The following is a 55325-nucleotide window of genomic DNA, read 5'->3' as shown; positions in this document are numbered from 1 at the left end:
GATGCCAGAACAGGATCGTCTCGTCGTCGCTTTCGCGTCCAGCTTTGAGGCCGGCGGCGATCTGGCCGAGTTCGGCATGCAGCGTCTTTTCGCTCAGCCTTCCGGTTTCGACATGGGCGCGCAGCGAGCCGAACTTGCCGCCCTTGCACTGGCCCCAATCGTCGACGACCATTTTCTGCATGATGTCGGTCAGCGACAGCTCCACCGCGCTCATCGTGCCGTAGGGCACGACCAGTGCACCAGGCTTGATCCATTCGGTCTTGAGCAGCGGCTGCGGCTCCGGCAGCCGTGAGGCTTCGACGACGATGTCGGCGCCCTTGATGCAGCTTTCCCAGTCGGCAACCGCGGTAACTTTCTTGCCGAGATCGGCCGAGAGTTTGGCAGCGAAGCCGTCGCGGCTTTCCGGGCGGCGCGAATGGACGCGGATCTCGTCGAAGTCGAAGAGATGGTCGAGCAGGCGCACATTCCAGTAGGCGGTGCCGCGCGCGCCGATATGGGCCAGCACCTTGGAGTTCTTGCGCGCCAGATGTTTGGCGCCGATGGCGGTGACAGCGCCGGTGCGCATGTCGGTGATGACGGTGGCATCGAGAATGGCGCGCGGCGTGCCGGTGCGCGGATCGAACAGATTGAGGATGCCGAATTCCGAGGGCAGGCCGTGCAGATAATTGTCGACATAATCGCCGACGATCTTCACGCCGGCCGTATCGAGCGGCGCGACGTAGCCGCGCAGCACATTGAAGTGGCCGTGGAAGGAGGGATCGGGCTCGAGATGGACGCGGGGCTCTATCACCGTCTGGCCGTTGCCTTGCGCGACAAGCCCGGCTTCGACGGCGGCGATGATTTCGCCATCGCTCATCTCAAGGGCTTCGATATCGAGAGCATTGAGGTAGTCGATATAGATAGGCTTCATGCAATGTCCTTGGCCACCCCGCCCATCCATAACAGGCCGCGGCGCGACACGGAAGTTTGTTGGATAAGCTCTGGACTGGGCCAGCCATATGCTGTTCAACGCGGTTCGCCATGACTGCCGTTCCCGACACCGAGGCCTCCGCCGTAACCGCCAGCAATGCGCGGCGCGTGGCGCTGATCGTCGCCATCGCGTTTTTCATGCAGCTGCTGGATTCGACGATCATCTCGACCTCGCTGCCGCAGATGGGACAAATCCTTCGGCGTGCCGGCGGTGGCGATGAGCATCGGCATCACCGCCTATATGCTGACCATGGCAGTGTTCGTGCCGCTGTCGGGCTGGCTTGCCGACCGCTTCGGCGCGCGCAACATCTTCCTGCTGGCGATCGTACTGTTCACGCTGGCCTCGCTGGCCTGCGGCTTCTCGCAGAGCCTTACCCAGTTCGTCGCGGCCCGTGTCGTGCAAGGCCTTGGCAGCGCGCTGATGACGCCGGTCGGGCGCATTCTGGTGCTGCGCAATGCGTCGAAATCGGAGCTGCTCAACGCCACGGCGCTGATCACCTGGCCGGCGTTGTTTGCGCCCGTGGTCGGGCCGGTGCTTGGCGGCTTCATCACAACCTATCTCTCCTGGCACTGGAATTTCTTCATCAACATCCCGCTTGGGCTCGTCGGGCTGGCGCTGGTCGCGCGCTTCATTCCGGGCGACCGCGCGGCCGATCCCAAGCCGCTGGATTGGCCGGGGTTTTTCCTCACGTCGCTGGGGCTCGCGCTGCTGCTCTACGGCCTTGAGCGCATCGCACATCCGGAAGACGGCGCCTTGCCCGCCGTGCTGCTGGTTGCCGCCGGCATCGTCATCGGCTGGCTGGCGGTGCGGCATCTCCGGCGCGCGCCGCATCCGCTGCTCGATCTCAGCGCGTTCAGGGTGCAGACCTTCGCCATCTCGACGCTTGCCGCCGGCACCATTTTTCGCGTGGCGATCAACGCCACGCCGTTCCTTTTGCCGCTGCTGTTTCAGGTCGGTTTCGGACTTTCGCCGGTCGATGCCGGCTTGATGATCCTGGCCTACTTCCTCGGCAATCTCGGCATGAAGACGGTGACGACGCCGACGCTGCGACGCTTTGGTTTTCGCACGGTCATGGTCGTCAACGGCCTGATCGCCTCGGCCTCGATCATGGCCTGCGCGGCGATCTCGCCCGAAACGCCGCAGGCGCTGGTAGTGATGCTGATGCTGATCGCCGGCCTGACGCGCTCGATGCAGTTCACGGCGCTGAATACTCTGGCCTTCGCCGACATCGATGCCGCGCAGCGCAACTCGGCGGCGACTTTGTCCTCCATGCTGCAGCAGATATCGATGCTGTTCGGCGTGGCGGTGGCGGCTGCCATCCTCAACCTGTCGCAGATCGTCAGGGGCCGGCCGGCGCTCGACCTCGTCGATTTTCGCATCGCCTTCCTGGTCATCGGCGCCATCGGGCTGGTGGCGGCGTTGCGGTTCCTCGTGCTGCCGCCCGGTGCAGGCGCCGAAGTTTCAGGCCACATGACCAGGACCTGAATTCGCGATTTTCGCCGCTCAGGCGGCAATTAATTCCGCTTTGTGCTTTCGCCTCAGAACGGCACCTTCGCGCATACACGCAATGGCGCAACCAAATGCCAAAAGCGCAGCCTTTTCCTAGGATTGCGCCAGTTCTAGCAATCGGTGCGTCCACTGGAAGATTATCACTGCCAACGGGCGTTCCGAGCGCGGATTCATTTGACGAAGCGGCGCCGAGCCGATTAGCTTTCTTCGGAAGGGGTGGCAGAGCTGCCATCGGGGCGAATGCAGACATGAACACGATTGGCTGGCCAAATGTCAGGAGCCTGAATCAGGAAGGCATTGTCTTTGCCATCGCCATGGTGCTGTTCGTCGCCGCTGCCATTGGGCTGCCTGGTTTCATCGCTCCCAACAATCTCGTTGCCATCGTCCGCTCGGTGTCGGTGCTGGGCATTTTGGCGCTCGGCATGGCGGTCGTCATAATCGGCAGGGGCATCGACCTGTCGGCGGTGGCGATCATGGCGATGTCGGTCGCCTGGTATCTGCAATTGCTCAACGCCGGAACGCCTGATGGGCTCGCCTTCGCCTATGTGCTGGCAGGCGTGCTCGCCATCGGCCTGCTCAACGGTTTTCTCGTCGCCTATGCCGACGTGCCGGCGATCTTCGTGACGCTGGCGACCGGCTCCTTCGTCTTCGGCTATGTCCGCTCGCAACTGATCACACAGGATGCGGTGCCGGTGCCTCAGGGCCATTGGGTGGAGTTGCTCGGCGGCCTGCGTTTCCTCGACATTCCGATCGAAGTGTTCGTCTTCGCCGGGCTCGCCTTCCTGTTCTTCCTGTTCCTGCGCTACACCAAATGGGGCCGCTACATCTATTTCGCCGGCGACAATCCGGTCGCCGCGCGCAACATCGGCATTCCGGTGCGGCCAATGCTGGTACTGCGTTATGTGGTTTCGGCCTTCGTCGCGCTGATCGCCGGCCTGCTGACGGCGTCGAGCCTGCACTCGATCAACACCCGCGTCGTCAACTCGACGCTGCTCTATGACATCGTGCTGGTGGCGGTGATCGGCGGCATCGGCCTTTCCGGCGGGCGGGGCGGGGTGCGCAATGTGCTGGTGGGCGCTGCACTTATCGGCATCCTGTCGAACGCGATGACCATCATCGACATTCCGCTGCTCTATCAAAACCTGATCAAGGCGGCGATCCTGCTCGGAGCCATCATCGTCGACGGCATCATCAATCCGCGTGACGAACAGACCGCGCAGCAGGGCGACATCTAAGGGGTACCCGACCGGGTCATGCCGACCGGCCGGCAATAAGTGAAAAACAGAGGATGTGACATGAAACTGATCAGAACACTGATGGCGGCCGCCACGGCGCTTGCCGCTACCGCCTTCGTCGCGCCGACCTTCGCCGCCGACGATCCGGGCCCGGCCGCATACGCGCAGGCGCTCAAGGGCAAGCGCGTCATGCTGGTGCCGCTGGCGATGGGCTTCGACCTTGCGCAGGGCTGGTCGCACTATCTGAAGACGGAAGTCGAGGCCTGGGGCGGCACCTTCGAAACACGCGATCCGAACTGGGTCGTCGATGCCGGTGCACAGGCGATCACCGACGCGATCTCGTCCGACACAAGGCCGGACGTGTTGATCATCCATGCGCCGGACCTCAACTCCTATTCCAAGCTGATGAAGAAGGCACAGGCCGCCGGAACCTACGTCATACTGGTCGACAACCCCGCCAACTTCCCGGCCGACGCCTTTGTCGGCAGCGACTGGGACCGGCTTGGCCAGCTCGAAGCCGAAGCGGCGATCAAGGGCTGCGGCGAGAACTCGTCGAAGAAGATCGGCCTTGTGCAGGGTGATCAGGCCAACTCGTCCAGTCTCTACCAGTATGCCGGCATCATGAAGGTGCTGGAGAAGCACCCCGACTTCAAAGTCGTGGCCAAGCCCGACTCCAACTGGGATCCGACGACGTCGCGCAACGTGACGACGACAATGCTGCAGCAGAACCCCGACATCTGCTCGATCATCGACTTCTGGGATGGTGACGCCACCGGCGCATCCGCCGCCATCCGCGACGCCAAGCTCGACGGCAAGGTCTTTTTGGTCACCACCGGCGGCGGCGAGAAGGCGGCCGATTGCGACAAATTGCAGGACGGAACTTACGGCGCCGTGGTGATGACCGATCTGGCTCGCCAGTCCGGCGACATGAACGCTATCATCAAGTTCCTGCTGCAGAGCGGCCAGCCGGCCGGCACGTCGCACACCTACATCTACACACTGGAGAAGGCTACGACCAAGGCCGACCTCAAGCCCGACAGCTGCTGGGACCTGAAGGCGCTGCAGGCCGAAGCGGCGGCGAAGTAAGCCGCGCTTTTTCGACTGAAATAAACGAGGTGGCTGGACAATCCGGTCACCTCGTTCCCTCATGGAATAGCAGCCGCCGATGTCCTTTCGCGAACGCCTCCAGTCCTGGCGCTACAATCTCGTGCCCGACCATCTGGTCGGCGAAATCCTGACAAAACGCTGGACCGACAACGCCATTCCGTTCCTGGCGCTGGTGGCGACGCTCAGCGTGTTCGGCTCGATCATTCCCGGCTTCTTCAAGCTGACCTCGCTACAGGAATCGACCCGCCAGCTCGGCGAGTTCTCGATGGTGGTCACCGGCATGACGGTGGTGATGCTGGGCGGCGGCATCGACCTGTCCGTCGGTTCGATCTTCGCGCTGTCCTGCTTCTCCGCCGTCTATGTCTTCTTCATTCTCGAACAGTCTATCTGGCTGGCGCTGGCGGCATCGCTCGCCACCGGCCTGATCTTCGGCGCCGTCAACGGCTACCTCGTCGGCTACCTCAGGCTGCGCGCCTTCCTCACCACCCTGGTGACGTTCATCTTCGGCCGGGCGCTGTTCGATATTCTCGTCACCACCTATGCCGCCGACGTGCAGCTTTCCCAGGCGACATCGGATGTGCTCGACTTCATCGGCGACAGCACCTTCTGGGGGCTTTCGGTCTCGGTGTGGCTGGCGATCATTCTTGCCATCGTCACCCATATCGCGCTGACGCGCTCACGGCCGGGCTGGCATGTGCTGGCGGTCGGCGGCTCCAGGCGCTCGGCGCATAATGCCGGCATTCGCGTGCGCCGCACCGTGTTCATGACCTATGTCTTTTCCGGCTTCTGCGCCTCGATCGGCGGCTTCCTGATCGCTTGCCGCCTGAGTGGGGCAGGGCCGGGCACCGGCCTCAACCTGGAGATCATGGCGCTGACGGCGGCGGTGGTCGGCGGCGTCAGCCTGGGTGGTGGCCGCGGCTCGGTCATCAAGGGGCTGATGGGCGCCATCATCGTCTTGACCATGACCAACGGGCTGATCCGGCTGGGCTATGGCACCGGCACCAACCAGATGGTGCTGGGCATCATGCTGGCGGTGGCGGTGACGATCGACATCCGCTGGCTGAAGAACCGCCATAAGGTGCTGAACGAGATCTATGTCGCGCCGGTCTATCTCAAGATGGGCGAGACACAGTCTGCGGTGCCGGGCTCAGGCACGCCCTACGCGCTCGACAACCGGCTGTCGGCGGCCGACCATATCGGGCTCGGCGAGTTGGAAGGGCCGGAAGACGTCATCCTCGACCGCGACGATCATCTCTATTGCGGCACGCGCCATGGCGAGATCGTCCGCTTCTTCGCGCCGGACTATGTGAAATCGGAGGTGTTTGCCCACATCGGCGGCTTTCCGCTGGGCCTGGCCTTCGACAAATCGGGCAATCTGATCAGCTGCGTCGGCGCCATGGGGCTCTATTCCGTCTCGCCGGATCGGGAAGTGAAGCGCCTGTCGGCCGAGACGTCGCGCTCCTGGACCTCGATCGTCGACGATGCGCGGCTGCGCGACCCCAATGATTGCGACATCGCGCCGGACGGGCGCATCTATTTCACTGACTCCACCAAGCGCTATGACGCCCACGATTGGGCACTGGACTCGATCGAGAACCGCGCCACCGGCCGGCTGCTGGTCTATGACCCGAAGGACGGTTCGACGAAGACACTGCTCGACGGCTACCGCTACACCAACGGTGTGTGCATGGCGCATGACGGCAAGTCGCTGTTCTTCGCTGAGAGCTGGGCCTGCCGCGTGCATCGCTACTGGCTGGAAGGGCCGAAGGCGGGCACCGCCGAATGCGTCATCCGCGACATGCCGGGCTATCCCGACAACATCAACCGGGCGTCGGACGGCAATTACTGGATGGCATGGCTCGGCATGCGCACGCCGAGCTTCGACCTGTCGCTGCGCCATCCCGATATGCGCAAGCGCATGACGCGCCGGCTGCCGCAGGACGAGTGGCTGTTCCCCAACATCAACACCGGCGGCGTGGTGAAATTCAACGACAAGGGCGGCATTGTCGAGGCGATGGGCGACCTTACCGGCGGCGCGCATCCGATGGTCACCTCGATGCGCGAGCACAAGGGTTTCCTGTTCGTCGGCGGCATCCTTAACAACCGCATCGGCCGCTACAAGATTGCGGGCGCCGACCCGAACTGGACCAGTTCCGCTTCTTATTGGGGAGCGAAGCCATGATCCTCGATCCTGTGCTCGACCTGTTTCGTGGCAAGGCGGTGACCATCCCACCGCTCGACGGTGCCTTCCGTCCCAACACGCGGCTGGACGAGGCGCCAGTGTTCGCCGATTTGACGGAGCCCGACAATCTTCTGGTTGCCGATGGCCGGCTGCTCGTTTCCAGCGGCAATGCGGTATATTCGCTTGCCGCAGGGGTGGAGCCGAAGGTTGTCGGGACCTTTCCTTCCCCCATCACGGCGCTGGCTCTATCACTGTCGGGCGAACTGACGGTGGGGTTGGAAAGCGGCAAGCTGCTGGTTGCCGGCAAGGAGGTTTCGCTGCCGGCCGGCGTCAGCTGCATCACCGCGCTTGCCTATGCAGACGACGGCACGTTGTGGCTGGCCAATGGCTCGGCTGAGCACACGCCGTCGCAATGGGCCGCCGACCTGATGAAGAAGGGCGCGTCCGGTTCGCTTTGGAGGCAGGACGCGGCCGCCGCCGAGTTCCGCAAAGTGGCCGGCGATATCGCCTTTCCCTATGGGCTGCATCCCATTGGGCGGGATGTGCTGGTCAGCGAAAGCTGGCGCCATCAGCTCGTTCGCTTCGATGGTGCGACCGGTAGCCGCTCGACCGTGCTGACGCATCTGCCCGGCTATCCCGCGCGCCTCGCGCCGGCCGGCGATGGCGGCGCGTGGCTGGCTCTGTTCGCGCCACGCAACCGGCTGATCGAATTCGTTCTCCAAGAAACCCACTATCGGCGCGACATGCTAGACCAGGTGGCGCCGGCCTACTGGATCGCGCCGGCTTTGGCCTCCAATCGCAGCTTCCTCGAACCGCTGCAATGCGGCGGCATCCGCACCATGGGCATCCACAAGCCCTGGTCGCCGAGCCGCTCCTATGGGCTGGTGGTCAGGCTCGATCAGAACATGCAGCCGCAATTCAGCCTGCACAGCCGCGCCGACGGCACGCGCCATGGCATCTGCAGCGTGGCGGAAACGGACGGCCGCCTGTTCATCGCCTCCAGGGGCGGCGATTGCGTGCTGGCCATCGACGCAGGAGGTCTCTGATGGAACCGATCGTGCGCCTGGAAAATGTCACCAAGAACTATCGCGGCGTGCCCGCGGTCAGACAAGTCAGCTTCGAACTGCGCAAGGGCGAAATCCACGCGCTGCTCGGCGAGAACGGCGCCGGCAAATCCACGCTGACCAAGATCATCGCCGGCGTCGTCGACGCCACCTCAGGCAAGATGTTCCACAAAGGCCGCGAGATCGCTTATGCGTCTCCGCATGCGGCGCTCGAGGCCGGCATCGCCATGGTGTTCCAGGAGACCAGCCTGGTGCCGTCGATGACGGTGGCGCAAAACCTCTATCTCGGCACCGAAAAATTCCTCAACCGGCTGCGCGGCACCTACATTTCGGCGCAGCAGTTTTTGCAGTCGCTGAACTTTCCGGTCGACCCCAACGCCATGGTGGCGACGCTGGGCGCGGCCAAGCGTCAGATGGTCGAGATCGCGCGCGCCGTTCACCACAATGCCGAGATCATCATCTTCGACGAGCCGACGGCGACGCTGACGCCGGAGGAGAAGCGGCACTTCTTCGCGCTGATCCGGCGGCTGAAGGCGAACGGCGTCTCGATCGTCTTCATCAGCCATGCATTGGAAGAGGCGCTGATGATCGCCGACCGCATCACAATCCTGCGCGATGGCGAGCTGGTCATAACCGACGACACATCGGCCTTCGATCGCGACAAGATCGTCGCCGCCATGGTCGGGCGTACGCTGTCGGGACAGATCTATCGCCAGCGCGACGAGGCCAGGCTGCGCAAGGCCGGCAAGAAGGTGCTGTCGGTGCAGGACATTTCGATGAGCAATGTCGTGCGCAACACCTCCTTCTCGATCTTCGAGGGACAGATCACCGGCGTGTTCGGGCTGATCGGCTCCGGCCGCACCGAGACCTTCAAGATCGTCTCCGGCATCTACAAGCGCGATTTTTTGCGCGGTGGCGCGATTGAACTCGACGACAGGCCGGTGCGCTATCTCGTGCCCAGTGAGGCGGTCGCCGACGGCATCGTCTATGTTACCGAGGACCGCAAGAGCGAGGGCATTTTCGAGACGATGGGCATCGCCGAGAACCTGTTCGGCGGGCTGCTGGCGGCGGGCCGCGAAAAGGCCTGGGTGATTAACCAGCAGGAGATGCGCACGCTTTCCGCTGAATGGACGAAGACGCTGAACATCAAGGCGATCAACGACAATGCCCGCGTGGTCGAGCTTTCCGGCGGCAACCAGCAAAAGGTGGTGATCGGCAAGGGGCTGGTGCAGCAGCCGCGTATCGTGATCTTCGACGAGCCGACGCGCGGCGTCGATGTCGGCGCCATCGCCGAGATCCACCAGATCATCAACCGGCTGGCCGACGAGGGATTGGCCGTCGTCGTTATCTCGTCCTACCTGCCGGAAATCATGAACCTGTCGGACCGGATTCTGGTGTGCCGGCAGGGCCGTATGGTCGAGGAGTTTTCGCCCGCCGAGGCGACGGAGGAGAAGATCATGTATGCGGCGGTTCATTAGGTTTCTGGTCGGTGTTTGAGGGTGCGCATAGGTCGCCAATTGGCGAAGGCCTCAGCGCCTTCGTCATCCTCGGGTCTCCGCGACGGCGCTTCGCGCCTGCTTCGCCCGTGAATGACGAAGCTGAGATGCTTCGGCCAATCGCCATGGTTCTGTCAGCATCAAAAACTGAATCGGAATAGCCGGTTAGCCGCCCTTGCTCGAGACCTGATTCAACCACCTGATCCACCGATTCAACGAAAGGAAACGCCATGGCCGCCACAAAACTCCTCAGCGATGCTGAGGTCGAAAAAATCCCGGTTGCGAAGGCTGTGTTCGATGACATCCGCGCGACGCGCAAATCGGATTTCGTCAACAATTTCTGGCGTGGGCTCGCCAACGATCCGGCCTTGCTGAAACGGACATGGGAACAGGTGAAGGTGGTGATGGCCACGGAGAGCGCCATCGACCCGCTGACCAAGGAAATGATCTATATCGCGGTGTCGACCGCCAATGGCTGCTCCTACTGCGTCCACTCGCATACGGCAGCTGCCCGCGCCAAAGGCATGACCGATGCGCAGCATGGCGAGATGGTGTCGATCATCGGGCTGGCCGGGCAGACCAACCATCTGGTGACGGCGATGCAGATTCCGGTCGATCCCGAGTTTGAAGTGAGGTGAGGGGCGGATTTCCCTTCTCCCTGTGGGAGAGGGGAAGCAGTGCGCTATGCCGGTCTGTAAACCTTCTCGGCCGTGTTCCAGAAGATATCCGCCTCGGCGGCTGCGCCATGCTTGCCTACCGCGGCGCGGTGCGCCTTGATCAGTTCGGCATGGGTCGTCCAGAGTTTTTCGATCGGGAAGTTGGAGCCGAACATCAGGTGGTCAGCGCCCAGAATGTCGATGGCATTGTCGACGATGTAGGCAATCAACGCCGGATCGTTGCGGTGGGCGAAGGTGCCGAGGCCCGACAGCTTGGCGTAGAAGTTCGGCGCTGTTGATAGCGTACTCAGGCCGGCTTTCCAGGCCTCGGTGGTTTCCGGCTCCAAGCCGGTCAGCATGCCGGCATGGGTGAGGATGAAGTTGATCTGCGGGTTCTCGCCGACCAGCGTCAGCCCGTCCTTCATCTGGGCAGGGAAAAGCTGCAGGTCGAAGGACAGGCCATAGTCTTTAAGCCGCGCGACATTGGCCCGCACCTTGGGGTCGATGACCTGATCGGCCGAGGCAGCGAAGCGGAAGGCCGGCGTCTCGTGCCAATGCATCTGCATGCGCACGCCGCGCAGCAGCGGGTACTTTTTCAATCGATCGATCTGGGGCCGGACATCGTCGACGGTCATATCGGTATAGCCGACGATAGCGTGCGGCCAGCCGGTCTCGTCGGCAGTCTTCTGCAGGAAGGCGACTTCTTTTTCGAAATCCTCCTTGGCCCAGTTGGTCTGGACATAGACGGCCTTCTCGACACCTGCGCCTTGCTGATCGGCGAGAAATTCCTCGATCGGATAGTCGCGGCGGATCGGTTCGTAGGGGCCGAAAATGCGCGGCACCATCGGCCCGACCAGCCATGGCTGGTCCTGCTGGCGCCAGATGTGGAAATGCGCGTCGATGGCTTTCTGCATCACGATACCCTTTTCCAGATTGCCGACGCCGCCGGGGCGGGGCGGGCGAGCGACAGGATGAAATCGGTGAGGCTCCCGAGCGACGAGCCGTCGATGAGATCGTCGAGATCAGGCAGGATGGCGCGGAGTGCTGCCGTGGCGGGAAGGAAACGCGGGTCACCGGCCAGCGGTGTGGCCAGCGACAGGCGAAAGGCGCGGGCGCTCAGCCGGCGCATTGCGGTCTCGAGATCGGCATGGTCGCCGCGCTCCAGCGCGTCCGACAGGATGATCACAGCGGCACCGCGGGCGAAAGCTGAGAAACGCGGCACCGAGAGGAAGGCGAGCAGGGTCGGTCCCATGCGCGTGCCGCCGTCCCAGTCGTCGACGAGTGCCGCCGCTCGGGCGAGAGCCTGGTCGCGATCGCGGATACGCAGTGCGGATGTGATGCGGGTGAGCCGCGTGCCGAAGGTGAAGATTTCGGCACGGTCAGCACCTTGTACGGCGGCGTGCGCCAGTTTGAGATAATCCGATGTATGCAGCTTCATCGAGCCGGAAACATCGATCAGGATCAGCAGCTTGCGCGAAACGGTTTGGCGGCGGCGGAGCTGCGGCGAGGGGATATCGCCATCGGCGCTGACGATTTCCCTGAGCGAGCGGCGCAGATCGAGCTTGCCGCGCGAATGGGTGCGCACGGTGCGGAATGAGCGGCGCGCGGGGAGGGCTGAAGCGAGCTTGCGGCGGAAGGGCCCAAGGCCATCGTTGTCGCGGAGGAAGTCGCGGCTGCTGAGCTGTTCGATTGCCGCCGACAGCTCGCCGCCTTTCTCCTGGCGCGTGGTCTGTTTCTCCTCCTGGCGCGTGCCGTGATCGTCCTTGATGCGGGTTTCCTCGTCTTCCTCGCCTTCGATCGAGGGTTGGCCATCGCCATGGAAGTGATTGCGAAAATGCGCCTCGAATTCGCCGCGGCGATCGGGCGGGGGGGCAAGCGTTGCGAGCGCCGCCTCACGGATGTCGGCCATGGAGCGCGGGCCGAGCAGGGCTATGGCCTGCATGAAGCTGGAGACCTGCTCGGGGGCGACGGCAAAGGCGTGGCGGCGCAGCAGCCGGGCGAAGTGGAGGAAGGGCGCGGAGGCGAGAGGAAGGGTTCCCTGACGCATCATTCCTTCGCGCCCCCCTCTGTCCTGCCGGCCATCTCCCCCTCAAGGGGGGAGATTGGCGGCTTCGGCGACTTGCTCAGGTCTGCAACTCTGGAGATTGGCGAAAGCCACAATGACAGCTGATCTCCCCCCTTGAGGGGGAGATGTCCGGCAGGACAGAGGGGGGCGCTGTCCCGCCGGCGTTGCGCATTGCCGAAGTCCCGGCTCACCCCAGCGCCTCCTCGACAATCTGGCCAAGCTCCGGCGCGATCGCGGACAAATCCTCCTCGTCCTTGATCAGCACGCCGATGGCGCGGCGGAAGGCTTGCGGCCATGGGCTGCCGCCTTTCTCCAGTATGGTGGCGGCGTTGGCCCATTCGACGGCCTCGGAGATGCCGGGCGGCTTGGCCAGCGGGCGGACGCGGATCTCCTGCACGGCATTCGCCACGGCGCGCGCGGTGGTCTCGGCGACATCGCCGGCGCGCAGCATGATGATGGCGGCTTCTCGCTCGGCGTCGGGATAGCCGATCCAGTGATAGACGCAGCGCCGACGCAGCGCCTCCGCCAGTTCGCGGGTGCGGTTCGAGGTCAGGATGACGATCGGCTGCGCTTCGGCGCGGATGGTGCCGCGTTCGGGAATGCTGATCTGGAAGTCGGAGAGGAATTCCAGAAGTAGCGCTTCGAATTCGTGGTCGGAGCGGTCGATCTCGTCGACCAGCAGCACGCGCTGCTCCGGCGCCCGCAGCACCTGCAGCAATGGCCGCGCGATCAGAAAGCGGTCGTCATAGATGTCGATCTCATGCTCGCCGGCATGGCGGATGGCGAGCAGCTGGCGCTGGTAGTTCCATTCGTAGAGCGCGTGTGCTGCGTCGATGCCTTCATAGCATTGCAGCCGCACCAGATCGCGGCCAAGCAGTTGCGCGATCGCCTTCGCAGCTTCGGTCTTGCCAACGCCGGGCGCGCCTTCCAGCAGCAGCGGCTTGCCGAGCCGTATGGCCAGGAAGATGGCGGTGGCCAGGCTGTCGTCGGCGAGGTAGCGCGATCCAGCGAGGTGGCGTGCCACCGCCTCCGGCGAGGTCGCGACAGTCTCGGCATTCGGCTCCTGCATGTCGTCCTCAGTTCGCCGCTTGCGCCTTCAGCGCGCGCAATATGCGCTCCGGTGTGATCGGCAGCGTGTCGATGCGCACGCCGACGGCGTCGAAGACGGCATTGGCAACCGCGGGGATCTGCGGGTTCGCGCACATTTCGCCCGGTCCTTTGGCACCGTAAGGACCATCCGCCGACGGCCGCTCCAGCACGATGATCTCGGTTTGGGCGAGATCGCCCGGTCCCGGCATCAGATACTGGTTGAAGTCGGTGCCGCCATGGTCGCGGTTGGGATAATAGGGCTCGGTCGTTTCGTAGAGCGCGTGGCTGATGCCCATCCAGGAACCGCCGACCAGTTGCTGCTCGACCATTTTCGGGTTCAGCGCGCGGCCGATCTCAAAGACGTTCTTCACGGTCAGCACCGTAACCTCGCCCGTCTCGTCATCGACCTCGACTTCGGCCACCGTGCAGGCATGGGCGTAGCAGGTCGACGGCTTCATCGCGCCGGTCTCTTTCTCCGGATAGGAGCGCGGGATCAGGAACATGCCGCGCCCGGATATCGAGCGCCCGCGCTTGAAATGCGCCGACAAGGCGACATCGAAGATCGAGATCGACTTTTGCGGCGCGCCCTTGACCAGAATATTGCCCTGGCCGTCAGTCTCAAGGTCGGAAGCGTTGACCTCCAGCTCTTCCGCCGCCACTTCCAACATCACCTGGCGCGCTTCCTTGGCCGCCTGGATGACGGCATTGCCGGCGCGGTGGGTGCCGCGCGAGGCGAAGGTACCCATGCAGTGCGGGCCGGTGTCGGTGTCGGCGGTGTCGATGGTGACCCGGTCGGTCGGCACGCCGATGGTCTCGGCGCAGATCTGCGCCATGATCTGCTTCAGGCCCTGGCCGAGATCGACCGACGAAAGTGTGACGATAAAATTGCCGGTCGGCGTCGAATGCACCAGCGCCTGCGTCGGGTCGCCGCCAAGGTTCATGCCCGTCGGGTAGTTGATCGCGGCGACGCCGCGTCCGCGCCTTATCGCCATCTCAAGCTCCCTTCGTGTAGGAGGACATCGCCATATACTTCTCCGCCACCGGCCAGTTGGCGGCGCGCGACGCCTCCTGCATGCACTCGATCAGCGCCGCTCCTTCGGTCGGCTGGCGATGCGCCTTCATGTCGCCATCGCGATAGGCGTTGATGAAGCGGAATTCGAGCGGGTCCATGCCGATCAGCCGCGCCAGCTTGTCCATCTGCACCTCAAGCGCGAAGTCGCCGATGGTGACGCCGAAGCCGCGCATGGCGGAGGAGGGGGTGCGGTTGGTGTAGACGCAATAAGTGTCGATCCAGACATTGGGAATGGTGTAGGGCCCGGGATAGTGCGCCGCTCCCTTCTGCGCGCCATAAGGCGAGTGGCGCGAATAGGCGCCGGCATCGGTATAGCCGGTCACCTTGCGAGCCACGATGCGGCCATCGTTCATCACGCCATCCTTGATGATTATCTTTTCGGCGGCGCGCGGCGAGGAGATCTGCATCTCCTCCTCGCGGCTATAGACGAAACAGACTGGGCGTCCGGTTTGTTTAGCGCCAAGAATGGCGATCGGCTCGACGATGACGTCGACCTTGCCGCCGAAGCCGCCGCCGACAGTGCCGCCGACGAAATGCAGTTTTGAGCCGGGCATCTGCAGGATGATCGAGGCGTTGTCGAGGGTGAAGAACATCGCCTGGGTGTTGGTGTAGCAGGTGAAGCGGTCATTGCCTTCGGGCACCACGACGCAACCGGTGGTCTCGGTCGGCGCATGCTCGATGGGCGAGGATTGATAACTCTGTTCGAGGATGTGGTCGGCGCCGGCGAAGCTCGCCTCGACATCGCCGAAGCGCACCTTGCGGCATTCGCCGCTGTCATAGAGATAATAGTTCTGGCCGTGATATTCGTTGACCAAAGGCGCGCCAGGCTTCAGCGCTTCTTCCATGTCGAAGACGGCCGGCAGCACCTCGTAGTCGACCTTGACCTTGGCTGCCGCTTCCTGAGCCGCGCGCTCGGTCTCGGCCAGCACCGCCACCACCGCCTCGCCCTTCCAGCGTACCTTGCCGTCGGCCAGCACCGTCTCGTCTTCCGGTCCGACCTGGATCAGGATCAGGATGGTGTAGACATTGTGCGGCACATCCTTGGCGGTGAGGATTTTCACCACGCCGGGATGCTTCTCCGCTTCGGAAGTGTCGATCGAACGGATGCGGGCATGGTGGTGCGGACTGCGCACCATTTTCAGGTGAAGCATATTCGGGAAGTTGCGGTCGGCGAAATAGGCGGTCTTGCCCGTCACATGGCCCGGCGAATCCAGCCGCGGCCGCCCATGGCCGATCTCGTGCAGGCCGTCCTTGCGCTGATCGGCGAAATAGTTTTTGCGCAGTTCCATTCTTTTGGTCCTTAGGCCGCGTTCTGCGAATTGGCTCGGGCCGCGGTCAGCACCGCCTGGATGATCGGCTCGTAGCCGGTGCAGCGGCAGATGTTGCCGGACAGCGCCTCGATCACATCCTCGCGGCTCGGATTGGGCGTGTGGTCGAGCAGCACCTTGGCGGCCATGATCATGCCCGGCGTGCAGAAGCCGCATTGCGTGGCGAAGGCGTCGAGGAAGGCACGCTGCAGCGGATGCAGGACGCCGGCCTCAGCGAGGCCCGATGTGGTGCGGATGTCGGCGCCGCTGCAGGTCTCGGCCACGGTCAGGCAAGAGAGCCGGAGTTCGCCGTCGATGATCACCGAGCAGGCGCCGCAGGTGCCCTGGTGGCAGCCGCCCTTGGGCGAGGTGTCGCCGATCTTGTCGCGCAGCGCGTGCAGCAGCGTCGTGCCGCTGTCGACAAATTCGGCCTTCTCCGAGCCGTTGAGCGTGAACTGAACCGGAACCTTTGCCATGTTTTCCTCCCAGCGCGCCTGCCCGATTGATCGGACAGACGCGCGCCCCCCAAGCGGTGGTTAAGTAAGCAGCAGCCGGCCGAGATGGACCGGGAGAACCTCGGCGCGATACCAGGCGCTGGCGATCGGATCGGTGATTGGCGAAGTGCCTTCACCGGCTGCAGCCAGCGCCGCTGCGACGCCGTCCTGGTCAAGCCTGCTGCCGATCAGTGCCTTTTCCGCAGCGCGGGCGCGCATCGGCCGGTCTGCCATGCAGCCGAGCGCGATCCGCGCCGAGGAGACAGTGCCGTCGCCGGCCTGTTCGAGAACAGCGGCGATGCTGAGCACCGAGACGCCCTTCGGCTTGACCCGCGACACTTTCAGGAAGCGGAAATTCTCGGCCTTCGGCAACGCGAAGGCGACTGATGTGACGATGGCGCGGCTGCCGTCCCGCCAGGCCAGAAAATCCTCGATAGGCAATTCCCCATCATCGGTGGCGACCGTCGCATCCAACGCCAGCAGGGCGACAGCGAAATCACCGTAGGGCGCCGGTGCGAACAGATTGCCGCCGACAGTCGCCATATTGCGGATCGCCGGGCCGCCGACGGCGCGCGCAGCCCTGGACAGCGCCGCAAGCTCGGGATGGCGGGCGATGGCCGCCATTTTCACCGAAGCTCCGATGCGGACCTTGCCGCCGGCAACGGTGATCCCGGAGAGGGCCGGATCAGTCGAGCGGACGAGGCCGGTGACGGAGACATCGCCTTCATTGGCGGCGCGCACGACCAGCGTGCCGCCGCCGAGATAGCGGGTGCCGGGCGCCTTCAGCGCCGCGTTGGCATCCCTGACGGCCGAAAAGGTCTGGAGGGCAAGCGCCATGGCAGTCTCCCTGGTTCAGCTCTGGCCAGAAAAATGGCTCTTCAACGCATTGAAGCCACCCTGGAAGACATTGGCGGCCATGCCGGCGGCGATCTTGTCGGCCTCTTCGGGCGCCGCGTCGAAGCTCGCGGTCCATTCGGCATAGGTGCGATCGCCATCGGTCACGCGGCGCAATTGCAGCGTCGCCTTGTGATTGGTCAGCGGCTGCGGCGTCTCCAGGATGGAGTAGCTGACGCGGAAATTCGCATCGGAGAAGTCGAGCAGTTTTTCGCGGATACGCGCGCCGCTGGCGAGCTCGAAATTACGCACGCAGCCGATGGTTTCGGCGCTCTTGCCGTCTTCGATATGGCTCTTGACCATGCGCGGATGCCAGCCCGGCAGGCCGTTGAAGTCGCGGATGCGCGCCCAGACCTTTTCGACCGGCGCGTCGATGACACTGGAGACGGTGACTTCGGCCATATGATCATTCCCCTACGAATTCGATACGCAGCAGGGTAGGGCGGCGGCCGGTGCTGCGCTTATCAATGGGTCTTGCGGCCCTATCAAGGAGTCTGAAAAACGAACGGCCCGTTCAGGCCATGGCACGCGCCGCTTCGCGGTAAAGCGTCGGCGGCACGCCGACATGGTCGCGGAAGAAGCGCGAGAAATTGCCCTGGGTGGTGAAGCCGAGATTGCAGGCGACCGAGATCAGCGGTTCCTGCGACCACTGCAGCTGCCGCACGGCTTCCTCCATGCGCAGCGTGTTCCAGTAGACATTGGGCGTCAGATTGGTCTGTTCCTTGAATAAAGCAAAGAAGTGCGGCCGCGACAGGCCGACGCTGCGGGCGACGTCGTCGAACGAGATGCGTTCGCAGACATTGGCCTTCATCAGCTGGATTGCCTTGCGGACGCGGAAATCCTGCATTGTGTTGACCCGGATCCGCGCCTCCTGCGGCGCCGAGGCGTCGGCGGCGTCGAGCAGGCTATCGATGAAGCGCTCGATCTCGTAATTGGCGACGTCGTCGATGCTTTCATTATCGCTCAAATGGTCGAGCAGGTTGGCGGCGGCCTGGTGCAGCCAGGGTTCGAGCGTGATCGCAGCCTGTGCAAACAACGGCGCCGACGAAGGCAGGTCGCGGCGCCGGCGCGCCCAATCCGGATCGATGTAGAAAGCGAGGAACAGGCCGGGCCTGCCGTTCTGCGACAGAATGTGGCTGTGCGGCTGGTAGGAATTGATGCCGGCGGCGGTGCCGGGACCCAGCGGCACCGTCTCGCGGCCGACGGTCATCTCGCCGGCCGTGCCCTCCAGCCAGATGATGATGTGGGCCTCGACATGCGCATGGGTGACGAAGTCGCTGGCGACATTCAGGACAGAAACATGTCCGAACCGGCCCCAATAGAGCCTGATCGCGTCCGTCATGGGTTATACCTCCCGCAGACGACTGGCCTCCCTTCGCCTGCGACGGGATTGTGCGGCTGAGTTCGGGCTCGCGTCAAGGCGCGGGGCGAAAGCCGCTGTGTGCTGCCGGCCGTAGTGGTGGATTTTCAGACTGAGCGATAGGGTTTCCCGTCAAACCGAAGCCGTCATGCCGCCGTCGACATAAAGCGTATGGCCGTTGACGAAGGATGAGGCGTCGGAGGCGAGGAACACGGCGGCGCCGATCAGTTCGTCGACATACCCCCAGCGGCCAGCCGGCGTGCGCTTTTCCAGCCAGGCGGAGAATTCCTGGTTGTCGACCAGCGCCTGGTTCATCTCGGTGCGGAAATAGCCGGGGGCGATGGCATTGACCTGCAAGCCGTATTTCGCCCAGTCGGTGCACATGCCACGTGTCAAATTGCGGATTGCGCCCTTGGTGGCCGTATAGGGCGCGATGTTGGGCCGGGCGAGTTCGCTCTGCACCGAGCCGATGTTGATGATCTTGCCCTTGCCGCGCGCGATCATATTGCAGGCGACCGCCTTGCCGGCATGGAAGGCGCCGGAGACATTGGTCTTGAACAGCCGCTCCCACTGCTCCTCGGGAAAGTCCTCGAGCGGGGCGCGAAACTGCACGCCGGCATTGTTGATTAGGATATCGATGGCGCCGATCTCGGCTTCGATGCGGGCGACATCGGCATCGACCGCGCGAGAATCCGTCACGTCGAAGGTCGAGGGGTGCGCTTTGAAGCCGGCATCGCGCAAGCCGGCGACGGCACCGGCAACCTTGCCGGCATCGCGGCCGTTGAGTACGACACTTGCGCCATGCTCGGCAAGGCCGCGCGCCAGCGCCAGGCCGATGCCTTGGCCGGAGCCCGTAATCAGCGCCAGCCGGCCGTTGAGGTCGAACAGGGATTTCGATGTCAAAGCAACGGTTTCCAGCCGAAAGATTCAGTCCAAAAACATTCAGTCATTGCGCCTGAAGTTGCGGATCCGGTCGAACAGCACCGCGAGCAGGATGGCGCCGCCGATGAACACGCCTTGCCAGAAAGCATTGATGCCGAGCAGACCAAGGCTGTTGCGGATCACTTCGATGAGCGCGGCACCGACAATGGCGCCGAAAGCGGTGCCGACGCCGCCGGCGAGATTGGCGCCGCCGATCACGGTGGCGGCGATGACCTGCAGTTCCATGCCGGTTCCGAGATTGGTGGTGACGGCGCCAAGCCATCCGGTCTGGATGATGCCGGCAATGCCCGCCGCCAGCGCCGAGATCATATAGACGGCGACCTTGATCTGCTTTACCGGAACGCCGGTCAGCGTCGCCGCGTGCTCATTGCCGCCAATGGCGAAGATGTGGCGGCCAAACTTGGTCCAGCGCAGCGTGAAGCCGGTGATCAGCGCCAAAAGGATCATGTAGAGCACCGGATTGGCGATGCCGAACACCCAGGCACCGCCGCCCAGCGCCAGAAGCTTGTCGTGATCGGGGCCGAACTGGAAGACGACGGTGTTGTTGGAGGCGACCATGGCGAGGCTGCGGGCAATCGACAGCATACCGAGCGTCACCACGAAGGGTGGAAAGCCGAGATAGGCGATCATGATGCCGTTGAAGGCGCCTATGGCGAGCGCGGTGGCGATCGAGGCGAGGATGCCGACTTCTATGGAGTAGCCGGCATGCATGGTGACGGCCAGCACCATCGACGACAGGCAGAGCACCGAACCGACCGACAGGTCGATGCCGCCGGTGATGATGACGAAGGTCATGCCGAGCGCGATGATGGCGACGAAGGTGATGTTGCGGGTGATGTTGTAAAGGTTCTTCGACGTGGCGAAGGCGTCGGTGGCAAAAGACAGGAACAGGCAGGCCAGGATGACCGCGATCACCACCCAGAAGGTCTGGCTGGCAAACAGTCTTGCCGGCAAGGATTGTTGTTTTTGTTCGATCGGCTGGTCAATTGTCAGTGCCATCGTCGACCTTCATGTGCTGTGCGTGGTGAAATTCGCTGAGATCAAACCTGTTCGATGGCGCCGGTGATCAGCCCGGTGACTTCCTCGGGCGAACTTGACGCAATCGTCTTGTCGGCGACCTTGCGGCCGCGCCGCATGACGATGACGCGGTCGGCGACGGTGAACACGTCAGGCATGCGGTGGCTGATCAGCACCACTGCGATGCCTTGGTCGCGCAAATGGCGGATCAGGTTCAGCACTTCGGCGACCTGGCGCACCGAGATCGCGGCCGTCGGTTCGTCCATCAACACGATCTTGGCCTGCGACAGCATGGTGCGGGCAATCGCTACTGCCTGGCGCTGGCCGCCCGACATCTGCTTGACGAGGTCGCGCGGACGGGTCTCGGACTTCAACTCGGCGAAGAGCTGGCCGGCGCGCTTGTACATGGCGGCATAGTCGAGGATGCGTAAAGGGCCGAGGCCGCGGCGCAATTCACGGCCGAGATAGACATTGGCGGCGGCGGTCAGATTGTTGCACAGCGCCAGGTCCTGGTGGACGATCTCGATGCCGTGCTGGCGAGCTTCCGCCGGCTTGTGCAGGATCAACTCCTTGCCGTCCATGCGCATGACGCCATGGCTGGGGCGGAAATTGCCGGCGATCATCTTGACCAGTGTCGACTTGCCGGCGCCGTTGTCGCCCATCAGGCCGACCACCTGTCCGGGCTCGATCGACAGCGATACGTCGTTGACCGCCTGGATGGCGCCGAAATGCCTCGAGATATTGGTGAGTTCGAGAACCGCCACCAGTCTTTGCCTCCCCGTGTTTTGCGACCCGCTGCTGTTCCCGGCGTGAATGCCGGCGCTGCTTTGGCCCCGCTCTCCCCATCTCCTCCCGGAAACAGCGTCAGCGTTCTTTTACGCAAAAGCCGGCGCTCGTCAATCAATTGTCGGACGAATTGAAGCGTTGGTCATCCAAAAATCCGTTTTGTAGGACAAATAGCATTGACGTTGGCCGCAAGCCGATATTAGCTAAGCGTCGGAGGAGATTATGCCGATGCCGCTGGCGGTTAGCCGGGCGGAATCGGCGGAGGTTATCGGTCGAGGTTGCGGCGCCACCCATGTGTTGAGCCGGGCCAATGCCGCATCTGGAAATGCTTATCGATCTGTCTTGGCGACACGAGTGCTCGTGAAACGAACCTCGGTCATTAAGCATCCGGTCGATCTGTGTGGCGGGCACGCCGTGTCCGTCTGTTTCAAGGGAGGACTGACATGAGGAAAACACTTTTGCTCGCCGCCGTCGCCGCCATGGCGCTGGGCGCCGGGCCGGCTTTGGCCAAGAAACAGCTCGTCATCGTGGTGAAGGGTCTCGACAATCCATTCTTCGAAGCCATCCACCAGGGTTGCGAGAAATGGAACAAGGAAAATGCCAGCTCGGAATATGAATGCTTCTACACCGGCCCGGCGTCGACCTCGGACGAGGCCGGCGAGGCGCAGATCGTTCAGGACATGCTGAGCAAGGCCGACACGGTGGCAATGGCGATTTCGCCATCCAACGCGCCGCTGATCGCTCAGACGATCAAGACCGCCAATCCGACGATCCCGATCATGACGCTCGACGCCGATCTCAGCAAGGAAGATGCCGCGCTGCGCAAGACCTATCTCGGGACCGACAACTATTTGATGGGTCACAAGATCGGCGAGTACATCAAGAAGGGCAAGCCGAACGGCGGCACGATCTGTACCATCGAAGGCAATCCCGCGGCCGACAACATCCTGCGCCGGGCGCAGGGCATGCGTGACGCGCTGTCGGGCAAGGAAGGCCTGGCGGCACTTGCCGGCGAAGGCGGCTGGACCGAAGTTGCCGGTTGCCCGGTGTTCACCAATGACGACGGCGCCAAGGGCGTGCAGGCGATGACCGACATCCTCGCCGCCAATCCCAAGCTCGACGCCTTCGGCATCATGGGCGGCTGGCCGCTGTTTGGCGCACCGCAGCCCTATCGCGACCTGTTCGGGCCGCTCAAGGACCGCATCGCCAGCAACGACTTCGTCATTGGCGCCGCCGATACGATCGGCGATGAAGTGGCGATCGCCCGTGACGGCCTTGTGACCGCTCTGGTCGGTCAGCGGCCGTTCGAAATGGGCTACAAGGCACCATCGGTGATGATCGACCTGGTCGAAGGCAAGGCGGTCGCCGATCCGGTGTTCACCGGCCTCGACGAATGCACCAAGGACACGGTCGACACCTGCATCCAGAAGTAGGTTCTCGATTTCGGGGCGCCCTTTGACGGGCGCCCCGTCTCTTCCCGGACGGACGCAACGGTTGGGGCAGCAGGCTCCGGCTTTGACACGCCTGTAGTTTGGATTTTCGGCAACGAGATCGGCGCGCCGTGCAGGTTCGGACCATTCCGGACGCAGACGGCCGACGCATTGGAACGTGAATGCCGGACGAGAAATCAAAGAAGCGAGCCGAGCGGGCCAAGGCACAAACCAGCCTCGGTCCGGCTGTCATGCGCAGGGCCGGTGCCGCGCATTTTCCGGGAGCGAGCGTCCATGTCTCGCTGGCCGGCGAGATTGGCCTCAGGATCGTGCGCGGCGACTATCCGCCCGGCACCATTCTGCCCAACGAGGCCAAATGGGCCGAGACCTTCGATGTCAGTCGTTCGGCGGTGCGCGAAGCCATCAAGATGCTGATGGCCAAAAGCCTGCTGGCTTCACGGCCCAAGATCGGCAGCTGGGTCGAGCCCAGGGAACGCTGGAACCTGCTCGACCGCGATGTGCTGGCCTGGTACGCGACCGGGCCGGACCGGGAGGCCTTCCTGCGCACGGTGCAGGAGTTCCGTCACATCATCGAGCCGGAAGCGTCGGCCTTTGCCGCCACGCGGCGCAGCGACGAGCAGATGGACGAGATCAGCCAGGCCTGTCGTGAGATGGGCGAGGCTCTGAACCTGCAGGAGCGTATCCGCGCCGATACGCGTTTTCACCTCGCCATACTGCGCGCCTCGGGCAACGATCTGCTGGTGCCGCTTGGCGTTCTGATCGAGTCGGCGCTCGATCATCTCTTTGTCTTCGTCACACGCGAGACCAGCGATCAGCGGCGGGCGCAGGCGCTGCATGAGGCGATCGAGAAGAACATCCGCCTCCAGCGTCCTGCGGCCGCGCGCAATGCGGTGCACAAACTGCTCGCCAACACCGACGATGTTATCGGCCGGTCGAGGCGCTGACACAGGCTTTTCGCCACCTCAAATCGTCTGCTTCTTGCCATCCTTGCTGGGCATCAGGTCGACGCCGTTGACCTTGCCGACATATGTCGCCAGCATCGGCACGAATTGTTCGGCCGGGCCAGTGGCATGGGCACCGGCGAAGGAGTTCTTGGTGGCGTTGCCGAGCGGGTTGGCGATGCCGGCCGCACCCGCCATCGATTCCAGATAGGTCAGGTCCTTGAAGGCGTTGGCGATGGTGAATTTATGTGCGTCGCGGTCGCCCTCCAGCGTCCAGCGCATGAAGGTCTGGTAGAAGCCGCAATCCATGCGGCCGTTGCGGATGACGCTGTCGAAACGCGGTGGCGAGATGCCGACCTTTTCGGCCAGCGCCAGCGCCTCGGAATAGATCGCGGCATAGCCCAGCGAGATGAAGTTGTTGAGCAGCTTCATGCGGTGGCCGTCACCGGTGTCGCCAATATGGACGATGCGGCCGGCCCAGGTCTCGATGACCGGCTTCACACGGGCAAACAGCGCGTCGGGCGCGCCGACCATGGCGTCGAGCGTGCCTTCCCAGGCTTCCTTCGGGGTGCGGCTAAGCGGTGCATCGACGAAGTCGACGCCGATCTCCTTCAGTTCCGCGGCCAGCGCCACGGTCGAGACCGGATCGGCGGTCGAGCAATCGACGACAACCGAGCCTCTTTTCAGGCCCTCCTTGAGGCCGCCGGGGCCACGGATGATGGCTTCGACCTCGCGCGAGCCGGTGACGCAGATGAAGACGATATCGGATGCCGCTGCCACCTCACGCGAGGTGGCCACTTCCTTCGCACCGCGGCCAGCCAAGTCTTCCGCCGGCTTGCGGTTCTTGCGGCCGAGGAAGGTCAGGCTATAGCCCTTGTCGACGATGTTCTTGGCAATACCGTGCCCCATCAGGCCAAGGCCGATAAAGCCGATCTTTTCGCTCGCGGCGGTCGTGGTCATGTCTTGAAGTCCTGTTGCGATGATTGATATTGGGCGGCGCCGTCTTGCGGGCGAGGGTGGTTGCAGAATGCCATATTGTCTGACAATACACAGAAATCCTAGGCATTGGAGACGAAAATGACGAAGCGGATCATGTTCACCGGCGGCAGCGGCAAGGCCGGTCGCCATGTCGTGCAATATCTGGTCGAACAGGGCTGCCAGGTGCTCAACATCGACACCAAGCCGCTCGACAATCCCAAGGTACGCACGCTGATCACCGACATCACCGACAGCGGCCAGGTGTTCAACGCGCTGTCGAGCTATATGGGCCTGCATGAATTCGATCCGTCGCTGCGCCCGCAGCCGGTCGATGCCGTGGTGCATTTCGCCGCCATACCGCGCATCATGATCACGACCGACAATGAGGTGTTCCGCATCAATGCGATGGGCACCTACAACGTCATCGAGGCGGCGGTGAAGCTCGGCATCCCGAAGGTGGTGATCGCGTCCAGCGAGACCACCTATGGCGTGGTGTTCGCCAACGAGCCGCGCGATCCCAAATATTTCCCACTCGACGAAGAATACGACGTCGATCCGATGGACAGCTATGCTCTGTCCAAGGTCGTCAACGAGCACACGGCGCGCGCCTTTGCGCAGCGCAACGGCACCGATATCTATGCCTTGCGCATCGGCAACGTCATCGAGCCGCACGAATATTCGCTGTTTCCGAAGTGGTTTGCCGATCCGGGCTTTCGCAAGCGCATCGCCTGGAGCTATGTCGACGCGCGCGATCTCGGCCAGATCGCGCTGCGCGCCGTTGAAACGGACGGGCTCGGCTTCCAGGTGTTCAACGCCGCCAATGACGACACCTCGTCCGACCTGCCGACAGCGGAACTGTTGAAGCGGTTTTATCCCGACGTGCCGGTCAAGACGAAGCTCGGCGAATATGAAACGCTGCTTTCCAACCGCAAGGCCAGGGACATGCTCGGCTTCCGTCCCGAGCACAGCTGGCGCAAATACGTCAAATAGGTCTGGCAAATTGGGCTTTGGGGCAGGTTGTAACCTGATCTGTGCACAGCCACAGGCTTTGCCGCCTGCGCCCGGCCCTCTGCTTGACAGCTTTCGAAATCCGGACTTTGTGGACGCATGAGGGACGGAAAGCCGAATAAGGGAACGAAGCCTGAAAAGGCGGCATCCGCCGAGCGCCCGGCGACCCTTCGCCGGGCTGACGCGACCCGGATGCCCGGCACCAGCGTGCATGCCTCGCTGGCCAGCGAAATCGGGCTTCGGATCGTGCGCGGCGACTATCCGCCGGGCACCATCCTGCCCAATGAAGCCAAATGGTCCGAAACCTTCAACGTCAGCCGCTCGGCGGTGCGTGAGGCGATCAAGATGCTGATGGCCAAAAGCCTTCTGGCATCACGCCCTAAAATCGGCAGCTGGGTGGAGCCCAGGGAGCGCTGGAACCTGCTCGATCGCGATGTGCTCGCCTGGTACGCGACCGCGCCCGACCGTGAAGTGTTCCTGAAGACGGTGCAGGAATTCCGCCACATCATAGAGCCGGAAGCGACTGCCTTCGCCGCCATGCGACGCACCGAGGAGCAGATGGCCGAGATCAGCCAGGCCTGCCGCGAGATGGGCGAGGCGCCGAGCCTGCAGGAGCGCACGCGCGCCGACACACGTTTCCATCTGGCCATCCTGCGTGCCTCCGGCAACGATCTTCTGGTGCCGCTCGGCGTGCTGATCGAATCCGCCTTCGATCATCTGTTCACCTATACGACGCGCGAACTCGACGATCTGCAGCATGCACAGCAACTGCACGAGGCGATCGAGAAGGCCATCCGCCTGCAGCGGCCGGAGGCGGCCCGCAACGCGGTGCGCAAGCTGCTCGCCAATACAGACGGCGTCATCAACACCCGGTAGGATATGCTGATATTCAGGTGAGGCCGGCCTGCAAACGCCGGCTTTCTGCGCTTCCGGTGCTCACTTACTTAAGTACGCTCCGCTCCGGTTCTCGAAATCCAACGTTTTCGGCGCGGCCTGACCTGAATCTCAACACATCCTGCGAGCGCTCAGCCGGCCTGCGAAGTGGCCAGGTGCTGCCTGGTCAGCGCGACCAGCAGCGCCTGGTCGCGGGCGGCGTGCTCGGGGCGGTTGACCACCTCGTCGCCATTGACGATCGCACCCCAGAAGCCGCGCAGTTCCTCGACGAAGGCTTCGCCGTAGCCGGCACGCAGATCCCTTGTCGACAGTGTGTGGCCGTCCGAGGTCTTCACAGTCAGCCGGGTCGGATGATGGTTGAGCCAGGGCGAGGGGAATTCGAGCTCAAGGCTGGCATCGTCGAAGAAGAGCGTGATGCGTTCCTTGTAGTCGGCGAGCTTCGGCACGGTGAGATGCGTCATCGTCCACAGCGCCTGGCCGTCGAGCAGTTTTACCGCGCCCTGGCCGCCATCGCCATTGGCGAAGATCTGCGCGCCGACAACCTCGCCCTCCGGCACGCTGAGCGCGTCGAGCAGGCCGTGCACGGCATTCACATCGTGAATCAAGGCGGAGCTGTAAGCGCCGGTAAACCCACGGAAAGCCAGATCGGTCATGGGCTGGCCGATGGCGCGCTCGACCTGTTGTTTCTGCCTGGCTTGCGCGGCGGCAATCAGTTCCTCGGGAATGTCGTTGCCGCGCTTGTAGCGCTGGTGGGCGATGAACGGCCAGGCATCGGGATCGTTGACCTCGACCGAGACGGACCGCAACGTCTTTGCCGTGCCGGGCAGCGAGGCCAGCGCCAGCCGGTAGCTCGGATCGAAGCGCTTCATATAGCCGACCTGCATGACCTTGCCGGCCTTGTCGCGCGCGGCGATGATCTCGGCGATTTCCGCCGGGGAATAGCAGAGCGGCTTTTCGCAGAAGACATGCAGGCCGCGCCCGAGTGCGGCCAGTACCTGCTCGTGATGCAGCGGGTCGGGCGAGCCGATGACGACGGCGTCGAGCTTCTGGCCGAACAGTTGCTCCGGCGTTTCGAAATTGGCGATGCCGTGAATTTCGCTGACATATTCCCGCGAAATCCTTGACGGGTCGGCAACGCCGACCAGTTCGAACAGGTCGCCGAGCCGCAACAGGTTTGGAATATGCTCGACCTGCGAAATCATGCCGGCGCCGATGACGCCGACGCGTATCCTGCTCATGCTGTTAATACTCTCTGCAAAAGTGTTCCAGGCTCAGGGTGCGGCGGCCGGCCGGTTGCCGATCTGCGCCAACAGCCCGGCAATCTCAGCTTCCACCGCCTTCAAATCCTCGCCGCCCGACATGATGGAAATCACCTCGTCGCGCGAGATCTCGGACTTGGCGTATGTACCGCGATTGCGGCCGCGGTTGAGCAGCGTGAAAGTGTCACCGACAGGGTAGGCGTGGTGGATGTTGTGGCTGATGAAGATCACGGCCAGGCCGCGCATGCGCGCCTCGATGATGAATTTCAGCACCATCGCCGCCTGATGCACGCCGAGCGCCGAGGTCGGTTCGTCCAAAATCAGCACCTTGGCGCCGAAATGCACGGCGCGTGCGATCGCCACCGACTGGCGCTCGCCGCCCGACAGCGTGCCGACGGCCTGCGTCGGGTCGCGCACGTCGATGCCGATATCGGCCATCGCCTGGCGGGCAATTGTGTTGGCGCGCTCCTTGTCGAAGCGCGAGAAGGGCAGGCGGCTTCTGGTCGGCTCGCGGCCGAGGAAGAAGTTGCGCGTGATCGACATCAGCGAGATCATGCCGAGGTCCTGGAAGACCGTCGCGACGCCGAGGTCCTGCGCGTCGCGCGGGCTGCGGAACGTGACGGGCTTGCCGTCGACGAAAATCTCGCCCTTGGTCGGCCGGTGCACGCCCGACAGAACCTTGATCAGCGTCGACTTGCCGGCGCCGTTGTCGCCCAGCAAGCAGTGCACCTCGCCGGGATAGACCTTGATGTCGATATCCTGCAGCGCGCGCACCGAGCCGAAATTGACCGATACACCACGCAATTCCATGGCTGGCTGGATGGCCGGGGATGGGTTTGGATAGGTCATTTGCCACCTCCGCGTCCGAGCGCCTTGAGGCGGATGTAGTTGTTGACGAGCACGGCCATCAAGATGACGATGCCGAGGAAGACCTTGAACCAGTCGGTGTCGATGCCGGTGTAGAAGATGCCCATCTGCACCAGGCCGAAGATCAGCGCGCCGAACAGCACGCCATAGACGGTGCCATAGCCGCCGGTGAGCAGCACGCCGCCTATGACCGCGGCGATAATTGCCTCGAATTCCTTGAGCAGGCCGCGCGTGGTGTCGGCGGAGCCGGCCTCCATCACCTGGATGGTGGCAAGCAAGGTCGCGGCACAGGCGGTGTAGATGAACAGCGCGATCTTAACCCGGTCGACCGGCACGCCGACATTGCGGGCGGCATTGAGGTCGCCGCCGGTGGCGAAGATCCAGTTGCCGTATTTGGTCTGGGTCAAGACATAGCCGGCAAGCGCTGTCAGTCCGAGCCACCAGACGATCGACATCGGAATGCCGACGACGAAGGGAATGCCGTCGGTGCGGGTGGCGATCCAACCTTGCGTGCCCATCCATTGGAAGAAGCCAGTCAGGAGATGGCCGTTGAACAGGCCCGCGGTTGCCGGGTCCGGCGCGCCGTCGAGGATGTAGGGGATCTGCGTGCGGCCGGTGACGGCGCGGGTGATGCCGATCGACAGGCCGCGCAGGATGTAGAGCGACGCCAGCGTCACGATGAAGGAGGGCAGGCGGGTCTTCACAACGATCAGGCCGTTGACGTAGCCGGTGAGGATGGCGACAGCGAAGGCGCAGGCGATGCCGCCCCACAGCGGCAAGCCCCAATATTTCACCGTCAGTCCGATGACGACGCCGGCGAAGCCGACCATCGAGCCGACGGAGAGATCGAACTCGCCGGCGATGATGAGAAGGGCTGCGGCCGTGGCGATGATGCCGAGTTCGGCTGCCAGCGTCAGGAAGGTCATCGACCCCTGTAGCGAATAGAGGTTCGACGCACCCGGCAGCAGGGCGAAGATGATGACGGTGGCGATGAGGCCGCCGGCGGCACCGGCTTCGGGCCGGCGCAGCCATTGCGTCAGCCGGCCGGTGCTGGCCAGCCGCTCGTCAGTGCCGGCAGCCCGTTTCGACGTCATGCCGAAACGGTCCTTGCCCAGTACCCCGGGGGCCGGCGCTTCTGGAGGTATCGCCTTGTCTTCCACAACAGCCATTAGGCTCCCCAATCGCTCACTTCGCAATCTCGACCAGAGACGGGGAGCGCATGGCGGCTCCCCGATCCGTTTTGGTCTTGCCTTAGCGGATGCCGTCCTTGGCGAGCGCCAGGATCGCCTTGGCCTTATCGGGCGAGTCGATGAACAGCGGACCGGTGTAGGCGTTGTTCTGCGGCCAGAAGCCATGTGTGGCATGCTCGACCAGATAGATCACCGGCAGGTATCCCATCAGATATTGCTGGGCGTCCATGCCGAAGCCCATTTCGCCGGCGACGACGGAATCCAGGACTTCGGGGCTGATGTCGAAGGTGTAGAGCTTGATCTTGCCGAACAATTCCTTCTGCCGGAAGAACGGGATCAGCGGATTGGCGGCAGTGGCGCCGAGCGCGAAGACGGCCTGGGTGTCGGGATGCGCCGACAGATAGGCCTCGGTGCGGCGCTGGATGTCGGCCGGATCGGGCGACACGGTAAGCACTTCGGTGCCGCCGCCTGACGGCTTCAGCCCATCATTCAACCCCTGGCAGCGCTGGTCGAGGCTGACATTGCCGACCTCGTGGTTGATGCAGACGACTTTGAGCGTGCCTTCCTTGGCCAGCCGCTCGCCGGCCTTCTTGCCGGAATCATATTCGGAGACTGTGCCGACGTAGAGAGAGGTGCCGAGTTCGGCGCCTTCCTTCTCGCCGGAATCCAGGACGACCATCGGAATATTGGCGGCAAGGCCGGCCTTGACCGATTTACCAAGCGCATTGGCGTCGGCAATGGAGACGGCGATGCCGTCTGGATTGGTGGCGATGGCCGCGTCGAGCAGGCGGGCCTGCTCGACCACGTCGAACACTTGCGGCGCATAATATTCGACCTTGGCGCCGGTCAGCGCCGCCGCATCGTCGACGCCGCGCTTGACCACCGACCAGTAGGGATCGGAGGCCGAGCCATGCACCACGAAGGTGATGCGGACATCCTTGGGATCCTTCAGGCCGGCCGCTTGCACGACGCCCGCCAGCATACTCATCGAGACAAGCGCGCCGAGCGCCAGTTTCAGAACAGTCTTCATGTCATTCTCCCATTGTCGTTGCAGTTCCAATTCCCTCTTTGCGCCTCGGCCGACGGATCGGCTTACGGCGCTGACCGGGTGGCCGCTTTGCGGGCCTTTGCCGGTGTCGATGCCCCGAGCCGTGCACGAAGCTCCTCGCGCAGCGGCTTCATGCCGATGATGTCGATGTCCTGCGCGCCGAGCCAGTCGCGGAAAGCCTGGTCGCGGAAGAGTTCGTATTCCTCGGTGCGGATATAGGCGGAGCGCGGCTCGATGAGTTCCAACTCGCCCGGCGCGTTGAAGTGCAGGCAAAAGAAGGTCAGGCCTTCGCGCACCCCTTCGACCAATGCCCTGTAGGCGGGCCCTATCGGCTTGGAGCGTGGACGGCCCCAGGTCGTCTGAATGGCGGCGTCGAAGATGACAAAGCCCTTGGCCCGGGCTTCAGTGACGCCGCGCTGGAACGCCGCTTCGGTGACGCCAACCAGATTGTCGTTGGGCGAATAGGCCGACAGCGTTTTGGTCAACAGCACCGGCAAGCGATATTCCAGGCCGAGCTTGATGTAGACGTCGCAAAAACTCGGGCGACAGCGCTGCCCCCATATGGGCGTCAAGATGAGTGACGTCGATGCCGGCGCGGTAGGCGGTGTCGATCTGGGCGCGAAGCTCGGTTTCCACCGCTTGCGGTGCTGCCTTGCGGCGGGTGGTCGCGACATCGGGCCAGAAATAGCCGAACTCGTCCGTCAGGCCGGCCGCGCGCGACGGCGACGTCAGCGGCCGCCATTTGTAGTGCTGCTTTTCGCTGTTCAGCGTCAGGTGGACGCCGAGATCGAGCCGGGGATCGGCGGCTGCCGCTTCGGCCATCTCAGGGAACCATGGGCACGGCACCATCACGGCGCCGGAGCTGCAGGCGCCCAGTGCGGTCAGTTCGAGGAAGGCGCTGTTGGCGCCATGGCACATGCCGACATCGTCTTCATGCAGGACGAGCTGTCGCGTCATGGACGGCCACCGTCTTGCCGGCCACCATCTTGCCGGCCACCATCTTGCCGGCACCCCGGTTTCGAGGGTCTTCCAAAGTGTGTCCCGTGCTGCATGGAACCGACCGTTTGCCCAACTGGACGCGATGGAACGCCCAATGCGGGCTTTCCGACAGGGCCACTTCAGCGAATTCGGATGGGTACGATTTTTCCGCGGGCCTGCATTCTGGAATGTCGATTTCATTCGATATGCCCACAGTCGGCGCTAAACGCCGCTCCGACGTGAGCAGGATGGCTTGGTCCGATCGCAGCGGAGTGGTTCTTTCAAACAGCGGCCGCAGGCGTACTGCTTTCATACCATCAGCGATGTGGAGACTTGCCATGTACACTGCCGGCGAAGAAGAGATCGAAGCCATTGCCAGGGTGATCCGCTCGGGTGCGCTGTTTCGCTATGGCGAGAACAGCGAGTGCAACCGCTTCGAGGCCCGCTATGCCAGGCATCTCGGCGTCGAGCATTTTGCGCTGGCCGCCAGCGGCACCTATGGGCTCGCCGCCGGCCTGATCGGCCTCGGCATCGGCCCGGGCGATGAGGTGCTGGTGCCGGCGCACACCTATATGGCGACCGCCACAGCAGTGCTGTCGGTCGGCGCCATTCCGGTCATTGTCGATATCGACGAGAGCCTGACCATCGACCCGGCCGCTCTGCGCGACGCCGTCGGCCCGGGCACCAAGGCGGTCATCCCGGTACATATGTGGGGTGCGGCCTGCAACATGAACGCCATCATGGACATCGCTAAAAAACGCGGTCTGCTCGTGCTGGAAGATGTCTGCCAGGGCATTGGCGGCGGCTATGAGGGCAAGAAGCTCGGCTCCATCGGCCATGCCGGCGCCTACTCCTTCAACTACTTCAAGAACATCACGTCGGGCGAGGGCGGCGGCATCGCCACCAGCGATCCGAAAGTGGCCGAGCGCGCGCGCTGCGCCATCGACCCCTGCCACTTCTACTGGCAGGGCCGCAGCGACAGCATCAAGCCGTTCGCCGGCATCGGCGCGCGCGCCTCGGAATTGATGGGTGCAATGCTCAATGTCCAGCTCGACCGTCTCGACGGCATCATCGAGGCGATGCGGGCGGAGAAGAAGAAGGTGCTGGCCGGCACGCGCCATCTCGGCAATCTCGGTCTGACGCCGTCGCCGATGAACAGCCCCGACGACGATTGCGCGGCGCAGGTGATGTATCTGCTGCCCAGCGAACAGGCGGCGCAGACTTTTTCGAAGACCATTCCGAGCGTCATTGCCGGCAAGACCGGCCGCCACAATTTCACTCAGTGGGACCAGGTGCTGATGCATGAGGGCGCGCATCATCCGGCGCTCAATCCGTACACGCTGCCGGAAAACAAGGGCCTGCGGCTGACCTATGCCGACGATCTCGGCAAGGGTTCTCTCGACATCCTCAACCGCACGGTGATGATCGCGACGAATCCGGCGCATGGCGACGCCGACATCGACGACATGGTCCATAACATCGATGCGGCGGCCCGTGTGGCGCTGGAGAATGCCTCGCTGGACGATGTCGAGGTGCGCAAGGCAGCGCCCGTCGATCTGCAGAAATTCGATAGTGTGAATTGAAGCGCTCAGCGCTGGATCGGCCTATTGCCGGTCCAGCCGCATGAAGGCAGCGCGCAACGCCAGCACCGCGCGCAGGATCTGGCGTTCGTCCATCGCGGCATAGCCGAGCAGCAGGCCGTGTTCCGGCTCGCTCGAATGGTAGTTGATCGAGATGCCCTGCACGTCGAGGCCCTCCTTGACGGCGGCGGCGACGACGTCGCTGTCCTTGTAGGGTCGGATAAAACTGGCCAGCAGCTGCATGCCGGAATCGTTCTCGGTCACAGTCAGCCATTCGGCCAGATGCTCCTGGCACAGCTTGACGAAATTGGCTTGCCGGCGCGCATAAAGGCGGCGCATGCGTTTCAGATGCGTGGCGAAATAGCCTTGCGTGATGAAGTCGTTGACCGTCGCCTGCAGGATCAGCGGCGCGAACTGGCCGGTGATCGAGACGGCGCGGTCGAAGGGGACCGACAGTTCGCGCGGCACGATGAGATAGCCGATGCGGAGCGCCGGGATCAGCGTCTTGCCGAAGGAGCCGATATAGACGACCCGGTCGGCGTGATCGAGGCCGCGCAGCGCCGGTACCGGCCGGCCACGGTACCGGTACTCGCCGTCATAATCATCCTCGACGATCCAGGCGCCGTGGCGCTCGGCAATGTCGAGCAGTTGCAGCCGCTCCTCGATGCGCATGATGGTGCCGAACGGCCACTGGCAGGATGGCGTCACATAGATCAGCCGCGGCGGCGGCAGCTCTGGGTCTGCGAGATGCCAACCGTGGCGATCGACCTTCAAGGGCGCGAGCTGCGCGCCGCTGGCGAGAAAGGCGCTCTTGGCGCCGAGATAGCCGGGCTCCTCCATCCAGACATGGTCGCCTTCGTCCATCAGCACGCGCGAAGCGAGGTCGAGTGCTGCCTGCGCGCCGGTGACGATGATGACCTGGTCGGCGGTGCAGTTGATGCCGCGCGACAGGCTGATGGTCGACGCAATGGCCTGGCGCAGACCGGGATGGCCGGCAAAGGAGATATAGCCGAGCAAGTTCTCGTCGCGGCTGCGTGCGTTGCGCACCAGAAGGCTCGACCAGATGGTGAAGGGGAAGGACGCGGTTTCCGGCACGCCGGGATGGAAGTTGATGACACCGGCATTGCGCGGCGGCTGCGGGCCGTTGACGATGGTCTGACCGCGCCGCGAGAGCTTTTGCGGAGCGGCAAGCCCGGCGCGCAGCGCGGCCGGCGGGCGTTTCTGCTGGATCGGCGCCACCCAGGTGCCGGACCCGGCGCGCGCCTCTATAAACCCTTCGGCGAGCAGCTGGTCGTAGGCGGCGATCACCGTGTTTCGGCCGACCTTGAGATCCTCGGCCAGCGAGCGTGTCGATGGTAGCAGCGTGTTCTGCTGGATCTGGCCGTCGAGGATGAAGCGCCGCAGGGCGCCATAGATCTGTCGGTGCATCGGTTCGTCCGAGCCGCGGTCGACCGACATGATGTCGAGGGAAAGGCGCATGTGGTCGGCCAAGCTAGTCTCCGACGAGCCTGGCTGCGCGCGCGATCTTTTCTTCGTTAAGCAGGCAAACGGTCTCGAGCACCAGCCGTCTGGTTGCGGGACGGACCTCACGGCTGTTCTTCAGCGCGCGGTGAACGGTTGCCGCGCCGAGTTCCGCCTTCTCGGCGATCTCACGGATGGTGCAAAGCCGTTCCATGCCGAGTGCCGCCTCGAATGCCATGTCGCTCCTCCATCCGCATCAAGGCATGCCTCGTCGCCAGCCTCAAGCTTGAAACGCCGGGCCGGCAACTCGGGGGCAAAAATTTCGATGCCAAGAACTGTGCGATCCGCGCCGCCAAGGGAGGGCGGCGGCGCGGATCGCCGGGCGCTTTCGCGTCGCTACCCCTACCGAGGCGCGCGCCCAACCGGCCCAACCACCAGCCCCCCGGCGGTGGTTAGGCCAAGTCTCGTATCGCGACGTCGAACCCGGCCGCGCAGGCCGATTTGAGAAGCGAAGCGTAACCTTTCGTGGCATAGGTCAAGGGGTGTGCCTTGGCCGGATCCTGCTCGGCCTCGACGACGATCCAGCCTTCGAAGCCGCGCTTGGCCAGCGGCTTCAACAGCGACAGGAAATCGACGGAACCGTCGCCGGGCACAGTGAAGATTCCTTCCATCACTGCCGCCATGAAACTCATGTCCTCGCGCCGTGCCTTCTCCAGCACGGCCGCGCGGACGTCCTTGCAATGGAAATGCACGATGCGGTCGAGATGCCGGTTCAGGAGGGAGGCCGGGTCGCCGCCTGAGAACAGACAATGGCCGGTATCGAACAGCAGGCCGACGCTCTTGCCGGTTGCGGCTATCAGCCTGTCGACCTCGTCATCGCTCTCGACGATGGTGCCCATATGGTGATGGAAAGCCATGCCGACGCCGAAGGCAGCCATGCGGTCGGCGAGTTCGGTCAGCTTCTCGCCATAGGCGGTCCATTCGCCGTCAGCGAGGCGCGGACGCTGTGAGATCGGCGCGAAAATGCCGTCATGACGGCCGCGCGAGGTGTCGGCATAGACGACGACCTTGGCGCCGAGGTCGCGCAGCAGGGTCAGATGCGAGGTGAGGGCGGCGAATTCCTCGTCGACCGTGCGGTCCAGAATGCGGCCGTCATACCAGCCGGAGACGAGCTCCAGTCCGTAAGAAGACAGGATCGGTCCAAGCTCGTCGCTTCGCCTGGGGAATTTGCCGCCGAGTTCGGTGCCGCGATAGCCGGCCTGCCTGGTTTCCGACAGGCATGTCGCGAGCGGCGTATCGCCGCCGAGTGCGGGAACATCGTCATTGCTCCAGGTGATGGGATTGATGCCGATCTTGACCGTCATGCCGCTACTTCAAAGGGCTCGGGGAAACACAAAGCCGAGGCCGGCAAACTGAGGGGAAAGAGGACCTGTCACTAGGTCCAGTTGAGGTGAATTTGGTAGAGCCAATCGGGAGCGCTAAAGCGCGTCCCGTTTGAACGGACTAAGTCGACGCGCTTAGGTCTTTGCATGTCGTTGTCTCAAAACCGGCGCCACTTTTGAGCGACATGCATTAATCCTGCTGCGGCCTTCCGAAGGCCGCGCGCAGTTCGTCCTTGGCGTCCTCGAGCACTTTCCGGCGCGCCTGCGGCAGGTTCTTGCCGGCGCGGTTGATGTAGAAATTCAGCATCGACATGGCCGACTGAAACGGCTCGGCCTTGCGGCGGTCGCTGTGCTCGGCCGAGCGCTTGAGCGAGGCCGCGATCTTCCTGGCGTCGTCGGCTTCGAAGATGTGGTCCTCGAGGTCCATCGCATCGCTGTGCTCGGTCACCTCGGCCGACCATTTCTTTTTCGCGGTCATGACAAACTCCTTCCTGTCGCAAAAACTCGGGCAGGCCGCCGCCGGTTCCCGAGAAAGTCGCCGGGCCGCTGGAGCCACGGATCATGGCCCTGTGGCGCTGCCCGTCGCGGTGAATGCGCCGATAGTGGCGACACAACGGTCGACTTCCCAGGACCGTAGACAGGAAACGCCTTGACCCCGATCGTCGCCAATCAGGCGGATAGCCCCGGCATCGACAGCAGCTACGCCTGGATGCGGCTTGCCATCTCCATGCTGCTGGCGACGATCGGTGCAGTCGGCATGTGGGCCGTCGTCGTCGTGCTGCCGGCCGTGCAGGCCGAGTTCGGCGTTGACCGCGCCGCGGCATCGATGCCCTACACCGCAACCATGGTCGGCTTCGCCGCCGGCAATGTGCTGGTTGGCCGCGCGGTCGATCGCATGGGGTATTGGATCCCGGCACTGCTATCCTCGGTGGCTCTCGCCGCCGGCCTGCTGCTCGCCGCGCTGTCGACCTCTATCCTGCAATTCACCCTTGCCCAGGGCGTGCTGATTGGTGTCGGCACATCGGTGATCTTCGGGCCGCTGATCGCCGACATCTCGCACTGGTTCAACCGTCGGCGCGGCGTCGCCGTCACAGCTGCGGCGGCTGGCAACTATCTCGCCGGAGCGCTCTGGCCAACCATCATGCCGACACTGATCAAGGCGGAAGGCTGGCGCTTCACCTATGCCGGCATCGGTGTCTTCTGCCTGGTCACCATGGTGCCGCTGGTGCTGTTGCTGCGGCGCGCTGCTCCGGCGGCGGCTGCCGCCGGTTCACCCGGAAGCCGGACAGTGCAGTCGATTTCGCTGTCTCCGGCGGCGTTACAGGTGCTGCTGATCGTTGCCGGTCTCGGCTGCTGCGTGGCGATGTCGATGCCGCAGGTGCACATCGTGGCCTATTGCATGGATCTTGGCTACGGCATTGCGCATGGCGCCGACATGCTGTCGATCATGATGGCGGCGGGCGTCGTCAGCCGGCTCGCCTCCGGCTTTGTCGCCGACCGCATCGGCGGCGTGAAAACCCTGCTTATCGGTTCCGTGCTGCAATGCCTGTCGCTTTTGTTTTACATCCCGTTCGACGGGCTTGCCTCGCTCTATGTCGTGTCGCTGGTGTTCGGCCTGTCGCAAGGCGGCATCGTGCCTTGCTATGCCATCATCGTGCGCGAATACCTGCCCGCCAGGGAGGCCGGCCAGCGTATCGGCATCGTCATGATGGCGACCATCTTCGGCATGGCGATCGGTGGCTGGATGTCGGGCTGGATCTACGACCTGACCGGCTCTTACGCCGCCGCGTTCCTCAACGGGATCGCGTGGAACTTGCTGAACATAGTGGCCATCGGGCTGCTGCTGTGGAAAGCAAAACGCAGTGCTGCCCTGATGGCTTAGGAAGGCAGGATTGCCCTGTTGCTTGACAAGGGCGATTGGCTGCGCGACGCCAGCAGGCGAGTGGGTGCGGCAGCAGCCGGTTGGCATGGTGGCAGTGGAAAAGCTGAACATGGTTTCGCAAGGGCGCAGCGGCCGGGGCCTGGCACGTGGAGGATGTCCATGACCAAGCCGCGCTCGCGTCGTGGGGGCGGCCGCCCGACCCTATCAGATGTGGCGCGCAAGGCCGGCGTCGGCGCCATCACCGTGTCGCGGGCGCTGCGCGAACCGCAACGCGTCAGCCAGGATCTGCGGCGCCAGATCCAGGCCGCCGTCGACGAACTCGGTTATGTCCCGGATCCCAATGCACGGGCGCTGGCCTCGGCGCGCGCCGATGTGTTCGGCGTGCTGGTGCCGTCGCTGACCAACAACGTCTTCGCCGAAGTGGTGCGCGGCATCTATGACAGCCTGTCGGACGGCCCGTTCCGCGTCCAGCTCGGCAACACCCATTATTCCGGCCTCGAGGAGGAGCGCCTGCTGCAGGTGTTCGCACCGCAGCGCCCGGCGGCGCTGATCGTGGCCGGCATCGACCAGACGCCGACCTCGCGAAAGCTGCTGGAGAGCGCGGGCTGCCCGGTGGTGCAGGTGATGGAGACCGGGTCCGATCCGGTCGACATGCTGGTCGGCTTCTCGCATTTTGACGGCGGCCGCACCGCGACCGAGCATCTGATCGAGGCCGGCTACCGGCGGATCGGCTTCATCGGCGCACGCATGGACCCGCGCTCGCAGCGGCGGCTTGCCGGCTATCGCGCGGCAATGGAGAAGGCCGGCCTGTTCGACCCCCGGCTGGTCACCACCACGCCGCTACTGTCCAGCGTGACGCTCGGCCGCGAGCTGCTTCGCGATGCGCTGGCCAAGATGCCGGCGCTCGACGGCGTCTTCTGCAACAATGACGACATCGCGCTCGGCGTTTTGTTCGAATGCCATAGCGCCGCGCTCAACGTGCCGAAAACAATCGGCATTGTCGGCTTCAACGACCTCGAAATGATGCAGGCGGCGTTCCCGCCGCTCACCAGTATCCGCACCCCTCGCTATGAAATCGGCCGTCGGTCTGTCGCCATGGCGCTGGCGGCGATCGCAGGACGAAGGCCTGAGCAGCGGGTCGTCGATCTCGGTTTCGAACTCAAGCCCCGCGAGAGCACCGCACGCTGAACACGCTTTGGCTGCCTCAGCAAATGGTGCTTTACACAACGTCATGGTAGCGCTACCATTTTCGTCGGGCAGACGTTTTGATGAAAGGCCGCCCCTGTTTATTATACATAAGCAACAGCTCATGCTTGTTTATTATGTATAATATGCTAGTTTCGTTTCTCGCCTGTGAAGCGGCGAGGGGGAGGGGATCGGGCCGGCTTCGGGCCCTTGAGACGTGGCGCCGGCCAGGCTGGAGGGCCTTCGGCAGGCGTGGAAACCACACCACGACAAACAGCATCAAATAAACAAGCAGCAGCAAACAAAACTACAACTGGGAGGAATATCGATGATCAAGTCACTTGTTGGTGGCATCGTTGCCGCCACTGCATTCGTCATGCTGAGTTCGTCGGCCATGGCCGACCCAGAAGTCGTCAAGGGACCGTCGGCTGAGCCGGATTGCTTTGCGCCCTGGGCGGCTGATACGCAGTTCTTCAAGTTCCCCAAGAAAGACGGCCCGTACCGCATCGCGCTCGCCAATGGCTATATCGCCAACACTTGGCGCATCCAGATGGTGCAGACCGCCAAGGCCTATGCGGCCCAGCCGGAGGTCGCCGCGAAACTGAAGGAATTCAAGGTCGTCTCGACCGGCGAGGACGTGCCGGCTCAGATTTCGGCGATCAACAACTTCATCGATTCCGGCTATGACGCGATCGTCGTCAACGCCCAGAACCCGACCGCTTTCGGGCCGGTCATCAAGCGCGCCAAGGAAGCTGGCGTCATCCTCGTCGCCTTCGACAATATTCTCGATACCAAGGACGCCATCAACGTCAATGTCGACCAGAAGGGCCTTGGCGAATTGTGGGGCAAATGGCTGGTCGGCCATGTGCCGAATGGCGGCAAGGTGCTCGAAGTGCGCGGCGTTGCCGGGACTTCCGTCGACACCGACCGTCACAACGGCATCCATGAAGCGCTCGATGCCTCCGGCAAGAAATGGGACGTCACCGAGGTGGTCGGCAAATGGGACGACGGCGTGGCACAGAAGGCCACGGCCGACGCCATTGCCACCAACGGTCCGTTCGACGGTATCACCGGGCAAGGCGGCGACACCGGCATCGTGCAGGCGATGATCGATGCCAAGCATGCTTTCGTGCCGTTCGGCGGCGAGACCGAGAACGGTTTCCGCAAGTTCTGCGCGGCACATGCCGGTGACGGGCTGAAATGCTCATCGGCTGGCACCGGTCCGGCGCAGGTCGCGGTCGCCATCAAGACGGCGATTGCCGCGCTCGAAGGCAACGTCGTGCCGCAGGCGGTGAAACTGCCACTGGCGATCGTCGAGGATCCGAACTTCAAGGCCGGTCAGGATTTCTTCCCCGACCAGTCCGACAATTTCTTTGTCGGCAATTCCTTCCCGACCTGCGGCATCAATTTCACCGCGCAGGAAATCATGGGCCAGACCAAAGCTGACCAATAGGGCTGACCAATAGGCGGCATATCCGGCGCCGCGGGATCTCCGCGGCGCCGGCCACTCGATATCCCTTGAAGTCAAACTGCCTCGGGAGGGCCGATGGACGGTGCGGTTCCGCTCTTCCGGATGGAAGGCATATCCAAGCGCTATGGTGGTGTGCGGGCGCTGGAAAAGGCCGAGCTTTCGGTCGCGTCCGGTAGCATCCACGCCATTCTCGGCGAAAACGGCGCCGGCAAATCGACGCTGATCAAGGTCATGGCGGGCGTCGTCGCGCCCGACGAAGGCCGCATGATGCTGAACGGCAGCGAGGTGACGTTCGCTTCGCCTGCTGCTGCAAACAAGTCCGGCATCGTCTGCATCTTCCAGGAGCTGTCGCTGGTTCCCGAACTCAGCGTTGCCGACAACATCGTCATCTCCGATCCGCCGAAGCGTTTCGGCATGATCGACCGCAAGGCGCAGCGCCGCATTGCCGAGGATGCGCTGGCACGCGCAGGTGCGGCCGATATCCATCCATTGGCGCTGGTCAAGGATCTTCCGCTTTCAAGAAGACAGATGGTCGAGATTGCCAAGGCATTGGCCAGGAAGCCGCGCATCCTGATCCTCGACGAGGCGACCTCGGCCCTGACCGCGACGGACGTCGCCAGGATATTCAGCGTGCTCAAGCGATTGCGCTCGGAAGGGCTGGCGCTGCTTTACATTTCGCACCGCATGAACGAGATCGCCGAGCTTGCCGACCACTGCACGGTGTTTCGCAACGGCCGCAATGTCGCCAGCTACAAGGCAGGCACAAAGAGCGACAACGAAGTCGTCGAACTGATGATCGGGCGCGAATACAGCCATATTTTCCCGCCGAAACCCGCGCGCGCCGCAGCCGCCGCCGTTCCCGTGCTGGAGGCGCGCAAGCTGTCCTGGACGGACCGGCTGGACAATGTCTCGCTGACGGTCGGGGCAGGCGAGGTCGTCGGCCTTGGCGGCCTGGACGGCCAGGGCCAGCGCGAATTGCTGCTTGCCTTTTTCGGTGTGCTGCGCGGCCTCGGCGGCCAGATCCTTATCGACGGCAAGCCTGTTTCGATCGCCAGCCCCCAAGCGGCGCGCGACGACCGCATCGGCATGGCGCTGATCCCGGAGGACCGCAAGACCGAAGGCCTGATGCTGCCGATGACGGTGCGCGAGAACCTGTCCTTTGCCGCCCTAGACCGGCTGTCCAAGGCCGGCATCATCGACCGCGCCGCCGAACAGCGGCTGATCGACGACATGGTCGGGCTGCTGGCGATCAAGACGGCCGGCCTCGACATTCCGGTCGGTGCGCTGTCGGGGGGCAACCAGCAGAAGGTGGTCATCGCCAAATGGCTGATGCGACAGCCGCGTATCATCCTGCTCAACGATCCGACGCGCGGCATCGATGTCGGCACCAAGCAGGAACTCTATCAACTGATGCGCAAGCTGGCGGATGCGGGGGCGGCGATCCTGTTCTATTCGACCGACTATGACGAACTGATCGGCTGCTGCGACCGCGTGCTGGTGCTCTATGACGGCGCGGTCAAGCGCGAGCTGGTCGGGGCCGAGATCACCGAGCGGGCGCTCATTGCAAGCGCGCTCAACATCCAGGGCGATGACGGCGGCGCGAGAGACGATGCCGGCGCAAGACAGGGAGCGGACGCGTGAAAGAGTGGCGCTACTGGCTGGCCGAGCAGCGCGGAACACTGATGGCACTCGGCATATTCATTGTCATGTTCGTCATCTACACCTCGAACCATCCGGCGGGCTTCACCGCCAATGTCGTGCAGACGGCGTCCAACAAGGGCGTGCTGCTCGCCTTCGTCGCCATGGCGCAGACACTGGTCGTGATCACCGCCGGCATCGACCTCTCCGTCGGCATGATCTTCACGCTGACCAATTGCCTCGCCTCCTGGCTGGTCATCGGCACCGGCCTCGAGACCGCTTTCGGCGTCATCGCCGTGCTCGGCACCGGGCTCCTTTGCGGAGCGATCAACGGCGCCATCGTCATCTACGGCCGCCTGCAGCCGATCGTCGCCACGATCGCCACGGGTGCGGTCTATTTCGGCATCGCGCTGCTGCTGAGGCCGTTTCCCGGCGGTTCGGTCAACGAAGGTCTCGCCGACGCGCTGACCGGGCGCCTGTTCGGCGTGGTGCCGGCCAGTCTTATCGCGCTGCTCGCCGTGGTGCTAATCGTCTGGGTGCCGTTCAGCCGCTCGGTGCTCGGGCGCGCGGCCTATGCGGCCGGCTCCTCGGAGACGGCGGCCTACATGTCCGGTGTGCCGATAAGGCGCGGCAAGTTCGCTGCCTACGCGCTCGCAGGCCTGTTGGCCGCGATCGGCGGACTGTTCCTGACCTTCTTCACCTATACCGGCGATGCAGCCTATGCCAGCGGCAACGCCTATACGCTGTTTTCGATTGCCGCCGTGGTGCTGGGCGGCGTCTCGCTGTTCGGCGGGAAAGGCAGCGCCATCGGCGCCATCTTCGGCGCGCTGGCCTTCCGCACCATCGGTGACCTGTTGTTCGTGTTCGATTTCGACCCGCTATGGCAGCCGCTGTTCCAGGGCGTGATCCTGCTGGTCGCGGTCAGCCTTGGCGCGTTTGCGCTGTTTCGGGTCCGCAACCGGCTGGAGTGGTTCCTGTGAGCGAAACGACATTGGGCGGTATCGCCGGCCGCGTGCCGAAATTCATCCGCCGCGCCGATCCGGCGGTGCTGACGGCCTTCGCCTGCATCGTGCTGTTGCTGTTCCTAGGCAGCCTCTATTCCAGGAGCTTTCTGTCGCCTGAATATCTCTTGCAGCAGCTCAAGGTGGCCTCGTTCCTCGGCGTCATCGCCACAGGCATGATGCTGGTCATCCTGCTAGGCCAAATCGACCTGTCGGTGCCGTGGGCGGTGGCGGCGGGCGCGATGATGGCGTGTGCGGCTGCCGCCTATGGCCCGATCGGTGTGGCGCTGGCCATCCCGTTCGGCATCTTTTGCGGGGTGCTGATCGGCATCGTCAACGGCTTTGGCGTCGCCTATCTGCGCATACCCTCGATGATCATCACGCTCGCCACCAACGCTGTCGCTCAAGGGCTCATGGTCGTTTATACCGGCGGCTACTCGCCACAGGATTCGGCCACCGGCGCCATGCGCTATCTTGCGACAGGTTTTACCATTCCTGGCGTGCCTAACGCCGTTATCATCTGGGCGCTGATTGGCGCTGCGATGGTGTTCGTGCTGTCCCGCACCAGCTTCGGCCGCACCGTCTACGGCATCGGCAACCGCGAGCGTGCCGCCTATCTCTCCGGCATCGATACAAGGCGCGTGGTGATGATCGCCTTCGCTATCTCAGGCGGGCTGTCCGCCTTTGGCGGAGTGCTTCTCGCCGGCTATGCCTCCAAGGCGGCGCAATCGATGGGCGATGCCTATCTCCTGCCGTCGATCGCCGCCGTGGTTCTGGGCGGCACCTCGATCCTGGGTGGCCGCGGCTCCTATCTCGGCACCGTCGCCGGTGTCATCCTGATCACGCTCCTGCAGTCCATCCTTTCGGTCATGCAGATGCCGGAGGCGGGGCGGCAGATCGTCTATGGCCTGGTCATCGTTGCCATGCTCCTGCTCTACGGCCGCGCGCCGGCAAGCCGCTGACCGTGGACGAAAAGACCGCAAAGGCGCCAATGGGCGCTACCGGCTCAGTGCCTCGGGCCATTGTGGTGATGGGCGTCGCCGGCTGCGGAAAATCGGCTGTCGGCAAAGCAATGGCAGCAGAGGAGGGGACCGTCTTTGTCGAAGGCGACAGGCTGCACCCACCCGAAAACGTCGCCCGCATGGCGAGCGGCGAGCCGCTCACAGATCAACTGCGTGAGGGCTGGCTCGATGCCATCGGCGAGCGGATCGCCGACCTGACCGGCAGCGGCCAAAGCGTGGTTGCCGCCTGCTCGGCGCTGAAGCGCAGCTACCGCGATCGTCTGCGTGGCTTCCGCCGGGATATCGATTTCATCTATCTGAAGATCGATCCCGCAACCGCCAAGCAGCGTGTCGCCAACCGCAAGGGCCATTTCATGCCGGCAAGCCTGGTCGAAAGCCAGTTCGCCATCCTTGAGCCGCCTGGCGCCGACGAGCGGGCGCTGACGGCCGACGCCACACTTCCAGTGGCTGAGATCGTCACCGCCGTTGCCAGCCTGCTGGCCGGCGCAAAATCATGAACCACCCTCGTCGGGCAAGCCGGTTTCCGGCCGTTCGGTGAACCGGTCGGCGCCGGACCAGACCATCATTTGCTCGGGATAGAGTTTCAGCGCCTCCAGCAAGCGGTCGCGCTTGAGCAATATGTACTCGGCCTGCAGCGCCATGTTCTTGGCGCCGGCTCTGGCCGCGCGCTCGCCGGCCTCTGCCGGGGCCGGCACCAGTTCGGGACTTAGGACGGCGCGGTATTGGCGGAACGGATCGGTCTCGAAGGTCGACATGGAAAACAGCGCCGCCTTGCCTCTGGCAGCGAAATTCGTTGGCGCCGAGGCGAGGTGAGTCCAGCCGCTCTCGCCAAGGCCGACTTCGGTGAATGTCGAGCCGGCATGCACGGTGTTGGTCACCAATACGACGCCGTTGCTGCCAAGGATCTTCTGGATCCGGCCGGTGACCTGGTAGGCGTCGCTGCGGTCGAACACGATCCGGCTTTTCAGGAAACGGTTCTCGACCCGAACCATCGGCGGGTTCAGGAAGCGCAAGCCGAAGGTCGAATCGGATATGCCGTGAGCCCTGACGCTGAGCTGGTGTGTCTCGATACCGGCCTCATGGAGAGCGCGTTTGCCGATGATGGTCTGTGCCGTGAACTGATCGCACCAGATGATAGCGCCGTGGCCGCGCTTCAGCGCCGCTTGCAGGCCTTCCAGGCCCTCCAGCCGGATATCAGGTGACCAGCGGCGGCCGATGAGATGCGCGGCAAGCAGCAAACGCCGGCGGTGGTTGGCGCAGAGCAAGGCCCTGAACTGCCTTTGCGCATCGATGCCATTGCCGAGCACGGCGCGCGTCGCGGCGGCGTAGCGCACGAAATCCTTGCGGATATGGCGCTTGAGGCGCAGCCCCGATATGCGGCTGCAGATCGCGGCCCACCAATTGACCGGCAGCAATGCCGCGACCCCGAGATAGAAGGCGGCCAGCAGCAGCTCGCGGAAATCCCTGTTGTTGAAGGTGCGCAACTTGCCGGCGCGGACCTGCTTGCGGCTGAAGAAGCGGACATGCTCGGCGCGTTCGGGCACCAGGATGTCGGCGATGATTTCCGTATGATAAATGACGGCGGAAGATGGTGTCCGGTCGGCTTTCCGGGATTTTCCCAACCACGGCAGCCTCATCCGATCGGTGTCCACCTGTTCTTGCGTGCGTCCGGAAATCGCTTTACTGCGTCTGCCACGGGCGCGCAATCGGCGCCGGCAAGGCCATGGTGAACGCCATTCAGGGTTCGAACTTGAAACAGGCCCTATCGGTAGCACTTCCCCAACTGGCGCCCTGGCGGCCGGCTGCGGTGGCGCTGATGGCGCCGGACCGGCCGTCCCTGAGCTTTGCCGGCCTCGCCAATCTTGTCGACAAGCTCTGCGGCGATCTCGCCAGGCGTGGCGTTGCCCGCGGCACGGCCGTCGGCATCGTCTTGCCCAACGGCCCGGAAATGGCGGCCTGTTTCCTGGCGGTCTCGGCGTTGGCGACGGCGGCGCCGCTCAATCCGGCTTACGGCGAAGACGAATTCCGCTTCTATCTCGGCGATCTCGATGTGAAGCTGCTGCTGTGCGGACAAGGCATGGGCGATGCCGCGCGCAACGCCGCAAAAGGGCTCGGCATTGCCGTGCTCGACGTCGTCGTGACTGACGGCGCCAAGGCCGGCGAGTTTCTGCTGGCGGGCGACGCCGAGGTGGAGGCTGCCAGCGAGGCTCGCCTCGACGATATGCAGTTCAACGGACCCGACGATTTCGCGCTTGTCCTGCACACATCGGGAACCACGGCGCGACCGAAGATCGTCGGCTTGCGGCAGCGCAATCTGCAGGCATCGATGGCCAACATCGCCAGCACCCTGGCGCTGTCGGCAAACGATATGTGTCTCAACGTGATGCCGCTGTTCCACATTCACGGGCTGATGGCGGCGCTCAGCGCACAGCTGGCAGTCGGCGGCGCTGTTGTCTGCACGCCGGGCTTCAACCCGCTCAAATTCTACGGCTGGCTGGGCGATTTCCGGCCGAGCTGGTACAGCGCGGTGCCGACCATGCATCAGGCGATCCTGGCGCGCGCCGCCCGCAATGGCGAAACCATCGCGGCTGCGCGGCTGCGCTTCATCCGCTCGTCTTCGGCAGCGCTTCCCGACACCGTGTTCCGCGACCTCGAGCGCGTCTTCGGCTGTCCGGTGGTCGAGGCCTATGGCATGACCGAGGCGGCGCACCAGATGACATCCAACGGCCTGCCGCCGGCACGCCGCAAGCCAGGCTCGGTCGGCCTGCCTGCGGGTCCGCAGGTGACGATCCTGGACGACAAGGGGACGATCCTGCCGGCGGGTGAAAAGGGCGAGATCGCGGTGCGCGGCGCCAACATCCATGATGGCTATCTCGACAATCCGGTGGCCAATGAAGCTGCCTTCAGCGATGGCTGGTTCCGCACCGGCGACCAGGGCCTCATCGACGAGGATGGCGATCTGAAGATCACCGGGCGGCTGAAGGAGATCATCAATCGCGGCGGCGAAAAGATCTCGCCGCTCGAGGTCGACAATGTGCTGCTCGATCATCCGCTGGTGGCGCAGGCGGTGACCTTCGCCGTGCCGCACGCCATGCTCGGCGAAGAGGTGGGTGCGGCCATCGTGCTGGCCGAGGGCGCCATCGCCGATGCCGAGCAGATTCGTGATTTCGCGCGCAGCCGGATCATCGAGTTCAAGGTGCCGCGCCACATCCTGTTTCTCCAGGAGATACCCAAGGGTCCCACAGGCAAGATCCAGCGCGTCGGCCTGGCCGGCAAGCTCGGCCTGGTCTGAGGACTCTCATTTGAGCATGATCTTGTCCGAACCGGTTCCCACTTTTCGGGATCATGCTCGAATTTAGATCTGCGACGTCAGCTCGACCGGAAAATCATCATTGTCGGCGTCGCGCATGGCGGCGAGGCTGCGATTGTCCAGCACTTCGGCGATCGCCTGGCGCACTTCCAGCATCATGTGCCGGACCTGGCAGGTCGCCTCGTCGCAATCCTCGCAGCGCTGGTATTGCGTGCGGCTGGCGCAGGGTATGGGAGCGAGCGGGCCGTCCAGCACGCGCACGACGTGGCCGATCTTGATTTCGGAAGCCGGCCGGGCGAGGCGATAACCGCCTTCCTTGCCCTTGCGACTGAGGACGAAACCGGCATTGCGCAGCTCGCCCAGAATGGCATCCAGGAATTTCTTCGGGATGTTGTTGGCGATCGCGATGTCGTTGACGAATGCAAGCTGGCCGACCGGCAGGCCGGAAAGATGCACGAGGGCCTTGAGGCCGTATTTGCCTTTTTTGGTAAGCATGCCCGCTTCAGTTCATGAAAACCCCAACCACCCGCATCTGGCGGTTGTTTGTGTGCAAATCATGACGTTTCGCCTGAACAACCCGGTTTCGCGTAGAACAAGCCGCCCGATTGCACGTTGGGCACAAAGGCGTTGATTCTTTGTAACGTTTTCACCGATCGCGACAGATTCCCCCTGAAGCCGTTTGTCGGCGCGCGAAAACGAAAAAGGCGGCAAAGCGCCGGCTTTCTTGTGAGGTGAGGTCGAACGCTGCTGATATCAGCGGCTGCCATAGGTCTGGTCGAGCAGACCGCCGGCGGCGAAGTGCTCCTTCTGTACCTTGTCCCAGCCGCCGAAGACGTCTTCCACAGTCAGCAGGCGGACATCGGGGAAGTCGGCCTTGTATTTTGCCGCGACTTCAGCGTTGCGGGCGCGCAGGCCATTTTCAGCCGCGATGGTCTGGCCCTCGGGCGTGTAGAGGAAATCGAGATAGGTCTTGGCGAGGTCACGGCTGCCGTGCTCGTCGGCGACCTTGTCGACGATCGCCACCGGGAATTCGGCGAGCAGGCTGACCGTTGGCGTGACCTGTTCGAACTTGTCGTTGCCATACTCCTTGCGGATGCCGCGCGTTTCCGACTCGAAGGTGATCAGCACGTCGCCGATCTCGCGTTGCACGAAGGTGGTGGTGGCGGCGCGCCCGCCGGTGTCGAAGATCGGCACGTTGTTGAACAGCTTGGTGACGAACTCCTTCACCTTGGCGTCGTCGCCCTTGAAGGCTTCCTTGGCGTAGGCGGTTGCGGCCAGATAGGTGTAGCGCGCATTGCCCGAGGTCTTGGGGTTGGGGAAGATCACCTGCACGTCGTCGCGCACGAGGTCGTTCCAGTCCTTGATGTGCTTGGGGTTGCCCGCGCGGACGAGAAAGGATGGGAGCGAATAGAAGGGCGAGGCGTTGTCGGGGAAATCCTTCTGCCAGTCGGCGGAGACGAGGCCTTTCTTGACCAGAAAGTCGATGTCGGTGACCTGGTTGAAGGTGACGACATCGGCGCCGAGGCCTTCGGCAATGGCGCGCGCCTGCGCCGAGGTGCCGGCGTGCGATTGGTCGACGGTGACGCCCGGATGGCCGGCGACGAAAGCCTTGTTCACCTGGGCGAACAATTCGCGGCCGACATCATAGGAAGCGTTGAGCAATTTGTCGGCCGACCAGGCCTGCGAAGAGGCGAGGATCAGGCCGGCGGCGGCTACGCTGAGCAAAAAACGCTTCATGAAAACAGGCTCCGATGTGCAATGCGTTGCCAGAACATAGCCGGGCCGGAGGGTGTACTGCCAGGCACACGGGGCAGACGTATGGCATTGCAGCGAAAAAGAAATCGCTGAAGCAGGTTATCGGCGAAATTTCATTCCAGCCGAAATGCCGATGCGTTGGGGTTTTCCGTGGTTTGCAATTCGAAGCCGAGTGGCATATACAAATGGCATATACAAGTGGAACAGATAGGGAGGCTGCCATGCCGCAGCACCGTCACTCAATACCACCGCCCAGGGAGGCGAAGTTGTTTCGCAACAACCGCAGTCAGGCGGTTCGCATTCCTGTCGAATTCGAGCTGCCTGGCGAGAAGGTCCTGATCAGCCGCGATGGCGACCGGCTGATCATCGAGCCGGTCCGCAAACCCGGCCTCGTCGCGCTCCTTGCCCAATGGGCGAAAGAGCCGCCGCTTGGCCCCGAAGACGATTTTCCGGATATCCGTGATGCGCCCGTCGGGCCTGAGGATATCTTTTGATGCGGTTCATGCTGGACACCAACATTCTCAGCGACATGATCCGAAACCCTGCCGGCAAGGCTGCCAGTACGGCGGTTCGCGCGGGAGACGGTGCCCTGTGCACCAGCATCGTTGTCGCCTCGGAGCTGCGTTATGGCTGCGCCCGGAAGAGATCGGCCAAGCTGCTCGCCAAGGTGGAGGAATTGCTCGCCGAGATTCCTGTGTTGCCGCTCGATGTGCCGATGGATAACGAATACGGAGCACTTCGTGCCGAGCTGGAGGCCAGAGGCCAGCCAATCGGCCACAATGATCTTTTCATTGCTGCCCATGCCTGTGTGTTGGGGACGACACTGGTGACGGCCAACACCGCTGAGTTCCGTCGGATCAAGGGCCTGACGGTCGAGAACTGGCTGGAGTAGCGCCGGATCGATGTCTATGCCGCCGGGAAAAGCTTCCAGCGCCTCGGCCTGAACGCCACCCGGCTCTTCTGCGCCGCAGGATGGTCCACAGGCAGTTCGATCTCGACGCGCTGGCGCTCGCCGCCGATTTCCAGTTCGACGCGTCTTGTGCCGGCGACGCGGCGGCTGGCGGCGACCGTGCCGGCGATGCAGCCGCTGCAGCCGTCGAGCAGTTCGATATCGTGCGGGCGGAAATACAGCGTCGCATCGCCCTCGGCTGCGTGCGGCGCCGACACGCCGATCGGACGGTCGGCGAGCCAGATCTCGCCATTCTCAACCTTGACCGGCAGCATGCTCGATTCGCCGATGAAGGAGTAGACGAAGGGCGAGTTCGGCGTGTCGTAGATCTCGTCGGCGGAGCCGACCTGCTCGATGCGGCCCTGGCTCATCACCACGACGCGGTCGGCAAGCTCGAGCGCCTCTTCCTGGTCGTGGGTGACGAAGACGGTGGTGTGGCCGGTACGGTCATGGATCTCGCGCAGCCAGCGGCGGAGTTCCCGGCGCACCTGCGCATCGAGCGCGCCGAACGGCTCGTCGAGCAACAGCACCTTGGGCTCGATGGCCATGGCCCGGGCGAGCGCCACGCGCTGGCGCTGGCCACCGGAAAGTTGCGCCGGATAGCGCCTTTCCAGGCCGGAAAGCTGAACGAGATCGAGCAGTTCGGAGGCGCGTCGGCGGATTTCGGCCGCCGGTGGTCGCGACGGTCCATGCCGGACCTTGAGGCCGAAGCCTATATTGTCGGCGACCGTCATGTGCCGGAAGAGCGCATAGTGCTGGAAGACGAAGCCGACATTGCGCTCCTGGATCGAGCGGTGCGAGGCGTCCTCGTCGCCGAAGAAGATCTTTCCGCGCGTCGGCCGCTCCAGGCCGGCGATAAGCCTCAGCAGCGTCGTCTTGCCGGAGCCGGATGGCCCAAGCAGCGCGATCAGCTCACCCGACTTGATGTCAAGCGATACGTCATGGAGGGCCGGAAACCGGTCAAACTCCTTGCGTACGTTGGCAACGCGAACTTCCATGTAGATCCCTCAGTAATTTGGTGCATGTCGTTGTCGCAAAACCGGTTCCCAGTCTTGGGCGACATGCATTTAGTCAGTGCCCGCGCGTCGCGGCGATCTCGGCGCCGTAGCGCATCTCTAGAAGTGTTTTCAAGACCAGCGTGACCAGCGCCAGGCCGGCAAGCAGCGAAGCGACGGCAAACGCGCCGACGGCGTTGTACTCGTTGTAGAGGATTTCGACATGCAACGGCATGGTGTTGGTCAGCCCGCGTATGTGGCCCGACACGACCGAGACCGCGCCGAATTCGCCCATCGAGCGGGCGTTGCATAAAAGCACGCCGTAGAGCAATCCCCATTTGACGTTGGGCAGCGTCACGTACCAGAAGGTCTGCCAGCCATTGGCGCCCAGAGAGAGCGCGGCTTCCTCGTCGCCGTTGCCCTGTTCCTGCATCAGCGGGATCAGTTCGCGGGCAACGAAGGGGAAGGTGACGAAGATGGTCGCGAGCACGATGCCGGGCACGGCGAACAAGATCTGGATGCCGTGCGCCTTCAGCCATTCACCGAACAGTCCCTGAGCGCCAAACAAAAGCACATAGACCAGGCCGGAAATGACCGGCGAGACCGAGAAGGGCAGGTCGATCAGCGTGGTTAGAAAAGCCTTGCCCTTGAACTCGAACTTGGCGATCGCCCACGCAGCCGAAATGCCGAAGACGACGTTGAGCGGCACGGCGATCACCGCCACCAGCAGCGTCAGCCGGATCGCCGAGCGCGTATCGGGATTGGACAGCGATTCCGCGTAGGCGCCAATGCCTTTCGCCAGCGCCTCGTGGAAGACGATGATCAGCGGCAGCAGCAGGAAGACGGCGAGGAAGGCGAAGGCCACCGCCATCAGCAGCAGCCGCACCGGCCGGCTTTCGGTCACCGCCGCCGACCGGCTCTCGTGATGCGGTTCGTAGGATTTGATCTCTGGGTCAGCCATAGCGCTTGCGGCTCCAGGACTGAGCGAGGTTGATGACCAGCAGCATCACGAACGACAGCAAAAGCATGATCGCCGCGATCGCGGTCGCCGCCGGATAATTATATTCCTCAAGCCGGATGACGATCAGAAGCGGTGCGATCTCCGACTTGTAGGGCAGGTTGCCCGCGATGAAGATGACCGAGCCGTATTCGCCGACCCCGCGCGCGAAGGCGAGCGAAAAGCCGGTGATGATGGCCGGCGCCAGGCCCGGAAACAGGATGCGGGTGATGATCTGGAAGCGGTTGGCGCCGAGCGTCGCGGCGGCCTCCTCCACTTCCTTGTCGATCTCCTCCATGATCGGCTGCACGGTGCGCACGACGAACGGCAGGCCGATGAAGACAAGCGCCACGACAATGCCGAGCGGCGTGTAGGCGACCTTGATGCCGAGCGGCGCCAGGAGATGGCCGATCCAGCCATTGGGCGCATAAAGAGTGGTCAGCGCAATGCCCGCGACCGCGGTCGGCAGCGCGAAGGGCAGGTCGACCATGGCGTCGACGACGCGGCGGCCGGGGAAGCGGTAGCGCACCAGCACCCAGGCGACGAGCGTGCCGAAGACGACGTTGACGGCGGCTGCGATGAAGGCTGTGCCGAAGCTGATTTCGAGTGCGTTGATGGTCCGGCGGTCGGTGGCGATCGCCCAGAAATCGGTCCAGCCGAGGGCTGCCGAGCGCCAGATCAGGCCCGACAGGGGGATGAGGATGATGAGCGTGAGGTAGGCAAGCGAGAAGCCGAGCGTCAATCCGAAACCCGGAATGACACTCGGCTGTCTGAATCGCCACCCCGCCTTGGCGGGTGCTATGGTCATGTCGTCCTGATCTAAATCCTACTGGGCCGGCTTGTAGATCTGGTCGAATATACCACCATCGCCGAAATGATAAGGCTGTGCCTTCTTCCAGCCGCCAAAAAGCGGATCGTCGATGGAGATCAGCTTGATTTCGGGCGTCTTCGGAATGTCAGCCGCATCCACCAGCTCGGGCTTGGCCGGACGATAGTGGTTCTTGGCGATGATCGTCTGGGCTTCCTTGGAATAGAGCCAGCCGAGATAGGCTTCGGCGACCTTGCGGGTGCCCTTGGCATCGACATTGGCGTCGACGATCGCCACCGGCGGCTCGGCCAGGATCGAGGTCGGGGGATAGACGATCTCGAAATTGTCGGCTCCGAATTCATTGAGCGCCAGATAGGCGTCGTTTTCCCAGCCGATCAGCACGTCGCCGATGCCCTTTTGCGCGAAGGTGACCGTCGAGCCGCGCGCACCGGTGTCGAGCACCGGAGCATTGGCGTAGAGCTTGCCGACGAATTCCTTGTTCTTGGCTTCGTCGCCGCCATCATTGGCGTTGGCATAGGCCCAGGCGGCAAGGTAGTTCCAGCGGGCACCGCCGGAGGTCTTGGGGTTCGGCGTGATCACCTGGACGCCGTCCTTGACCAGATCGCTCCAGTCGTGGATGCCCTTCGGGTTGCCCTTGCGGACCAGGAAGATGATGGTCGAGGTGTAAGGCGCCGAATTGTTTTCGAATTTCTTGCGCCAGTCCGGATTGATCTTCTTCGACTTGGTGACGATGGCGTTGATGTCGCCCTCCAGCGCCAGCGTGACCACATCGGCATCGAGGCCGTCGATCACGGCGCGGGCCTGGGCGCCCGATCCGCCATGCGATTGCTGGATGGTAACCGTCTCGCCGGTCTCGGCCTTCCAGTGTGCGACGAAGGCTTCGTCATAGGCCTTGTAGAGTTCGCGTGTCGGGTCGTAGGACACGTTCAGAATGGTCGTATCGGCAAACGCGAAACCGAGCGTGCCGAACTGGATCGATGTGGCGACCAGTGCGCCGAGCAGTTTCTTGAAATGAGGTTTGGTCATTTCCGCCTCCGTTGATGACGGCTGAACTCTATCGAATTGATAGAAATTAGATGCATTCAACGATGCATTTTTTGTCCGCTCGAAGGAAATTTTCGCCGATATTGGGTTTCGGAAGGAAATATTTTCCTCATATTGGTCTAACCCGAATCCGGCCGGTTTGACGCTATCTAGGAGCTGACAGCGCAGAAGCAAGGCCGAGCGAGGGAAGGCTCGCTGTAGCACCGGGCACTTCAGCCCGCAGTGATGGGAAAATCGAAGCGCAGTTTTGGAAACGGCTCATCCCGAAGCGTGTAGTGCCACCACTCGCGCGCATAATTCTTGAAGCCGCCGGCGCGCATGGCGTCGAGCAGCCTTTTGCGGTTTGCCGCCGCTTCTGCCGCCAATGGGCGATGTGCGGTTTCGCTTGCCGGGTCGAAACAGTCGAAGCTGGTGCCGAAACCGAGCGTGCCGGCGCCGGCCGCGCCGCAAGCGGCGGATGACTTGTTCTTGCCGTCGCTGCGGGCGATGGCGACATCGACGGTCGAGCCGCGCGAATGGGTGGACAATTCGCCGATATAGCCCTTGGCGATGAGGTCGCCGCGCTGCACCTGAGGGTGCCATTGCGGATCGGGCGGGCCGCCCTCTCTGGTCCATTTGCCCATGTCGGCAACGGCGCGGGCTGGGCGGTAGCAGTCGAAGACGACCAGCGTCAGGCCATCGGCGGCGAGCGCTTTCTGCACACCGGACAGCGCATGCGCAGCTTGCTTCGTGAGGATGCAGATTGGGGCGTCGTAGCCATCGGCCTTGCGATGCAGGAAATTTTCCAGGCCGGCATAGCGGATGTCCTGGCGGATCGAGGGATCGACATCGGCCAGGCGGACGAAGCCGGCGGGCAGGGGATCGGCGTCGGCGGGGGAGCAAGTCGAAACGAACATGGATAGGGCTAAGGCCAATCCTCGATGCAAGCGCTTCGGCACACCCCCCTCTGGGCGGGGGGGGGGGGG

At 63.5% G+C, this 55325-nt stretch carries 54 protein-coding genes and 1 pseudogene (1 of these 55 running past the window's edge); 22 read left to right on the top strand and 33 right to left on the bottom strand.

Translation table 11 applies throughout. The features are described 5' to 3' along the window. Window positions 1-910, bottom strand: partial view of an ornithine cyclodeaminase family protein gene (locus NKI31_RS27215; protein WP_352653028.1) — the 5' portion only. Its footprint begins 92 nt before the window's first position; the window shows 910 of its 1002 coding nt (coding positions 1-910); the start codon lies at window positions 908-910; its stop codon lies beyond the left edge, outside the window. Between the two features lie 110 nt (window positions 911-1020). Between NKI31_RS27215 and NKI31_RS27210 the strand changes: the two are divergent. The 7 genes and pseudogenes from NKI31_RS27210 (at window position 1021) to NKI31_RS27180 (ending at window position 10201) form a co-directional block, all read left to right on the top strand. Continuing rightward, window positions 1021-2455, top strand: a pseudogene (locus NKI31_RS27210) (DHA2 family efflux MFS transporter permease subunit). A gap of 272 nt (window positions 2456-2727) precedes the next feature. Further along, complete coding sequence (locus tag NKI31_RS27205; RefSeq protein ID WP_352653027.1) at window positions 2728-3714, top strand: ABC transporter permease; 987 nt, start codon at window positions 2728-2730, stop codon at window positions 3712-3714. Between the two features lie 60 nt (window positions 3715-3774). Next, window positions 3775-4800, top strand: a complete 1026-nt coding sequence (locus tag NKI31_RS27200; protein WP_023668177.1) for a sugar ABC transporter substrate-binding protein — start codon at window positions 3775-3777, stop codon at window positions 4798-4800. A 79-nt stretch (window positions 4801-4879) separates the two neighbouring features. Continuing rightward, window positions 4880-7003, top strand: a complete 2124-nt coding sequence (locus NKI31_RS27195) for an ABC transporter permease (protein ID WP_352653025.1) — start codon at window positions 4880-4882, stop codon at window positions 7001-7003. After that, entirely contained in the window at window positions 7000-8049 is a 1050-nt protein-coding gene (locus NKI31_RS27190) for an NHL repeat-containing protein (protein WP_352653024.1), read from the top strand. Before NKI31_RS27195 ends, NKI31_RS27190 begins: the two co-directional genes overlap by 4 nt. Then, window positions 8049-9545, top strand: a complete 1497-nt coding sequence (locus tag NKI31_RS27185; RefSeq protein ID WP_023714820.1) for a sugar ABC transporter ATP-binding protein — start codon at window positions 8049-8051, stop codon at window positions 9543-9545. Before NKI31_RS27190 ends, NKI31_RS27185 begins: the two co-directional genes overlap by 1 nt. A 248-nt stretch (window positions 9546-9793) precedes the next feature. Beyond that, entirely contained in the window at window positions 9794-10201 is a 408-nt protein-coding gene (locus NKI31_RS27180) for a carboxymuconolactone decarboxylase family protein (RefSeq protein WP_023668181.1), read from the top strand. Window positions 10202-10245: 44 nt separating this feature from the next. Here NKI31_RS27180 and NKI31_RS27175 read toward each other — a convergent pair whose 3' ends face one another. The 12 genes from NKI31_RS27175 to NKI31_RS27120 all read right to left on the bottom strand — a co-directional run bounded on the left by NKI31_RS27175 (window position 10246) and on the right by NKI31_RS27120 (window position 21223). Further along, window positions 10246-11133, bottom strand: a complete 888-nt coding sequence (locus tag NKI31_RS27175; RefSeq protein ID WP_023682245.1) for an amidohydrolase family protein — start codon at window positions 11131-11133, stop codon at window positions 10246-10248. Beyond that, window positions 11133-12269, bottom strand: coding sequence for a vWA domain-containing protein (locus tag NKI31_RS27170; protein WP_023682244.1), 1137 nt, complete (start codon window positions 12267-12269; stop codon window positions 11133-11135). The genes NKI31_RS27175 and NKI31_RS27170 overlap by 1 nt, the downstream gene beginning before the upstream one ends. Window positions 12270-12471: 202 nt before the next feature. Then, window positions 12472-13353, bottom strand: coding sequence for an AAA family ATPase (locus NKI31_RS27165; protein ID WP_023682243.1), 882 nt, complete (start codon window positions 13351-13353; stop codon window positions 12472-12474). Between the two features lie 7 nt (window positions 13354-13360). Next, window positions 13361-14365, bottom strand: coding sequence for a xanthine dehydrogenase family protein molybdopterin-binding subunit (locus tag NKI31_RS27160; RefSeq protein WP_023682242.1), 1005 nt, complete (start codon window positions 14363-14365; stop codon window positions 13361-13363). Between the two features lies 1 nt (window position 14366). Beyond that, on the bottom strand, window positions 14367-15734 hold the full coding sequence (locus tag NKI31_RS27155) for a xanthine dehydrogenase family protein molybdopterin-binding subunit (RefSeq protein WP_352499685.1): 1368 nt from the start codon (window positions 15732-15734) through the stop codon (window positions 14367-14369). Window positions 15735-15745: 11 nt separating this feature from the next. Beyond that, window positions 15746-16228: a (2Fe-2S)-binding protein gene (locus NKI31_RS27150; RefSeq protein ID WP_023682241.1), complete on the bottom strand. Its 483-nt coding sequence runs from the start codon at window positions 16226-16228 to the stop codon at window positions 15746-15748. 60 nt (window positions 16229-16288) lie between these two features. Next, complete coding sequence (locus tag NKI31_RS27145) at window positions 16289-17083, bottom strand: FAD binding domain-containing protein (protein WP_023682240.1); 795 nt, start codon at window positions 17081-17083, stop codon at window positions 16289-16291. Window positions 17084-17098: 15 nt separating this feature from the next. Next, a complete protein-coding gene (locus NKI31_RS27140; RefSeq protein WP_023682239.1) occupies window positions 17099-17542 on the bottom strand; it encodes an SRPBCC family protein in 444 nt (147 codons plus the stop codon). 112 nt (window positions 17543-17654) lie between these two features. Then, entirely contained in the window at window positions 17655-18482 is an 828-nt protein-coding gene (locus NKI31_RS27135; RefSeq protein ID WP_023673046.1) for an AraC family transcriptional regulator, read from the bottom strand. Between the two features lie 150 nt (window positions 18483-18632). Then, a complete protein-coding gene (locus tag NKI31_RS27130) occupies window positions 18633-19403 on the bottom strand; it encodes an SDR family oxidoreductase (protein WP_031197944.1) in 771 nt (256 codons plus the stop codon). A gap of 39 nt (window positions 19404-19442) precedes the next feature. Beyond that, window positions 19443-20441, bottom strand: a complete 999-nt coding sequence (locus NKI31_RS27125; RefSeq protein ID WP_023673048.1) for an ABC transporter permease — start codon at window positions 20439-20441, stop codon at window positions 19443-19445. Between the two features lie 41 nt (window positions 20442-20482). Next, on the bottom strand, window positions 20483-21223 hold the full coding sequence (locus tag NKI31_RS27120; protein ID WP_023682237.1) for an ATP-binding cassette domain-containing protein: 741 nt from the start codon (window positions 21221-21223) through the stop codon (window positions 20483-20485). A 465-nt stretch (window positions 21224-21688) separates the two neighbouring features. On the opposite strand from NKI31_RS27120, the gene NKI31_RS27115 reads away from it, so the two are divergent. Together NKI31_RS27115 and NKI31_RS27110 are read left to right on the top strand one after the other, a co-directional pair. Further along, window positions 21689-22678, top strand: coding sequence for a sugar-binding protein (locus NKI31_RS27115; protein ID WP_023673050.1), 990 nt, complete (start codon window positions 21689-21691; stop codon window positions 22676-22678). Window positions 22679-22857: 179 nt separating this feature from the next. After that, window positions 22858-23640: a FadR/GntR family transcriptional regulator gene (locus NKI31_RS27110; protein ID WP_023682236.1), complete on the top strand. Its 783-nt coding sequence runs from the start codon at window positions 22858-22860 to the stop codon at window positions 23638-23640. Between the two features lie 18 nt (window positions 23641-23658). Here NKI31_RS27110 and NKI31_RS27105 read toward each other — a convergent pair whose 3' ends face one another. Further along, window positions 23659-24597, bottom strand: a complete 939-nt coding sequence (locus NKI31_RS27105; protein WP_352653023.1) for an NAD(P)-dependent oxidoreductase — start codon at window positions 24595-24597, stop codon at window positions 23659-23661. A 117-nt stretch (window positions 24598-24714) separates the two neighbouring features. On the opposite strand from NKI31_RS27105, the gene NKI31_RS27100 reads away from it, so the two are divergent. Then, window positions 24715-25605 (top strand): NAD-dependent epimerase/dehydratase family protein, encoded by an 891-nt coding sequence (locus NKI31_RS27100; protein ID WP_352653022.1) that lies wholly within the window; start codon window positions 24715-24717, stop codon window positions 25603-25605. Between the two features lie 117 nt (window positions 25606-25722). Beyond that, on the top strand, window positions 25723-26499 hold the full coding sequence (locus NKI31_RS27095) for a FadR/GntR family transcriptional regulator (RefSeq protein WP_352653021.1): 777 nt from the start codon (window positions 25723-25725) through the stop codon (window positions 26497-26499). 149 nt (window positions 26500-26648) lie between these two features. On the opposite strand, the gene NKI31_RS27090 is transcribed toward NKI31_RS27095, so the two are convergent. From NKI31_RS27090 to NKI31_RS27060, 7 genes are all read right to left on the bottom strand, one after another. Beyond that, window positions 26649-27755, bottom strand: coding sequence for a Gfo/Idh/MocA family protein (locus tag NKI31_RS27090; protein ID WP_023673056.1), 1107 nt, complete (start codon window positions 27753-27755; stop codon window positions 26649-26651). Between the two features lie 33 nt (window positions 27756-27788). Beyond that, complete coding sequence (locus tag NKI31_RS27085; RefSeq protein ID WP_023712088.1) at window positions 27789-28625, bottom strand: ATP-binding cassette domain-containing protein; 837 nt, start codon at window positions 28623-28625, stop codon at window positions 27789-27791. Then, window positions 28622-29737, bottom strand: a complete 1116-nt coding sequence (locus tag NKI31_RS27080) for an ABC transporter permease (protein WP_023687958.1) — start codon at window positions 29735-29737, stop codon at window positions 28622-28624. Before NKI31_RS27080 ends, NKI31_RS27085 begins: the two co-directional genes overlap by 4 nt. Window positions 29738-29894: 157 nt before the next feature. Next, on the bottom strand, window positions 29895-30863 hold the full coding sequence (locus NKI31_RS27075; RefSeq protein WP_023687959.1) for a rhizopine catabolism ABC transporter substrate-binding protein: 969 nt from the start codon (window positions 30861-30863) through the stop codon (window positions 29895-29897). Between the two features lie 62 nt (window positions 30864-30925). Further along, entirely contained in the window at window positions 30926-31372 is a 447-nt protein-coding gene (locus NKI31_RS27070; protein ID WP_352653020.1) for a hypothetical protein, read from the bottom strand. Then, window positions 31284-31838 carry a ChbG/HpnK family deacetylase gene (locus NKI31_RS27065; RefSeq protein ID WP_352653019.1) on the bottom strand — a complete coding sequence of 185 codons (555 nt, stop codon included), beginning with the start codon at window positions 31836-31838 and terminating at the stop codon, window positions 31284-31286. Before NKI31_RS27065 ends, NKI31_RS27070 begins: the two co-directional genes overlap by 89 nt. Continuing rightward, entirely contained in the window at window positions 31813-32199 is a 387-nt protein-coding gene (locus NKI31_RS27060; RefSeq protein WP_031194894.1) for a hypothetical protein, read from the bottom strand. The genes NKI31_RS27065 and NKI31_RS27060 overlap by 26 nt, the downstream gene beginning before the upstream one ends. On the opposite strand from NKI31_RS27060, the gene NKI31_RS27055 reads away from it, so the two are divergent. Then, entirely contained in the window at window positions 32198-33442 is a 1245-nt protein-coding gene (locus NKI31_RS27055) for a DegT/DnrJ/EryC1/StrS family aminotransferase (RefSeq protein WP_023752957.1), read from the top strand. The two genes, NKI31_RS27060 and NKI31_RS27055, sit on opposite strands and share 2 nt — an antisense overlap. Window positions 33443-33463: 21 nt before the next feature. Here NKI31_RS27055 and mocR read toward each other — a convergent pair whose 3' ends face one another. From mocR to NKI31_RS27035, 4 genes are all read right to left on the bottom strand, one after another. Continuing rightward, window positions 33464-34930, bottom strand: coding sequence for a rhizopine catabolism transcriptional regulator MocR (mocR, locus tag NKI31_RS27050; protein ID WP_023829210.1), 1467 nt, complete (start codon window positions 34928-34930; stop codon window positions 33464-33466). Window position 34931: 1 nt separating this feature from the next. Continuing rightward, window positions 34932-35138 carry a LacI family DNA-binding transcriptional regulator gene (locus tag NKI31_RS27045; RefSeq protein WP_023705614.1) on the bottom strand — a complete coding sequence of 69 codons (207 nt, stop codon included), beginning with the start codon at window positions 35136-35138 and terminating at the stop codon, window positions 34932-34934. Between the two features lie 214 nt (window positions 35139-35352). Further along, window positions 35353-36264: a myo-inosose-2 dehydratase gene (gene iolE / locus NKI31_RS27040; RefSeq protein ID WP_023752959.1), complete on the bottom strand. Its 912-nt coding sequence runs from the start codon at window positions 36262-36264 to the stop codon at window positions 35353-35355. 208 nt (window positions 36265-36472) lie between these two features. Beyond that, on the bottom strand, window positions 36473-36760 hold the full coding sequence (locus NKI31_RS27035; RefSeq protein ID WP_023673065.1) for a DUF3175 domain-containing protein: 288 nt from the start codon (window positions 36758-36760) through the stop codon (window positions 36473-36475). Window positions 36761-36991: 231 nt separating this feature from the next. Here NKI31_RS27035 and NKI31_RS27030 point away from each other — a divergent pair, with 231 nt between their 5' ends. From NKI31_RS27030 to NKI31_RS27000, 7 genes are all read left to right on the top strand, one after another. Continuing rightward, a complete protein-coding gene (locus NKI31_RS27030) occupies window positions 36992-38164 on the top strand; it encodes an MFS transporter (protein ID WP_050588883.1) in 1173 nt (390 codons plus the stop codon). A gap of 159 nt (window positions 38165-38323) precedes the next feature. Further along, window positions 38324-39352, top strand: coding sequence for an HTH-type transcriptional regulator GntR (gene gntR / locus NKI31_RS27025; protein ID WP_352653018.1), 1029 nt, complete (start codon window positions 38324-38326; stop codon window positions 39350-39352). 325 nt (window positions 39353-39677) lie between these two features. Then, window positions 39678-40802, top strand: a complete 1125-nt coding sequence (locus tag NKI31_RS27020; RefSeq protein ID WP_023682221.1) for a sugar ABC transporter substrate-binding protein — start codon at window positions 39678-39680, stop codon at window positions 40800-40802. A gap of 93 nt (window positions 40803-40895) precedes the next feature. Continuing rightward, complete coding sequence (locus tag NKI31_RS27015) at window positions 40896-42461, top strand: sugar ABC transporter ATP-binding protein (RefSeq protein WP_352653017.1); 1566 nt, start codon at window positions 40896-40898, stop codon at window positions 42459-42461. Beyond that, complete coding sequence (locus tag NKI31_RS27010; RefSeq protein WP_352513505.1) at window positions 42458-43438, top strand: ABC transporter permease; 981 nt, start codon at window positions 42458-42460, stop codon at window positions 43436-43438. The genes NKI31_RS27015 and NKI31_RS27010 overlap by 4 nt, the downstream gene beginning before the upstream one ends. Further along, window positions 43435-44421 carry an ABC transporter permease gene (locus NKI31_RS27005; RefSeq protein ID WP_023696194.1) on the top strand — a complete coding sequence of 329 codons (987 nt, stop codon included), beginning with the start codon at window positions 43435-43437 and terminating at the stop codon, window positions 44419-44421. Before NKI31_RS27010 ends, NKI31_RS27005 begins: the two co-directional genes overlap by 4 nt. A gap of 2 nt (window positions 44422-44423) precedes the next feature. Further along, the gene (locus NKI31_RS27000; protein ID WP_352653016.1) at window positions 44424-44978 is read left to right on the top strand and encodes a gluconokinase; all 555 of its coding nucleotides are present in this window, start codon (window positions 44424-44426) and stop codon (window positions 44976-44978) included. Here the strand turns inward: NKI31_RS27000 and NKI31_RS26995 are convergent. Next, window positions 44973-46118 (bottom strand): hypothetical protein, encoded by a 1146-nt coding sequence (locus NKI31_RS26995; RefSeq protein WP_352653015.1) that lies wholly within the window; start codon window positions 46116-46118, stop codon window positions 44973-44975. The two genes, NKI31_RS27000 and NKI31_RS26995, sit on opposite strands and share 6 nt — an antisense overlap. Before the next feature lie 113 nt (window positions 46119-46231). Between NKI31_RS26995 and NKI31_RS26990 the strand changes: the two genes are divergently transcribed. Continuing rightward, the gene (locus tag NKI31_RS26990; RefSeq protein ID WP_502899204.1) at window positions 46232-47773 is read left to right on the top strand and encodes an acyl--CoA ligase; all 1542 of its coding nucleotides are present in this window, start codon (window positions 46232-46234) and stop codon (window positions 47771-47773) included. 63 nt (window positions 47774-47836) lie between these two features. Here NKI31_RS26990 and NKI31_RS26985 read toward each other — a convergent pair whose 3' ends face one another. Both NKI31_RS26985 and NKI31_RS26980 read right to left on the bottom strand, forming a co-directional pair. After that, complete coding sequence (locus NKI31_RS26985; RefSeq protein WP_023673075.1) at window positions 47837-48286, bottom strand: RrF2 family transcriptional regulator; 450 nt, start codon at window positions 48284-48286, stop codon at window positions 47837-47839. 258 nt (window positions 48287-48544) lie between these two features. Further along, on the bottom strand, window positions 48545-49528 hold the full coding sequence (locus NKI31_RS26980) for a sulfate ABC transporter substrate-binding protein (protein WP_352653013.1): 984 nt from the start codon (window positions 49526-49528) through the stop codon (window positions 48545-48547). Between the two features lie 239 nt (window positions 49529-49767). On the opposite strand from NKI31_RS26980, the gene NKI31_RS26975 reads away from it, so the two are divergent. Further along, complete coding sequence (locus NKI31_RS26975; RefSeq protein ID WP_352538903.1) at window positions 49768-50040, top strand: antitoxin; 273 nt, start codon at window positions 49768-49770, stop codon at window positions 50038-50040. Continuing rightward, window positions 50040-50438, top strand: a complete 399-nt coding sequence (locus NKI31_RS26970) for a type II toxin-antitoxin system VapC family toxin (protein ID WP_352653012.1) — start codon at window positions 50040-50042, stop codon at window positions 50436-50438. The genes NKI31_RS26975 and NKI31_RS26970 overlap by 1 nt, the downstream gene beginning before the upstream one ends. Before the next feature lie 14 nt (window positions 50439-50452). Here NKI31_RS26970 and NKI31_RS26965 read toward each other — a convergent pair whose 3' ends face one another. The 5 genes from NKI31_RS26965 to NKI31_RS26945 all read right to left on the bottom strand — a co-directional run bounded on the left by NKI31_RS26965 (window position 50453) and on the right by NKI31_RS26945 (window position 55256). After that, a complete protein-coding gene (locus tag NKI31_RS26965; protein ID WP_352653011.1) occupies window positions 50453-51493 on the bottom strand; it encodes a sulfate/molybdate ABC transporter ATP-binding protein in 1041 nt (346 codons plus the stop codon). A 73-nt stretch (window positions 51494-51566) separates the two neighbouring features. Further along, entirely contained in the window at window positions 51567-52451 is an 885-nt protein-coding gene (gene cysW / locus NKI31_RS26960) for a sulfate ABC transporter permease subunit CysW (RefSeq protein ID WP_023682211.1), read from the bottom strand. Next, on the bottom strand, window positions 52444-53295 hold the full coding sequence (gene cysT / locus NKI31_RS26955) for a sulfate ABC transporter permease subunit CysT (protein ID WP_023687973.1): 852 nt from the start codon (window positions 53293-53295) through the stop codon (window positions 52444-52446). The genes cysW and cysT overlap by 8 nt, the downstream gene beginning before the upstream one ends. Before the next feature lie 18 nt (window positions 53296-53313). Then, window positions 53314-54342, bottom strand: a complete 1029-nt coding sequence (locus tag NKI31_RS26950) for a sulfate ABC transporter substrate-binding protein (RefSeq protein ID WP_023673082.1) — start codon at window positions 54340-54342, stop codon at window positions 53314-53316. Between the two features lie 230 nt (window positions 54343-54572). Then, window positions 54573-55256, bottom strand: a complete 684-nt coding sequence (locus NKI31_RS26945; protein ID WP_352653010.1) for a M15 family metallopeptidase — start codon at window positions 55254-55256, stop codon at window positions 54573-54575. Window positions 55257-55325 lie beyond the last annotated feature (69 nt).

This window comes from Mesorhizobium sp. M0659 (genome assembly GCF_040320605.1).
GTDB lineage: Bacteria > Pseudomonadota > Alphaproteobacteria > Rhizobiales > Rhizobiaceae > Mesorhizobium.
This window is presented reverse-complemented; position numbering and strand designations above follow the sequence as displayed.

What these genes read in the sequence shown, in the direction of transcription:
- NKI31_RS27205 (WP_352653027.1), top strand. Translation starts at nt 2,728, where the DNA reads ATGAACACGATTGGCTGGCCAAATGTCAGGAGCCTGAATCAGGAAGGC.
- NKI31_RS27200 (WP_023668177.1), top strand. Translation starts at nt 3,775, where the DNA reads ATGAAACTGATCAGAACACTGATGGCGGCCGCCACGGCGCTTGCCGCT.
- NKI31_RS27195 (WP_352653025.1), top strand. Translation starts at nt 4,880, where the DNA reads ATGTCCTTTCGCGAACGCCTCCAGTCCTGGCGCTACAATCTCGTGCCC.
- NKI31_RS27190 (WP_352653024.1), top strand. Translation starts at nt 7,000, where the DNA reads ATGATCCTCGATCCTGTGCTCGACCTGTTTCGTGGCAAGGCGGTGACC.
- NKI31_RS27185 (WP_023714820.1), top strand. Translation starts at nt 8,049, where the DNA reads ATGGAACCGATCGTGCGCCTGGAAAATGTCACCAAGAACTATCGCGGC.
- NKI31_RS27180 (WP_023668181.1), top strand. Translation starts at nt 9,794, where the DNA reads ATGGCCGCCACAAAACTCCTCAGCGATGCTGAGGTCGAAAAAATCCCG.
- NKI31_RS27175 (WP_023682245.1), bottom strand. Translation starts at nt 11,133, where the DNA reads ATGCAGAAAGCCATCGACGCGCATTTCCACATCTGGCGCCAGCAGGAC.
- NKI31_RS27170 (WP_023682244.1), bottom strand. Translation starts at nt 12,269, where the DNA reads ATGATGCGTCAGGGAACCCTTCCTCTCGCCTCCGCGCCCTTCCTCCAC.
- NKI31_RS27165 (WP_023682243.1), bottom strand. Translation starts at nt 13,353, where the DNA reads ATGCAGGAGCCGAATGCCGAGACTGTCGCGACCTCGCCGGAGGCGGTG.
- NKI31_RS27160 (WP_023682242.1), bottom strand. Translation starts at nt 14,365, where the DNA reads ATGGCGATAAGGCGCGGACGCGGCGTCGCCGCGATCAACTACCCGACG.
- NKI31_RS27155 (WP_352499685.1), bottom strand. Translation starts at nt 15,734, where the DNA reads ATGGAACTGCGCAAAAACTATTTCGCCGATCAGCGCAAGGACGGCCTG.
- NKI31_RS27150 (WP_023682241.1), bottom strand. Translation starts at nt 16,228, where the DNA reads ATGGCAAAGGTTCCGGTTCAGTTCACGCTCAACGGCTCGGAGAAGGCC.
- NKI31_RS27145 (WP_023682240.1), bottom strand. Translation starts at nt 17,083, where the DNA reads ATGGCGCTTGCCCTCCAGACCTTTTCGGCCGTCAGGGATGCCAACGCG.
- NKI31_RS27140 (WP_023682239.1), bottom strand. Translation starts at nt 17,542, where the DNA reads ATGGCCGAAGTCACCGTCTCCAGTGTCATCGACGCGCCGGTCGAAAAG.
- NKI31_RS27135 (WP_023673046.1), bottom strand. Translation starts at nt 18,482, where the DNA reads ATGACGGACGCGATCAGGCTCTATTGGGGCCGGTTCGGACATGTTTCT.
- NKI31_RS27125 (WP_023673048.1), bottom strand. Translation starts at nt 20,441, where the DNA reads ATGGCACTGACAATTGACCAGCCGATCGAACAAAAACAACAATCCTTG.
- NKI31_RS27115 (WP_023673050.1), top strand. Translation starts at nt 21,689, where the DNA reads ATGAGGAAAACACTTTTGCTCGCCGCCGTCGCCGCCATGGCGCTGGGC.
- NKI31_RS27110 (WP_023682236.1), top strand. Translation starts at nt 22,858, where the DNA reads ATGCCGGACGAGAAATCAAAGAAGCGAGCCGAGCGGGCCAAGGCACAA.
- NKI31_RS27105 (WP_352653023.1), bottom strand. Translation starts at nt 24,597, where the DNA reads ATGACCACGACCGCCGCGAGCGAAAAGATCGGCTTTATCGGCCTTGGC.
- NKI31_RS27100 (WP_352653022.1), top strand. Translation starts at nt 24,715, where the DNA reads ATGACGAAGCGGATCATGTTCACCGGCGGCAGCGGCAAGGCCGGTCGC.
- NKI31_RS27095 (WP_352653021.1), top strand. Translation starts at nt 25,723, where the DNA reads ATGAGGGACGGAAAGCCGAATAAGGGAACGAAGCCTGAAAAGGCGGCA.
- NKI31_RS27090 (WP_023673056.1), bottom strand. Translation starts at nt 27,755, where the DNA reads ATGAGCAGGATACGCGTCGGCGTCATCGGCGCCGGCATGATTTCGCAG.
- NKI31_RS27085 (WP_023712088.1), bottom strand. Translation starts at nt 28,625, where the DNA reads ATGACCTATCCAAACCCATCCCCGGCCATCCAGCCAGCCATGGAATTG.
- NKI31_RS27080 (WP_023687958.1), bottom strand. Translation starts at nt 29,737, where the DNA reads ATGACGTCGAAACGGGCTGCCGGCACTGACGAGCGGCTGGCCAGCACC.
- NKI31_RS27075 (WP_023687959.1), bottom strand. Translation starts at nt 30,863, where the DNA reads ATGAAGACTGTTCTGAAACTGGCGCTCGGCGCGCTTGTCTCGATGAGT.
- NKI31_RS27065 (WP_352653019.1), bottom strand. Translation starts at nt 31,838, where the DNA reads ATGACGCGACAGCTCGTCCTGCATGAAGACGATGTCGGCATGTGCCAT.
- NKI31_RS27055 (WP_023752957.1), top strand. Translation starts at nt 32,198, where the DNA reads ATGTACACTGCCGGCGAAGAAGAGATCGAAGCCATTGCCAGGGTGATC.
- NKI31_RS27060 (WP_031194894.1), bottom strand. Translation starts at nt 32,199, where the DNA reads ATGGCAAGTCTCCACATCGCTGATGGTATGAAAGCAGTACGCCTGCGG.
- NKI31_RS27045 (WP_023705614.1), bottom strand. Translation starts at nt 35,138, where the DNA reads ATGGCATTCGAGGCGGCACTCGGCATGGAACGGCTTTGCACCATCCGT.
- iolE (WP_023752959.1), bottom strand. Translation starts at nt 36,264, where the DNA reads ATGACGGTCAAGATCGGCATCAATCCCATCACCTGGAGCAATGACGAT.
- NKI31_RS27035 (WP_023673065.1), bottom strand. Translation starts at nt 36,760, where the DNA reads ATGACCGCGAAAAAGAAATGGTCGGCCGAGGTGACCGAGCACAGCGAT.
- NKI31_RS27030 (WP_050588883.1), top strand. Translation starts at nt 36,992, where the DNA reads ATGCGGCTTGCCATCTCCATGCTGCTGGCGACGATCGGTGCAGTCGGC.
- gntR (WP_352653018.1), top strand. Translation starts at nt 38,324, where the DNA reads ATGACCAAGCCGCGCTCGCGTCGTGGGGGCGGCCGCCCGACCCTATCA.
- NKI31_RS27020 (WP_023682221.1), top strand. Translation starts at nt 39,678, where the DNA reads ATGATCAAGTCACTTGTTGGTGGCATCGTTGCCGCCACTGCATTCGTC.
- NKI31_RS27015 (WP_352653017.1), top strand. Translation starts at nt 40,896, where the DNA reads ATGGACGGTGCGGTTCCGCTCTTCCGGATGGAAGGCATATCCAAGCGC.
- NKI31_RS26995 (WP_352653015.1), bottom strand. Translation starts at nt 46,118, where the DNA reads ATGAGGCTGCCGTGGTTGGGAAAATCCCGGAAAGCCGACCGGACACCA.
- NKI31_RS26985 (WP_023673075.1), bottom strand. Translation starts at nt 48,286, where the DNA reads ATGCTTACCAAAAAAGGCAAATACGGCCTCAAGGCCCTCGTGCATCTT.
- NKI31_RS26980 (WP_352653013.1), bottom strand. Translation starts at nt 49,528, where the DNA reads ATGAAGCGTTTTTTGCTCAGCGTAGCCGCCGCCGGCCTGATCCTCGCC.
- NKI31_RS26975 (WP_352538903.1), top strand. Translation starts at nt 49,768, where the DNA reads ATGCCGCAGCACCGTCACTCAATACCACCGCCCAGGGAGGCGAAGTTG.
- NKI31_RS26970 (WP_352653012.1), top strand. Translation starts at nt 50,040, where the DNA reads ATGCGGTTCATGCTGGACACCAACATTCTCAGCGACATGATCCGAAAC.
- NKI31_RS26965 (WP_352653011.1), bottom strand. Translation starts at nt 51,493, where the DNA reads ATGGAAGTTCGCGTTGCCAACGTACGCAAGGAGTTTGACCGGTTTCCG.
- cysW (WP_023682211.1), bottom strand. Translation starts at nt 52,451, where the DNA reads ATGGCTGACCCAGAGATCAAATCCTACGAACCGCATCACGAGAGCCGG.
- cysT (WP_023687973.1), bottom strand. Translation starts at nt 53,295, where the DNA reads ATGACCATAGCACCCGCCAAGGCGGGGTGGCGATTCAGACAGCCGAGT.
- NKI31_RS26950 (WP_023673082.1), bottom strand. Translation starts at nt 54,342, where the DNA reads ATGACCAAACCTCATTTCAAGAAACTGCTCGGCGCACTGGTCGCCACA.
- NKI31_RS26945 (WP_352653010.1), bottom strand. Translation starts at nt 55,256, where the DNA reads ATGTTCGTTTCGACTTGCTCCCCCGCCGACGCCGATCCCCTGCCCGCC.